Raw genomic sequence first — 57,671 nt, forward strand, 5'->3', positions numbered from 1 at the left:
CGCTGCAGAGCGTGCCGGCCTCCTACTACGAGGCGGCCGAGATCGAGGGCGCCGGCTTCTGGCGCAAGATCTGGACCATCTCGCTGCCCCGGCTGCGGCCGGTGATCCTGATGATGTTGATGTTCGCGGTGATCGGCAACCTGCAGCAGTTCGAGTGGCCGAAGCTGATGACCGACGGCGGTCCGGGCGGCGCCAGCCGCACCGTGGTGATGTACGTCTACGACATCTTGGCCCAGCTCCGGTTCGCCGACGCGACCGCGCTGTCCGTGCTGCTGTTCGCGTTGATCATGATCATCGTGGCCGTGATGCGGTTCGCCGTCCCGGAGGATCCGGACGCGCCACCGCGGCGGTCGCTGCGCGAGGTGGTCACCCGAACCCGCCGCAAGGATGATCACGACCGGGAGGATGATCACTGATGCCGGCGTTGCTGCCCAAGGTCGGCACCAGGCAGCCGGGCCTTCGGCTGACCCGGGCCGGGATCTTCACCTTCCTCGGCATCGGCGTGGTGCTGCACCTGCTGCCGTTCCTCTACATCCTGTCCACGTCGGTGAAGCCCGGCGACGAGGTGATCAGGACACCACCGACGTTGCTGCCGTCGCAGATCACCTGGGACGCCTGGGCGCTGGTACTGCAACTCGGCGACAGCGCCCAGGTGGAGTTGGTGAAGCACCCGTTCTGGGTCTATTTCGCGAACTCGGCGTTCATCACGATCGTCGCGGTCGGCCTCGGACTGCCGATCACCGCGCTCGCCGCCTACGCCAACAGCAAGCTGCAGGCCGGCCGGACCGCGCGGCTGTCGTTCCTGTTCTTCATCGGGACGATGATGGTTCCGTTCGTGGTGACGCTGATCCCGATGTATCTGCTGACGCTGAACTTCCCGTTCGCGCTGCCGGACGCGCCCGAGCTGCCCGGTGGTGGCGAGCTGCCGTCGGTGCGGCTCTGGGACACGCCGTGGGCGGTGATCCTGCCGGCGCTGTTCGTACCCTTCAATTTTCTGCTGTTCAAGGGATTCTTCGACACCATCCCGGACTCGGTGATCAACGCGGCCCGGGTGGACGGCGGCTCTGAGCTCAACATCTTCCGCCGGATCGTACTGCCGATGTCGGTGCCGGTGTTCGCCGTCACCGCCTACCTGAGCTTCGGCTCGGTCTGGGACAACTTCCTCTGGCAGTTGGTCACCCTGCAGTCACCGGAGAAGGTGACGCTGTCCGTCGCGACCTACCAGTTGATCAACCGGCTGACCACCAAGGGCACCACCGGCGCCGCCGAGGCCGCCCAGGCCGAGGGAATGTCCAGTCTGCTGGAGTCCGGGCTGACCTGGAACGGGATGATGGTGCTGGCGATCCTGCAGTCGATCCCGGTGTTCGCCGCGTTCCTGATCTGCCGGGAGTACCTGCTCCGCGGCATCAAGATCCGCGGGCTGAAGTAGGGGATGGCGATGCGGATCAGAGTTGATCAAGTGACCAGGCGGTACGTCACCGCCGACTCATTGCGCGATGATCAGGACCGGCCGCCCGCGCTGGACCAGCTCAGCCTGGAGATCGAGGACGGCGAGACCTTGAGCGTGGTCGGGCCGTCCGGCTGTGGCAAGAGCACCCTGCTCCGGCTGGTCGCCGGGCTGGAGGACCCGGACTCCGGGACGGTCTTCTACGATGATCATGACGTCGCCGGGATCCGGCCGCAGGACCGTGGCATCGGCATGGTGTTCCAGGATTACGCGCTCTATCCGACGATGAAGGGCGCCGGGAATCTCAAGTACTACTTCGATGTGCACCGGCGCACGGAGGCCGAGGCGAGGGCTCGGGCGCAGGAGATCGCGGACCTGATGGGCGTCGGCTTCGAGCTGCTGCTGGGCCAGCAGTCGACGACGCTGTCCGGCGGCGAGCAGCAGCGGGTCGCGATCGCCCGCTGCATCGTCCGTGACCCGACCCTGTTCCTGATGGACGAGCCGATCGTCAACCTTGACGCGAAGCTGCGCGAGAGCACCCGGATCGAACTGGCTCGGCTGCTGCAGCGGTATGGGATCACCACCCTGTTCGTCACGCATGATCAACAGGAGGCGGTTTTCATGGGCCGCCGGATTGCGGTGCTGCGGGACGGCCGGGCGGCCCAGGTCGGCACCTTCGACGAGCTGTACTACAGTCCGGAGACGCTGTTCGTTGCGCGCTTTCTCGGCAGTAGGCCGCTAGCCGTCATCCCTGCGCTGGTAGAGAATCGGGTGCTCCGGGTGGACGGTGTCGATTGGCCGCTGCCCGGGTTCCTGGCCGGCCGGCTGCCACCCGGACCGGTCCGTCTGGGCGTCCGGCCGGAGGGCTGGCGGGTCGATCCGGCCGGCGCTCCCGTACAGCTGAAACGGACCGAGACCATCCCCGGTGAACGGCTCACCCTGGCGCACGGCACCGTCGCCGGCAGCGACGCGACACTGGTGCTGCCCGGCGGGCCGGCCGACGGCGGGGCCCGGTTCACGCCGGACTGGGACTCGGTGTTGATCTTCGGCGCCGACGACGAGGCGGCGCTGCACACCCCCGGACCCCCGGAGTTCTTCTGATGACGATCATGGCTTCGAAGTTGATCAAGAGGTTCGGCGAGAAGTCGGCCGTGGCCGGCGTCGACATCACCGTCGGCGAGGGCGAGTTCTTCGTGCTGGTCGGGCCGTCCGGCTGCGGCAAGACCACCACGCTGCGGATGATCGCCGGATTGGAGTCGATCGACGAGGGCCGGCTGGAGATCAACTCCCGTCCGGTCAACGACGTCCGGCCCCGGGACCGCGACATCGCCATGGTGTTCCAGGATTACGCGATCTTTCCGCACCTCGGCGTCTACGACAACATCGCGTACGGGCTCCGGTCGCGACGGACTCCGGGCGCGGAGATCCGCCGCCGGGTCGGCGAAGCGGCCGCGACGTTCCGGATCGAGCACCTGCTCCGGCGGAAGCCGCGGCAGCTGTCCGGCGGCGAACGGCAGCGGGTCGCCTTGGCCCGGGCGCTGGTCCGGGACGCGCAGGCCTACTTGTACGACGAGCCGTTGTCCAACCTGGACGCGCAACTGCGGCACCAGGCCCGCGAGGACATCCTGCAGTTGCACCGGCGGCAGCGGAAGCCGACCGTCTACGTCACCCATGATCAATCCGAGGCGCTCTCGATGGGTGATCGGATGGCGGTGATGCGGGCCGGCCGGATCGAGCAGGTCGGCACCCCGCGCGAACTGTACGAGGCGCCGGCAAGCCGGTTCGTTGCCTTCTTCATCGGTACACCGAGCATCAACCTGATCGAGGCCGAGCTGAGCCGCGACGACGAGGGCATCGTGATCACCGCGCCGGCGTTCACGTTCCGGCTGCCGGAACGGCTGACGGCCCGGCTGACCGGGCCGGTCGAGGGTCCGGTGACCGTCGGGCTGCGGCCGGAGGATCTGCACACGCCGCGGCAGGCCAAGTTCGCGGTGGGTGAGCACAACACCCTGCAGGCCGCGGTGGAGTTGATCGAGCCGACCACGGCCGGGTCCACGGTCTATGCCACCGTGGCCGGGCCGGACGGCCGGCTCGACCTGACCGCGAGCTTCGCCGGCCGGCTGCCGGACCGCTATGTCGGGCAGGAGGTGCCGCTCGCCGCGGACCTGGACCGGCTGCACCTGTTCGACCCGGTCAGCGAGACTTCCTTGTTGCGAAGGGATCCCTCATGACCGCCCTCGACCACACCGGGATCGCGCCGGAGCGGCACCGCGGGCCGGTGATCGGTGCGCTCGCGGTGTTCGGCGGGCAGGTGGAGCGGATGGTCGGGCTGAGCCTCGGCTGGTCGCTGTCCCTGGCGCCGGCGACGGTCGCGTTCGCCGCGTCGGGACTGCCTGCCGGGGTTCGGCTTGCGCTGGCCGCGGCGACCTGTTTGCTCGTCGTGCCGGCGACCGGAATGCTGTACGCGCTGGTCTCGGCCGCCCTGGACGGTGAAGAGCTAGGGCTGGCTACGGCCGTCGAGGCGATGCGCGGAGTCTGGGCGGACGCGGTGCGGGTGTTGGCGCTGCCGTACCTGATCCTGGTGGGATTGATCATGGCGGCTGTGCTGGCGGCCGGGACACATCCGGTGGTCGCCGTCGGCGCCCAACTGAGCTTGCTGGTTGTGTCGGTCTGCTCGATCTGGTGGGCCCCGCTGCTGGTCCGGGTTCCGGGTGCGACGGCCCTCGGCGTGCTGCGCGGCGCCGCGCTGCTGGTCTGGCGGCGACCCGGGCTCACTGTGCGTGGGGCCCTGGCCAGCGCGGTGTTCCTGATCATCGGCGTGCTCACGGTCGCCGGCGCCGTGCTCGCCGTACCCGCTGTGCTGGCACTGATCCAGGTAAATCTCCTCGACCATGCAGGAGAGGGCGATGACTGAACTCGAGGTCCGGGGCGTATCGAAGCGGCTCGGTGATCACCCCGCGGTCGACGACGTCAGCTTCACGGTCGCTGCCGGCGAGTTCTTCGTGCTGCTCGGCACGTCGGGCAGCGGCAAGTCGACCCTGCTCCGGTTGATCTGCGGGCTGGAAACGCCGGACCGCGGCGTGATCATGGTCGGCGGCCGGGAGATCCAGGCGTTGCCGCCGCGGCAACGCAATCTGGGCATGGTGTTCCAGGAGTACGGTCTCTATCCGTCGATGGACGTCCGCGGCAACATCGCGTACGGCCTCGAGGCGCGGGGCGGACTGGACAAGGCCGAGATCCGGAGCCGGGTCGAGCGCGCCGCAGGACGGCTCGGGCTCACCGACCTGCTCGGCCAGGCGCCGCAGGACCTGTCCGGCGGCGAGCAGCAGCGGGTGGCGCTGGCCCGGGCGATGGTCAAGGACGCGGACGCGTTCCTCTACGACGAGCCGATGTCTAACCTCGACCCGAAGCTGCGGCACCAGGCCCGCCGGGACGTGCTGGCCGTGCACCGGGAGCAGGGGCGGCCCAGTGTCTACGTGACTCATGATCAAAGTGAGGCGTTCGCGATGGCCGACCGGGTCGCGATCATGTCCCACGGGGTGCTGCAGCAGGTCGCGAGTCCGGACGAGCTGCTGGCCGCGCCGTCGAACGCGTTTGTCGCCCGGTTTGTCGGCAGCCCGCCGATGAACCTGTTGCCGAGGGGCGAGCGGCTGGCCGGGTTCCGGCCTGAGGCGCTGCGGCCGGCGGCCAACGGGTCCGGCGAGATCGCGGGGACGGTGATCACCGTCGAGGAGGGGCTGGTCGAGTTGACCGTACGGTTCGCCGCATCGGACGGGACCGAGCTGCTCGCGGTGCTCGACGATGATCTTGACGCTGAACCCGGTGATCACGTGTCGTTCGACCTGGCCGGGCCGATCCGCTGGTTCGACCGGGCGACGGAACGGGCCATCGGCGATGACTGAGGCTGCCGTCCGACTGGCCGCCGGAGTCGCCGCGATGGGGGAGATCCTGGCCCGTACGTATGGGCCCGGTGCCGCACCGGTGCTCGTCGGCGATCATGGTAAGCCGGAGTTGATCACCGAGGCGGCGGTGCTGGCCCGCCGGCTGACCGCGCTCGGCGACCCGAAGCTGCATCCCGGCGCGATGGCGTTACGGGAGGCGTGTCTCGGCGTCCGGCGCCGCTGCGGGGACGGTGCGGCGACCGTCGCCGTACTGGCCCGGGAGCTGGTCGCCTCGGCCACTCGGCTGGTCGTCGCCGGAGCCGATCCAGGCCGACTGCGGCGCGGTATCGACCGCGGCGTCGACGTCTGTTGCGCCGCATTGGCATCGGCGAGCGAACTCGTCGCCGGTCGTGCCGCACTGGCCGGGCTTGCGTTCGGCGCGGGTCAAGATCACGAGGTCGCCGAGGTGATCGCGGAGGTCTGTGAGGCGCTCGGGGACCGGGTCGCGCTGGTGCTGGAGGAGCGGGCCGGGCCGGGTCTCGAGGCCGCCTTCGTCGACGGGGCCCGCTGGCGGGCCGCTCAGTCCGTGCCGGACCTGGTGGCCTTGCCGGCGGGGGAGGCGGTGACACTGCACGATCCGCTGGTGATCTTGGCCGACGAGACCGTAAGGGAGGCGGCGGAGGTCGTGCCCGCCCTGGAACTCGGCCTGGTCGCGCGCCGCTCCGTGCTGCTGATCACCCGCGGGCTCGAGGGTGCTGCCCGGGCTGCCGTACTGGCGAATCGGCACCGCCTGTCCGTGGTGCCGGCCCGGCTGACCGAGCTGGGCGAGCAACTGCCCGCCCACCTCGGCGACCTCGCATTGCTGACCGGCGCGACACCGCTCGGCGACCTGGTCGGGAGACCTCTGCGGTCGGTGCGCGAGGCCGACTGCGGCACCGCCCGCCGAGCGCAGCTGACCCGAGCCCACCTGACCCTGACCCGCGGCGGCGGCGACCCGGCGACCATCCGTGCGACCGCCGATCGACTGGCCGCCCACACCACCACCGTCGATCCCGGCGGAGATGCCTGGTCGGTGCTCCGGCAACGGCGTGCGCGCCTGTCCGGCAGTCAGGCGGTGATCATCGTCGGCGGCGTCACCGAGTGCGACCGGACGGCCCGGATCGAGGCGGTACGGAGCTCGCAGCGGGTCGTCGAACTCGCTCTGGCCGGCGGCGTCGTGGCCGGCGGCGGGACCGCGCTCCGGGATGCGGCCGGCGCGGTCCGGGCCGCCCGGGGCTCCTGCGACTCGGACGAGGAAGCCTGGGGCCTCTCCGCCATCGCCGACGCACTTTCGGCGCCGGCCCGGCGCATCGGCCCGAGCGGCGGAGCGGTGATCTTGGACCCGGTCGGCGTCCTGATTGGCGCAGTCCGCGCGGCAGGCAGCCTGGCCGGCTCCGTGATCACCACCGCGGCTGTGCTGCCGTACCGCCGGGCCTCCTGATGGCCGCCGCCTGGCATCCGATCGGCCGAGTGACCGGCTCACCGGCCGTCCTGTCCCTGCTGTCGGCCTCCGGGACCATGATCATCGGTGGCACCGGCCTGATCGCCGTACGAGACCCAACCGGCACCTGGCAAACCTCCAACCCCGCCATCGGCGCCATCGCAGCCCTGATCACAACCTCCCCCGACCGGCGATTCCCGCCCTCCACCCTTCCGTTCCCTGAGCCCGCCGCCCCTCCGGTCCCTGAGCCCGCCGCCCCTCCGTTCCCTGAGCCTGTCGAAGGGTCGGGCCGGATTCCCCTGACCTTGATCACCGGCGGCCCCCTCGGCATCGGGCGGTCGGTTGATCATGGCCGGACCTGGCAGCTGGTGCGGCGTACGGTCCCGGTGACCTGCCTCGCCCGCTCCGGCGACCTGCTGCTAGCCGGCACCCTGGGCGCGGGCGTGCTGCGCAGCACGGACGACGGTCTGAACTGGGCCGACGCATCGGCCGGGCTGCCCGATGATCATGTCTCCGCCCTCACGTTCCAGTCCGGGTCTGCTCTCGCGGCGACCGACCGCGGGCTCTGCCGGTCGGCCGTCGAAGGTAGGGTCTGGCGCCAGGTGCCGGGCACGCCCACCGAACCGATCACCGCACTCTGGGCGGACGCTGACCACAGCTGGGCGCTTACCGAGTCGGGCCGCGTGTTCGGCGGCTACGGGGACGAATGGCGGGAGGTCGACCGGCTTCCCGACGAGGCGGTCCCGTCGGCCGTGCTATCGATCGCAGGTCGGCTACTGGCCGCGACGTCGGCCGGTTTGTACGACTCGGCCGCCGGCGCTCGCTGGCAACGGAGGCACGATCAGCCGACCTACGCCCTCGCCGACGCCGACGGACTGCTGCTGGCCGGCACCGCCTCCGGTCTGGCTGAATCGCGCGACGCCGGTGTCACCTGGTGCCCCGCTCCGTTTCCCGCGCTGGACGACGTGTCCCGCCTGCTGCCGGTCGGTGATCGCGTGCTGGCGTACGGACCCTTGAGTGGTCTGCTGGAGACCTCGCTGCTGCCTGACGGCTCTTCGCCCGGTGGGGCGCATTCTGGCGATCCGCTGCCGGGAGCGCCACTCCCCATGATCACCGCGGCGGCCGGGCCGGACGCTGTCCTGCTGGCTGCCGGCCCGGAGGGTCTGGCCCGATCGGCGGATGCGGGTCGCACCTGGCAGCAGGTCGGCGGCGAGCTCGGGGCCGTGTCCGCGTTGGCTCCGGATCGGGACGGCGGCTGGTGGGCGATCCCGGCGGACGGGTCTCGTCTGTTGCGCTCGGCTGACCGAGGTCTCAGCTGGACCGCGACCGCGACACCGTGGGGTACGTCGACCCCGTTGGCGCTCGGCGTCGTCGGCACCGACCTGCTCGTCGCAACCCGGGACGGCCTCGGCACCGGAGTCGACCTGTGGCGCGGCCCCGCCCCGGACCGGCTGATCCGGACCGGCCGGCTCCCGGCGGATCCGGACCGCGTGTTGATCAGTCTCGACCCGCCGGCGGCCGTGATCGACGACCGCCGGCTGATCCCCGGGCCGAACGGCTGGCGCCGGATCGACGGGCCACCCGGAACGATCCGCCGCTTGATCGGCACCGCCGGTCGCCTGCTCGCCCTGACCGACCGCGGCCTGTCCGAGTCACCCGACGGCGGGGCCAACTGGCATCAGCTGCTCGAGGCCGACCTCCGCGACGCCGTGATCACCAACGACGCCACCTTGGCCCTGGACCGTACCGGCACCGTCTGGCGAACCTCCCAGACCTGACGCGCCTTGAAATCCGACCACCAGTCGAGCCGCCCAGTCCGCAACTCCGGCGTGTCGCCGTGCTCAAACCGAACAGGGAAAGGATTCCAGGGCTTCCGCGGCGGAGTCGGGCCTTGAGAGAATGAGCCATGACGACGGCCAAGGCCCAGGACGGATCGACCGTCTCGCTGACCGGGAAGAGCATCACGACGGCGACCAAGACCGAGACGAGCACGATCGCGCTGTCCGCCATCCACACCGTCAGCTACCAGGTCCGCGAGGGCTGGTTCACCACCCACCAGTTGTCGATCACCTTCGGGGACGAGACGACCACGTGGAACGGTTCGACCAACGTCACCAGCCGCGGCCACCGATCTTGGTACTTCTCCAACAAGTACGCGCACGAGGTCCGGATCCTGCACGAGACCATCCGCCGCGCGATCAGCTGACCACCGCGCCACAATCACGTCGAAGGGCGACCAGGGCCAGTCTTGCGCCCTGGTCGCCCGTCACTGTCTAGCCGCCGTCGGCGCCGATGTGCGGCGGATTCGCCAGCGGGTCCTGGTAGTAGTCCTTGCCGCCGCTCCCGGAGATCGGCACCCCGGCCCCGAGGGCTGGCGAGCCGGACTGCAGCCGGTACGCCGCCGGGCAGGGCTGCGGGCCGGTCGGCAGCGGAGTCGGGACGCAGTTGCCGCCGTTACCAGGGGACGCGAACAGCGGGTTGCCCCACTTCGCGTTCGTCTCCTTGCCGCTGGCCTGCCAGGCTGCGAAGTCCGGGTAGGTCGTCCCGCCCCAGCGCCAGGTGGCAGCCCGCGGCGACCAGTACAGGTTGTTCGAGATCGCCATTCCGGTGTGCCCGTTCGGGTTGTAGTAGAACTGTCCGGCGCGGCCGTACTGATCACGGTTCTCCAGCGCGCAGATGTTGTTCTTGATCTGCGAACCGGCCGCCCAGGTGCCGCCCGCGTAGCCGAAGAAGAAGCAGGCGCTGGCGGTTGACTTCGCAGTCTGCGCGACGTTGGTATAGAACGTGTTGCCGTAGATCGACAGGGCGTTCGGCGGCACCTTCGGCACCACGTTCATCAAGCCGCCCTGTGCCTTCAGCCGGTCGTCGTTCTGCGAGATGTTGTAGCGGAACGTGTTCGGCCCCCACGCGGCGCCGCCCGGGGTATCGACATAGGCGAGCAGGCCGCTGCCGGCGTTGTCGTGGGTGTAGTTGTATTCGACGACCGAGTTTGACACGCCTCCGTCGAGATCGATGCCGTCCCAGTCACAGCCCGCCGTGAGGCTCGGGTACGGCTCGACGGCGTACACCTCGTTGAAGCGGATCTGCACGTTCTTGGAGGTGTACGCGAGGATGCCACTGGTACCGCCGCAGGACGTGACGTTGGCGCCGATGTCGTGCACCCGGTTGTGCTGGATCACCGCTCCGTTCCAGCCGTTGGCGGTGATCGCGCCACCGGTCGTTTTCGGGGCCATGCCGAGGTTGTAGACGATGTTGCGTTCCACCAGGACGTCGGTGATGTTGGTCCCGGAACCCCAACCGTAGATGCCGGCGCCGGCCTTGGACGTCTTACTGGCTCCGTACAGGTGGTTGTCGATGATCTTGATTCCGGCGAGCGGGCCGCTGTTGCCGTTGACCGCATAGCCCAAGATCGCGATCTGGCCGCCGAAGACGCTCTCGGTCCCGGTCTGGAAGAATCCTGTGATCTTGGAGTTCTGGATGATCATTCCGCGGGTGGGCGTAGTGGTCTGCTGGTTCTGCAGCAGCACGCCGGCGGCGGTCGATCCGCCGTTGACGATCTTGAGGTTGTCCACGGTGAACCCGTTGACGTTGTCGGCCGAGATGGCGGCCGAGTAGGTGCCGGTGCAGTTCGAGGTGATCGTCGCCTGGCCGGAGCCGTACGAATTGACCTTGAACGGGGTGCTGGCCGACGAGCCCGGCACGTTGGTCGGGTTGAAGGCCAGGCAGCCGGCGAACGAGGCTCCGCCCTGGAAGGAGACGGTGCTCCCGGCACCGAAGACGGAGCCGTTGACCTTGGCGATCGTCTTCCACGGTTGGCTCGACGAGGTGCCGGAGTTGCTGTCGTTGCCGGTCGGCGAGACGTAGTAGGTCGTGGCCGCGGCCTGCGCGGCCGGGGCCTGCCCGACCAGGGCCGACGCAATCAGGGGCAGGGCGGTCAGGCCGAGCAGGATGGCTCGGAGCTTGGGATGTGTTGATCTTGATCTCATAGCACGTACCAACCTCTTCGTTGGGATCTACGGCAGGGGATCACGCCTCCTCCAGTGCGCTTAATTTTGACTCTGAAAGAAGGGTGTGTGATCAAAGTACCCGGGCGGTCACGGGCCGGTCAACCCCCTACCCGTCAGCTGGTTGGCGCTGCCGTATTCGCCGACCCCGCGGTCGATCGGCACCGCCGACGCCGAACGGATCGCGGCCGAACAGGTCACCGGCGGCCGGTTCGCGTCGATGGCCGACCTGGTCCGACGGGCCGGTATCACCACGAGCCAGGTCGAGGCGCTTCGGCACCGCCGGCACCCTCTGTGGAACGCCGGCTACACAAGGACCCAGGCGTGCTGGTTACGCCATGGGTACCGATCCAGGACAACGTCGCGGCGCCGGAGGAGACCTTCGGCGCGGAGCTGGTGGCGGGCTCGCCGCGCGGGCGCAGGCTGCGGGTCTGGCGACCAAGATCAGTTTCGGCAGTCCGCTGGAGAAGCTGCGGTCGCTGATCGATGCCGCTCATGATCTTGTCAGCGACGCCGAGTCGTCCGAGTACGTTCCGGACCGGATCTTCGTGTACGAGGCTCGCCGACGGGGCGGGAGTCCCGCCGGCCAGGAAAGCAGGCCAGTCAGTCGATGCCGGAGTTCAGGAACGCATCGGTCACCTGGCGCTGCAGCAGGACGTAGCCGGCGACCAGCGGGGACGCGACCAGCGTCGCGGCCGCCAGCAGCGGTCCCCAGGCCTGGCCCTGCTCGGTCTGGAAGATCCGCAGTCCGACCTGGACCGTCGCGTGGTCGATGCCGCCGCCGGCGAGCAGCGGCCACAGGTATTCGTTCCAGGTCTGGATAAAGACGATGATCGCGACCGCGCTGAGGATCGGCCGCAGGTTGGGGATCATGATCCGGACCAAGATCACGAAGTCCGAAGCGCCGGCCATCTTGGCGGCTTCGACCAGTTCCTTCGGGAAGGCCGCGAGGTGCTGCCGAAGCAGGAACACCGCGAGCGCCAGCGAGGCCAGTTGCGGCAGCACCAGCCCGGCGTAGGAGTCGCGCAGGCCGAGCCTGGCGATCATCAGGTAGTGCGGCAGGATCAGTGCCGGTTGCGGGACGAGGGCGGTGCCGACCAGTAGGGCGAACACCAGCGGTTTGGTCCGGAACCGGTACTGGGTGAGCCCGTAGGCGGCGAGCGTGGCCAAGATCAACTGGCCGAGCGCCGTGGCCGCCGAGACCAGGGCGGTGTTGAACACGACGCCGGCGATCGGGAGCGCGGCGACGGCGGCCCGGTAGTGCTCTACGGTCGGCGAGGCGGCCAGCGGGTTGAGGTCGTACAGCACGGCGGTCGGTTTGAACGAGGTGGCGACGGCCCAGATCACCGGGAAGGCGATCGCGACCGCGGTCAGCATCAGCGGCAGGTGGACCAGCCTTCCGGCGATCCCGCGCCGGGTAGCCCGGCTCACCGCGCCGCCCGCCGTCCCGAGAACACGACCTGCACGGCGGCCACGGCGGCGAAGCCGATGATGATCATGACCGACAGCGCGGCGGCCGGACCGCCGTCGAAGTAGCCGAACCCGAGCTGGTAGAGCAGGTAGTAGACGTGCGAGGTCGCGCCGGCCGGTCCGCCCTGGGTGAGCGCGTCGATCACGCCGAACGTCCACGGCCCGACCAGGACGATCGTCGCGAACACGACCACGGTGGTGGCCGGCCGCAGCAGCGGCAGCACGATGTGCCAGAGCAGCTGCCGTTCCCCGGCCCGGTCCAGCCGGGCGGCATCGACGACGTTGCCGTCGATCGCGGTGAGTCCGGCGGTGAACAGGAGGAAGCTGAGCCCGAACACCTTCCAGCCGGCGACTAGCGTCACCGTGGCGAACGCGCCGGTCGGGTCGGTCAGCCAGTTGACCGGCCCGATCCCGATCAGTTCCAGCGGGACCCGGGTCAGGCCGAGCACCGGGTTCAGGATCCACTGCCACATCACGGCCCCCACGGCCGGCGGGATCAGCACCGGCAGGAAGAACACGGTCCGGTAGAACATGGTGAGCCGGCCGGCGAACCGCCAGACAGCGATCGCCGCGAGGCCGGGAGCGATCACGCTGAGCGGCGTGATCGCCACCAGGTAGGCGATCGTCGTCCGCAGCGCCTGCCCGGCTTCCGGGGCGGTGACCACGGCCCGATAGTTGTCCAGCCCGACCCAGCGCGGCGGCTTGGTGGTGAGGTTGAAGTCGAACAGGCTCAGCCCGGTCACCGCGACCAGGGGGCCGTAGATGGTCAGCCCGACCGCGACCAGTGCCGGCACCACATAGAGAGCCGGCCTGGCCAGGATCGACGTCATCGTTCGAGCAGCTGGCGGACCCGCTGGGCGACGTCGCGCAGGGTGGGTTCGGGATCGGCGCCGGCGGTCAGGATCGGTTGCACCGCGTTGTCCTGGATCAGCTCGACGGCCTGCTGACTGTTCCGGCCCGGCAGCACCTGGTACGGGACCAGGGCGTCGAGTTGCTTGATCGTCGGCACCAGGCGGTCGTCCCGCTTGAGGAAGTCGCCGAGGTAGGCGGGGTCCTTGATCACGACTGGCCGGAGCGGCAGGTAGCCGATCACCGAGGCGAGGATGGTGAAGCCCTCGGGTGACGTGAGGAACCGTACGAACTCCCAGGCGGCGGCCCGCTTGGCCGGGTCGGTGGCGAAGACGAACAGCCCGGCGCCGGACACCGTCGGCCCGACCGGGTGGCCGTCGAACGCGGGCAGACCGGCGGTTTCCAGCTCGAAGCCGAGCTTCGTCGAAGTGAGGCCGCCGAGCAGCGAGGTGCTGGTCACCAGCATGCCCAGCTTGCCGGCCTCGAACATCGCGACCGCCTCGGCCTCACCGACCGCCGGCTGCGCCCCGCTCCTGGTCAGGTCGCCGAGCATGCCGAGCGCCCCGACCGCGGCCGGCTGGTCGAGCTGCAGCGAGCCGTCGTCGCCGATCAGCCGGCCGCCGTTGGAGTTGATCAAGGACTGGGTGAGGAAGTCCGACTTGGCCTCGCCGGCCGCGTCGACGTAGACGCCCTGGGCGCCGGCCTTCTCGGCGATGGCGAGGGCGGCCCGCTTGGTCTCGGCCCAGGTGGCCGGTGGGTCCTGGGGATCGAGCCCGGCCTTGGCGAACAGGTCGGCGTTGATCATCATCGTCGGGGTCGACACCGAGAAGGCCAGCCCGGCCAGCTGGCCGTCGTGCCGGCCGAGCTCGACGGCCGCCGGGTACATGCCGGCCAGGTGCTCGTCCAGTTCGCCCGGTGGCGCCAGCTCCTCCAGCGGTACGTACGGAAGGTTCTCCTGCACGAACCCGAACTTGCTCCAGCCGAGCTGGGCCACGTCGGGCGGGTTCCCGGCCGCGGCCTTGGCGTGCACGCTGGTGTGGATCTCGCCGGCCGGCGTACCGGTCGGCTCGATCCGTATGTTCGGATGGGTTGCCTGGAAGGCGTCGATCAGCTGTTGCGTCCCTTCGCCGCCGACTCCCTTGGTGCCGTAGTTGTACGACTCGAACGTCAACGTAACCGGCTCGCCGGAGGATCCGCCGGGTGGCGTCGAGCCGGCACCGCAGGCCGCGGTGATGATCATGGTCGCGGCGACGGCGGCGGCGAGGCCGACCCGTACCGCACTGCTCCGAGGGCGCATGGCGGAACTCCTGTCAGAGATGGAAGGTGTGATCGGGTACGGCGAGCTCGAGGCGCCCGGGGAAATGCTGCGCCGCCCGCTCGGCCTGGTCGGCGAGCCAGGCCGGATCGGTGTCCGCCCAGTGGGTCAGGATCACCCGGCGGACGCCGTGCCGGGCGGCGACCTGGCCCGCCTCGGAGGCGCTCAGGTGCCCGTGGTCGAGCATGCCCGGGCTGGCCAGGGTGGCCTCGACCAGCAGCAGGTCGGCGTCCCCGGCGAGCGGGTCGAACGCGGGCGTCAGGCCGGTGTCGGCGCTGTACGCGAGCGTGTGCCCGTTCGACGAGACCCGGAAGCCGCAGCACGGCAGCCGGTGTCGCATCGGGACAGGCAGGACGGTCGCGGTGCCGACGGTGACCGGCTCGCCGGGGACGTACTCCCGTACCTCGAAGACGTCGGTGAAGACCCGGTCGGTGGGGTGCGGGCCCGGACCCTCGGTGCCGAGCGGGAACAGTCCGTTGAAGCGGCGGAAGATAGCCGTCCCACCGGCCGGCAGGTAGAGCGGCAGCCGGGCGCCGAGGTCGGCAGGCCGACCGTCCCGGCGGTGCACTAGGGACTTGCCGAGGGTCAGCAGGTCCAGGCAGTGATCGACGTGCAGATGGCTGATGAAGATCGCCGACAGGTCGTCAGAGATCGCGGCGGCCTTCGGTGCGACGCCGGGACCGCAGTCCAGCAGGATCGCGCCACCGTCCAACTGCACGAGGTAGCCGGAACTCGGCCAGCCGGGCTCCGGCATACCGGCCCGGCAGCCGAACACGGTCAGGCGAGGGGCGCCGTCGGTCGTCGTCTCGGAGTTCACGTCGTCGACGGTAGGAACGGGAGATGGGGGCGAGCTGTACCGGCGACGACCGAGGCCTGAACGATCATGCCGGATTTGGGACGGATCATCGCGCGCCGCGGCATGGTGGGCGGCCGGGGTTAGAGTCCGAGCGCGATGGATCCCAAGCTCAGTTGGCTCGCCACGTTCGTCGCGGTGGCCGAGGACCTCCACTTCGGCCGGGCGGCGGCACGGCTGCGGCTGAGTCCGTCCGCGGTGAGTCGGCACATACGGCTGCTCGAGGACGCTCTGCACGCGCCGCTGTTTCAGCGGACCAGCCGCAGCGTGATTCTGACTCCGGAGGGGCGCCGGGTGTACGGCGCGATCGCGGTGCCGGTGGCGACCATCGAGGAGGCGCTCCGGCGGCGGCCCGGGGACCGCTCCGACGGCCGGACCATCAGCGTCGCGTACGTCAGCACCCCCGGTGAACGGATGATCCCGCGAGCGGCGGCGCTGTTCGGTGCCGACCAGCGCGACTACGAGCTCCGGCTGCTCCCGGCGAGTTCCAGCGAGCAGCGGACCGGCCTGTTCGAGGGCTGGGTGGACATCGGCGTGCAGTGGACTCTGCCCGGTGCGTCGGTACCTGCCGGGCTGGAGCACACCCCGATCCGCGACGAGCCGCTCACGGTGGCGCTGCCGCCCAGGCACCCGTACGCGGCCAGTGCGGAGCTGCGGCTGATCGACCTCGCCGGCGAGGAGTGGCTGATGGCGGTCGACTCGTCGGACCTGCCGCTGCGGCAGGGCTTCATCGCCGCGTGCCAGCGGGTCGGCTTCCTGCCTCGGATACGGAGCGAGGCTACCGGCATCAAGGCACAGCTCAGCCTGGTCGCGGCGGGCCAGGGCGTCTGCCTGGTCCCAACCGCGATGCGGGACAGTCTCGACTTCGGCATCGGCTACGCCCGGGTCCGCGACCTGAACGCGAGCATGGTCGCCGTGACCCGGCCGGCGCCGAACCGGGCGATGCTCCGGTTCATCGAGCTGCTCCGGCTCGGCGACTGAACCGGCCAGTCAGCCCAGCAGCTCGCGGACGGGCACCCTCCGCCAGTAGCCGGCCGCTCAGGGTGAGCACCAGCCGGCCCTCGGCGACGGTGAGCAACTCGCGGTCGACCAGGTCCGGAACCCGCCTCAGCTCCGCCCGCGTCAGCACGTCCGGGTCGAGTTCGTCGGACGGCCGGAGCTCGAGCAGCACCCGCTCCACCCCGCGACTGACGGGCAGGGGAATCTCCGGCCCAGGACCGTGGTCTGGCCGATGATCGCCGCCGGAATGAGCAACGACGAGATCAAAGGGGCCCGAGACATGGCGCCAACTCGTCAGCGATCCCTCGCTGTTTGGCGCCAACGGGGCGCAGATCATCCCGGCCAAGAACTTGATCGACAACCAGCGCGTCGGGAGACGAGCTACCGCATCGACATCGAAACCCGGCCCGGGAACGGACCGGTGGCCTCCATGTCCAACTGGATGGCCGCGGCACGACCCAGTCGTGGAGTCGGTCGGCGACAGGGTGGTCGGAGCATGAGCATCGGCGTGCTGCTCGTGCAGGAAGTTGATCATGATCCCGGGAATCCCTGTCCTGTGGAGAGTTCGCGGGCGACCTTGATCGATTCGGTGGAGAAGCCGACGCCGTGACCTCGGTGCCGCGGCGGGCCAGCGACAACGTGTCGAGGCCGAGATGGCATTGCAGGTGGGAGATCGAGAGTCCCGAGACGTAGCCGACCTCGGCTGTCTCGACGGCTTGGAGGCTGTCCGGATGGGCGACGACCCCTTCGATCACGTAGAAGTCTGACCGCGCGTGGTGCGGGCGACTTCGTCCCAGGACGCCTGGTTGATCTTGGTGCTGATCCTTTGGGGCATTCGTGACGCAGCGACTCGGCGGTCCTTCGGCGGGCTTAGGGCGTGGGTGGCTGGTCAGCGTTGGGCCTGGATGCCGTACTCGTGGATCTTGCGATAGATCGTGGCCCGGCTCATCCCGAGTGAGTGCGCCGCCTTGCCCTTGTTGCCGTTGCTGTCGGCGAGGCTCTGCACGATCGCGTCCCGCTCCAGCGACTCGAGTTGGGACAGCTGGCGCCGGCTGATCACCTGATGATCGGCGGGCAGTTCGGCGGCCAGGATTGCGCCCTGCCGGCGGCGATGGCGGACCACGTGCTTGAGCACCTGATACAGCTCGGCGGTGTTGCCGGGCCAGGTCGAGCGGGACAGGTGCTGCAGCGCCTCCGGGGAGCAGGTCAGCTCGCCGCCGCGGCTGAGCCGGCCGAGGAAGAACGGCACCAGCTTGCGCAGGTCCTCGAGGTGATGCCGCAGCGGCGGCACGTCCACGGTGAGGGGGAACAGCGTGAGCAGGGACGTCAGATCCGGCTCGGCCGCGCCACCCGGGGTAAGGGTTGTCGTGACCCAGAGGCTGCCCGCCCGCTGCTCCCGGGCGACGTCGAGCACGCCGACCAGTTCGTCGAGTCGGTCCGGGGCGAGCCCGTCGACGTGTCGGATCGCCAGTGCACCGACGGTGTCGTCGAGCAGTTCTGCCTCGAGGTCGGCGATCCAGCCCTCGGAGGTGGTCGCGGCATCGACGACGTGGAACGGGGTGGAGGGGCTGTTCAGCTGGTGCGCCGCGCGGGCCAGGGCGAGCTTGCCGACCCCCGGTTCACCGCTGAGCACCAGCCATTCGCCGGCCCGGTAGGCCCGATCGACCGCGCGGCAACTGCCCAGCCACAAGGCGCCGGTGCCGACCACGCCGGGCAGGATCGGCCGCGTCGGCGGTCGCGACTTGGCCGGTTGGGTGGACTCGACCGGCAACGGCGTGAGGTGGACGATCCCGCCGCCGGCCCGGTCCGGGCTGACCGGCCGGCAGGAGATCCGCACCCGCAGGCCGCTCGGCAGCTCGACCAGGGCCGGCGTCCGGCGCCCGCCGGTGATCATCTCCGTCGCGTGCCGTAGCAGCATCGGCTGGTCGGCAGAGTCGAGGACCTGCCGGGCGGAGTCGTTCATCAGCACCAGGTCCCGGTCGATCGCGATCACCATCTCGCTGGTCCGCCGACTCGCCTGCAGGTAGGCCTGCAGCAGTTCCAGTTCCCGGGCGCTGCTGTTGCTCAGCAGGGCCGAGCGGATCTGATCGGCGGTGGTCTTGGCCAGGGCGATCAGCAGCGTCCCGGCATCGCGCCGCCAGCAGGTCAGGTCGATCGCGCCGACGGTCTTGCCGCTGATCGGGTGCTTGATCGGCACGCCGGCACAGGCCAGGTCCTCCAGATTCTCGGCGTAGTGCTCGTGGCCGAACACATGCATCGGCCGGCCGCCCTCGAGCGCCGTACCGATGCCGTTGGTGCCGGCGAACCGTTCGGCATAACTGAAGCCGGGGGCGAGGTTGACCTGGTCCAGGTGCCGGCTGAGCTGATCATCGGCGGTGAGCCGGGTCAGCACCAGCCCGGTCCGATCGGTCAAGATCACGCTGATCGGCTGCCCGCCGAGATGCTCGTGCAGCCGGCGCAGCACCGGGTCGGCGCTGCGGGCCAGCGGCAACTCGAGGTCGGGATCGGCGATGTAGGGCATATCGATCCGGTCGGCGGGGAGGTTCCAGCGTTGCGAGCGCATCCAGGAGGCCAAGATCGTCTGTCGTACGTCGCGCGGGTGCACCGGTTCTGCTGTCAGGAACCGCAGTCTCGCCGCGGCCAGTTGCTCGTCCATGAGCGCGCCTCCCGGGATTCCGGCGCACGCACCAGCCCCGATGGCGTGCCGCGGCCCTGCTTCGAGGGTAACCGGTGGACCCGGCCGTGATGTCTCAAATTGAGACCGTCGAGCGACGATCGCCGCCGTGTGATGCGTACGTAGGCGACGAGTTCGCCATCGTTTCCGGGAGGCGGCGGATGGACGAGCAGACGTACAACCCATGGACGATCGTCAACCTGATCTTCGAGCACCTCGCCGACGAGGGGTTGCATCCCGTGCTGGGCGAGACCGGAGATCCCGGCGCGGCCGCGGCAGCTCTGTTGACCGCGCTCGGAGTTTCCCCTGTTGCAGAAGGGAATTCGCGCATCGTCGAAAGGAACCGCGAGCACCTGGCCGAGTTGCGGCGCGCGGTCCTCGACGAGCCGTGAGTCTCATATTGAGACCTGCATCACAGGCCGACCGGGTTTGAATTCCCACACCGAGTGAACGTGAGGAGTGCCATGAGTCGACAGAGTGTGGCCAGGGCCCACCAGAAGATCCAGGAACTGTCCTGGGATCCCGTGTACCACCAGCCGGTGTCTCAGTACGGAACGGACTACACGTTTCGCAAGGCACAGAAGAAGGATCCGCTGAAGCAGGTCCTCCGCTCCTACTTCCCCATGCAGGAAGAAAAAGATCACCGGGTCTACGGCGCCTCCGACGGCGCGATCCGGGGCAACATGTTCCGCCAGGTCCAGGAGCGCTGGCTGGAATGGCAGAAGCTGTTCCTGAGCATCATTCCGCTGCCTGAAATCTCGGCGGCGCGGGCGATGCCGCTGCTGTTCCGGACCGTGCCGAATCCCGAGCTGCACAACGGCCAGGCGATCCAGATGATCGACGAGGTCCGGCACTCGACGATCCAGCAGAACCTCAAACGCCTGTACATGAACAATTACATCGACCCGGCGGGCTTCAACTCCAGCCTGCGTGACTTCCAGGGCGACTATTGCGGCACCATCGGCCGGCAGTTCGCCGAGGGCTTCATCACCGGGGACGCCATCACCGCGGCGAGCATCTATTTGACGATCGTGGCCGAGACCGCGTTCACCAACACACTCTTCGTGGCGATGCCGGCCGAGGCCGCGGCCAACGGCGACTACCTCCTGCCGACGGTCTTCCACTCCGTCCAGTCCGACGAGTCGCGCCACATCAGCAACGGGTACGCGACGCTGCTGATGGCCCTGGCCGACGAGGACAACCACCAGCTGCTCGCCCGCGATCTGCGCTACGCCTGGTGGAACAACCACCGGGTCGTCGACGCGGCGATCGGGACGTTCATCGAATACGGCACCAAGGACCGCCGCAAGGACCGCGAGAGCTATGCGGAGATGTGGCGCCGGTGGATCTACGACGACTACTACCGCAGTTATCTCGTCCCGTTGGAGAAGTACGGGCTGGAGATCCCGCACGACCTGATCGAGGAGTCCTGGAACCAGATCTGGAACAAGGGCTACGTGCACGAGGTCGCCCAGTTCTTCGCCACCGGCTGGCTCGCCAACTACTGGCGGATCGATCCGATGACGGACAAGGACTTCGAGTGGTTCGAGTACAAGTACCCGGGCTGGTACGACCGCTACGGCAAGTGGTGGGAGAACTACAACCGCCTCGCAACGCCGAACGGCCACCACCCGATCGTCTTCGAAGACGTCGATTACGAGTACCCGCACCGCTGCTGGACCTGCATGGTGCCCTGCCTGGTCCGCGAGGACATGGTGATGGCCGAGGTCGACGGGCAGTGGCGGACCTACTGCCACGAGATGTGCAAGTGGACCGACGAGACCGCCTTCCGGCCGACGTACCAGGGTCGCGAGACGCCCAACATGGGCAAGCTGATCGGCCACCGGGAGTGGGAGACCCTCTACCACGGCTGGAACTGGGCCGATGTGGTCAGCGACATGGGCTTCGTCCGTGACGACGGCAAGACGATGGTCGCGCAGCCGCACCTCAACCTCGATCCGAAGAAGATGTGGACCCTTGATCATCTTCGTCGGTGCCCACCGTTGCAGAGCCCGAACGTGTTGCTGAACGAGATGTCGGAGAGCGAGCGGAACGCCTTCGCGGCCCGCTACGTGCGCGGCGGTCCCGCCGGTCGGGCGCCCGTCGACGACTGAGTCGGCCTCCGAGCGGAGCGGGAGGCCCGCCCTCCCGCTCCGTGCCACCTGACCCCACGAGGAACGACGGCCCCACGAGGAACCGACGACCGGAGAGGACGTGAGTGCGATGGGCGAGAAGCACACCGTCCGGTTCGAGCCCGTCGGCATCGAGATCGAGGTGGATGAGGCGCAGACGATCTTGCGCGCCGCGGCCGAGCAGGGCGTGATGCTGATGCACGGTTGCAAGGAGGGCCAGTGCGCGTCCTGCAAGTCGTTCGTGCTGGACGGCGACGATATCGAGCTTGATCGTTACTCGACCTTCGCCCTGCCCGACTACGAGCTGGAGGAGGGTTACACACTGCTCTGTCGGGCGCATCCGTTCGAGGATCTGACGATCGAGCTGCTCAATTACGACGAGGACATGATCAGGTCCGGGCTGCCGATCCAGGAGGCCCGGGCCGAGGTCGTGTCCATCGACCCGGTGACGCACGACCTGCGGCACCTGGTGATCCGGCTGCTCGAGCCGACGGAGCTGAAGTTCTTCCCCGGCCAGTACGTCGACATCTCGGTGCCGGACTCCTCGCATGTCCGTTCCTTCTCGATGGCGAACACGTCGAGCCGCGAGGGCGGCCGGCTGGAGTTCGTGATCAAGGTCTATCCGGGCGGCGTGTTCTCGGAGTTCCTTGATCAACGGCTGGCGGTCGGTGACCAGCTCGAGCTGACCGGGCCGTTCGGCGTCTTCACTCTGCGTGACGCGCCGGACAAGGACCTGATCTTCCTCGGCGGTGGCGCGGGGATGGCTCCGATCCTCGCCCTGCTGCGGTCGATGGCCGAACGCGACCTCGATCGCCCGACCAGGTTCTACTACGGGGCGCGGGGCAAACGCGATCTGTGTTTCACCGATGAGCTCGAGAAGCTGGCGGCGAGGCTGCCACGGTTCGAGTACGTACCGGCGCTGTCCGAGCCGGCACCCGACGACGACTGGGCGGGGGAGGTCGGCATGATCACCGACGTCGTCTCTCGGCACGAGGCCGATCTGTCCCGTGCCGACGCCTACGTCTGCGGCCCACCACCGATGGTGGAGGCCGCGATCCCGCTGCTCGAACGGCTCGGCGTGCCGGAGAAGCGGACCTTCTACGACAAATTCACCACGACCGGCGATGCCGGCGACCCGAAGGTGCTGGAGGCGGAGCTCAGATGACGACCACCCAAGATCCGACGAAGCAAATCTCGACCCAAGAGATCCCGATCGAAGGGAGTCCAGCGCCGGGGCGGAGCGTGCCGAAACCGGAGTTCACCGACGCCGAGGCCGGTGCCAAGGTGTTCCCGGATTCGACGTCGCGCCGCTACAACTACTACAACGCGCAGAAGCGCAAGCAGACCCACTACGAGGACGTCACGGTCGAGGTACAGCCGGACCCTCGGCATTACCTCAGCCAGGGCTGGCTGTACGGCTTCGCCGACGGCCGCGGCGGTTATCCGCTGGACTGGACCGTGCTCAAGGCCTGGGGCGTCGACAAGCCCGAGCCAGTGCGCGGTCCGGGAACCGGCGGATTGCCCAAGGACTTCACCTGGCCGGCCCACGGCTGGCACGAATTCCGTGACCCGAACGAGGAGTGGGAGCTCACCCTTTACCGCTACAACTCCAACGTGGTCCGGCAGGTCACCCAGAACGTCGAGGCGGCGCGGCAGTCCAAGGCCTTCGAGCAGTGGAATCCGAACTGGGTCCGGTTCGTCGAGCAGCACGTCGGTGCCTGGATGCATGTCGATCATGGTCTCGGTCTCTACCTGTACGCGAACGCGAACCGGCGGGCGCCGACCAACATGCACAACAACGCGATCTCGGTGAACAGCATGCACCGGATCCGCGCGGCCCAGGACCTGGCGCTCTACAACCTGACGCTGAGCGAGGAGATCGAGGGCTTCGACGGCACCGCGCACCTGGACACCTGGAACTCCGATCCGGCCTGGCAGAAGCTGCGCGAGACCGCGGAGCAGCTGACCGCGATCGACGACTGGTGCGAGGCGATCTTCGCCGCCAACGTGGTCTTCGAGCCACTGGTCGGTGAACTGTTCCGCAGCCAGCTGGTGCAGCAGGCCGCTCCCGGCAACGGCGACTGGGTCACCCCGACCGTGATCGGCGCGGCCGAGTACGACTTCGCCGAGCGCGATCTCCGTTACACCAAAGCGATGTTCGAGCTGCTCACCCAAGATCGTGAGTTCGCCGACTACAACAAGCCGATCATCCAGGGCTGGATGTCGACCTGGGTGCCGCGGGCGATCGCCTCGGCGCGCACGCTGCAGCCTCTGTGGTCGCAGCCGGACAGCAAACCGCCGCGCTTCGAGGACGGGCTCGACCGGGTCAAGAGCCGGTTCAGTGGCATCGTCACCGGCCTCGGCCTCACAGAACCGAAGGAGTTGTCCCAGTGACCACGTTGAAGACCCCCACCGAGAGCCCGTACAAGTCCGACAACACCGCGTCCAACCGGTGCGGCGTCACCCTGATGAACAACCAGGTCGGAGTCGTCGTCGCCGAGGTGATGCGGCACAAGGACAACGTCACGGTCACGCCACTGCCGTCCATGATCAGAGTGGACGCGGTTGGCACGATGATCTTCGACTACGCCGAGATCTCGGAGGCACTGGGGGAGGAGTCCGGCTACTACGACTCGGCCCAGTTCGAGGAGAACATGTCCACCCACTACGGCCGGATGATCCACGAGGACGACCGGACGATCATGTTCGCCAATCCCGAGGACGCCGCCGAGTTCATCGGCTTCGACCTGACCGCATCCGGCTAGAAAGGACGACCGAAGTGTACGAGAAGAATGGTGAGAAGTACTTCATCGTCGACAGCCACATGCACTTTTGGAACGCGGGTCCCGACAACTGGGTGCTCGGTGCCGAGCAGTTCGCGAAGGGCTGGATCGAGTGCTTCCACGCCTATCAGAGCCTGGCGCCGGCCGAGACGCACTGGCCGATCGAGCACTTCCAGAAGTACTCCGAGGACGACTTGATCAAGGACGTCTTCGAGGACGGCTACGTCGACGTCGCCGTGTTCCAGCCGACCTACCTGAAAGAGTGGTACACGGAGGGCTTCAACACCACCGAGCGCAACGCCAGGCTGGGCGAGAAACATCCCGGCAAGTTCGTCCACAACACCCGGTTCGATCCGCGGGACGGGGATGCCGGGCTGGCCGAGCTGCGCTACAACGTGGAGCGCTACGGCTCCCGCGGCGTCAAGCTCTACACGGCCGAATGGAACAACGGGTCACGCGGCTACAAGCTGTCCGACCCGGAGGCGTACCGATACCTGGCCGAGGCGCAGCAGTTGGGGATCAAGAACATCCATGTACACAAGGGCCCGACGATCTGGCCGCTGGACAAGGACGCGTTCGACGTCGCCGATGTCGATCATGCCGCGACCGACTTCCCAGAGCTCAACTTCATCGTCGAGCACGTCGGGCTGCCGCGGATCGAGGACTTCTGCTTCATGGCGACCCAGGAGCCCAACGTCTACGCCGGCCTCTCGGTGGTGATCGGCGGCCTGATGCACGCACGGCCGCGCTTCTTCGCCAAGGTGATGGGCGAGCTGTTGTTCTGGGTCGGCGAGGACAAGATGACCTTCGGCAGCGACTATGCGATCTGGACGCCGAAGTGGCAGATCGAGGGATTCGTGGACTGGGACTTCCCGGACGATCCGGAGTTCGCAGACTATCCGCGGCTCGGGATTGAGGGGAAGAAGAAGATCCTCGGTCTCAACGCCGCCCGGCTGTACGACATCGAGGTCCCCGACGACCTGGAGGTCAAGACCGAACCCGATGCCGTGCTGGCGCCGGAGCCCGATCCGGCACTGGCCTCCCGGGCCTGACGGGCCGGGGCCACCGTGAGGAGACCACGATCATGACGACCGCCGAGACCATGACGACGCGGGTGGCCGAGCGGCCCCGGGTCCTGGCCGCGCTGGACACGGTCCGGGACCCGGAGCTCGACGAGCCGATCACCGCGCTCGGGTTCGTCTCCTCGTGCCGCGTGTCGGCGGCCGGCGACGTCGAGATCCGGTTGCGGTTGCCGACGTACTTCTGTGCGCCGAACTTCGCTTTCCTGATGGTGGCCGACGCCTACGACGCGGTGTCGGCGCTGCCCGGCGTCCGCAGCGCCACGGTGATCCTCGAAGATCATTTCGCGGCGGACGTGATCAACGCCGGCGTGGCCGCCCGGGCCGGATTCGCGGTCTCGTTCGCCGGTGAGGCGTTGGGTGAGCTCGATGACCTGCGCCGCATCTTCGTGATCAAAGCCGTGCTGGCCGGCACCGATCAGGTGGTCCGGCCGCTCGGCCTTGATCAGGAGGCCCTGACTGTGCTTACGCTCGGTGATCTGCCGCCGTCGGTGCAGCGGGACCGGCTGTGCCGCCGCCGGGCCGAGCTCGGGCTGCGCACCGATGACGCAGCTCCCGTGCTGGTGGATCCGGAGACCGGGGAGCCGGTCGCCCGGGCCGCGATGCCGCTGCACCTGGGCCGGGCGCGGCTGACCCGGGTGGGCATCGAGGCCAACACCGGCATCTGCCGCGGCATGCTGCGACACCGCTACGACAGCCACGGCGTGGCGGAGGAGATCGAATCATGAAAGCCGTACGACTACACGGGTATCACCAGCAGCCGGAGATCGAGGACGTGCCCGACCCCTCGGTCAAGGGGCCGCTGGACGTGGTGATCAAGATCGGCGGGGCGGGCGTCTGCCGGACCGATCTGCACATCATCGAGGGCCAGTGGGCCGCGGCGATGGATCCGCCGCTGCCGTACACGATCGGTCACGAGAACGCGGGTTGGGTGCAGGAGATCGGCTCAGCGGTCACCAATGTCGCGGTCGGTGACACCGTGATCCTGCACCCGACTCCGACCTGTGGGCTGTGCCGGGCCTGCCGGGCCGGCCAGGACATGCACTGCGTCGAGAGCACCTTCCCCGGGCTGGACAGTGATGGCGGGATGGCCGAATATCTGCTCACCTCGGCCCGGGCGTGCGTCAAGCTCGACCCGGCGACGCAGCCGAAGGACGTCGCCGCGCTCGCCGACGCCGGGATCACCGCCTATCACGCGGTCCGCAAGGCGTTGCCGCTGCTCTATCCGGGGACCACGGCGATCGTGATCGGCGCCGGCGGCCTCGGCCACATCGGCATCCAGTGCCTGGCCGCCCTGTCGGCGGCCAAGATCATCGTGGTGGATCGCAACCCGGAAGCGCTGGCACTGGCCGGCGAACTCGGCGCGGGCGAGACGGTGGTGGCCGACGGTCACCAGGTCGACACCGTGCTGGACCTGACCGGCGGGGCCGGCGCCGATGTGGTGCTGGACTTCGTCGCCGAGCAGGGGGCGGAGCACGACGGCTTCGCGATGACGGCCCGGGCCGGCTCCTATTACGTGATCGGCTACGGCGGCCAGGTCGAGATCCCGACGCTGGACATCATCTCCACCGAACGCAACATCGTCGGCAACATCGTCGGCACCTACAACGAGCTGGCCGAACTGATGATCTTGGCCCAGGCCGGCAAGGTCACGCTGCATACCAAGACCTATCCGCTGGAGGCCGCGGTCGACGCGGTCGCCGATCTTGATGCCGGCCGGGTCAGAGGCCGCGCGATCCTCGTTCCGTAATTCTGCCCCGTAATCCCAATCGCTCGAAAGGACTGTCATGGCGAAGGAACTGCGCTTCGGTGAGGAAGCGCGCGACCTGATGTTGGTCGGTGTCGACAAGCTCGCCGAGGCGGTCAAGTCGACGCTGGGGCCCAAGGGCCGCAACGTGATCCTGGAGAAGATCACCGGCTCGCCGGTGGTCACCAACGACGGAGTGACGATCGCCCGGGAGATCTTCCTCAAGGACCAGTTCGAGAACATGGGTGCCCAACTGGTCAAGGAGGCGGCGATCAAGACCAACGACATCGTCGGCGACGGCACCACCACCGCGACGGTGATCGCGCACGCGATCGTCCGGGAGGGGATGCGGGCGATCGGCTCGGGTGGCAACCCGGTGCTGGTCAAGCGGGGCATCGATCTCGCGGTCGGCCGGCTGGTCGAGCACCTGCGCCAGGTGGCGCATCCGGTCGCCACCGAGTACGAACTGGCCCGGGTGGCGGCGATCTCGGCCAACGACGACGACGTGGTCGGCGAGGCGATCGCCAAGGCGCTGTTCACCGTCGGCGACGGCGGCATCGTCAGCGTCGAGGAGTCCGCGATCCACGGGATGAGCGTCGACTTCGTGGAGGGGTTCGAGTTCGACAACGGCTATCTGTCGCCGTACATGGTGACCAACCCAGCCGCCCTGGACGCTGTGCTGGACGATCCGTACATCCTGCTGTGCAGCGAGAAGATCACCAAGGTGCAGCAGCTGATGCCGCTGCTGGACAAGATCATGCGTGACCCGAAGCCGTTGTTGATCATCGCCGAGAGCCTCGAGGGCACGGCGCTGAGCATGCTGGTGCACAACCACGTCAACGGGATCTTCAAGTGCGTCGCGGTCAAGGCGCCCGGCTTCGGCGATCGGCGGCTGCACAAGCTGGAGGACATCGGTGCGATCACCGGGGGTGCTGTCTACAGCAAGCATTCCGGCTTCATGCTCGAGACGATGACTGTGGCCCAGCTCGGCCGGGCCGACCAGGTCCGGATCACCGCCGACCGGACCTCGATCATCGCCTCACCCGGTCACAACGAGGAGGTCGAATTCCGGGTGACCCAGCTGCGGGCCGAGCTCGAGCGGGCCTCGTTCGGCGTCGACGAGGACGTGCTGACCGAGCGGATCGGCGCCCTGTCCGGCCGGGTCGCGGTGATCCGGGTCGGGGCGCCGACCAACGCCGAGCTGAAGGAGTTGCAGCACCGGGTCGAGGACGCGCTGTCGGCGACCCGGGCGGCGATGGCCGAGGGGATCGTCGCCGGCGGTGGCGTGGCCCTGCTGCACGCGGCTGTGGCGCTCGATGATCTTGATGTTAAGGACGACTACAAGATCGGGGTCGAGATCGTCCGCAGCGCGCTGCCGGAGCCGACCTATCTGATCGCGACTAACGCCGGCTACAACGGCGTCGAGGTGCTCGAACGGGTCGGCGCGCTCGGCGTCGACGAGGGCTTCGACGCCCTCGACGGGCACTACGGCAATATGCTCGAGATGGGCATCGTCGACCCGCTCCGGGTGGCCCGATCTGCGCTGCAGAACGGTGCGTCGGTGGCCGGTCTGCTGCTCACCACCAACACCTTGATCGCCGAGGAGCAGACGCCGTGGGGCGGCAGCGCGGCGTTGATGACGGAGTACGGTGCGCTCGACGAGGGCCTGCACCAGCCGTCCCCGGACTCCAGCACCCCGCAATCCCTCGGCCTGGGTCCCTCGGTCGGCTGATACAGGCCCAGCGGTAGTGAGCCGGGGATGGGTGTCGGGTCGCGCGCCGACGGTCCAGTTCGGCGTCGTCGACCAGTTCCGGCCCGGGGACGGCGGGGCTGCGGCGATTTCCGGCTGTGGAAAGCAGTCTCGGTCACAGGTCGTGACCTTGCGCAGCCTGACGGGTTCGATCACCGGCGACGCTCCTCTGTGATCGTGGACCCGTTGTTGCTCGGGGATACCTGGATCCGAAGTCCATCGATGCTGCTACGAGAAGGGGGTTGCCGATCGGTGGGAGTAGTGCGCGGGGTCGGGGAGTGGGTCCGGGCGACTGCCCACTCCGCTGTTGAGATGTGTCCGAGGTCGCTCCACCAGGCCCACGAACAAGATCAACGGCGAAGGAACCACGTCCCGATCATGAAGTTTGCAGGTCGACTTGTCGCGACAGCGGCCGCTCCAACGATCTCCCTGGACGGCCGGCGGGTGCCGGCTCCAGCCATAACACGGCGAGGCCGGCCGTTGGGGAAAGCGCCGACCTCGACGGCTGGCCTGCGACTCGCGACGACGCCGCCGGCCTTCACCGTGCAGCAGCAGGCCTACGATGCCCTCGTCTCGGAGATCCGCGACCAGTACCGCGTGCTGTTCGACTCGACATCCTTCGCGGTCGTGAACCGCTGGGCGGCGATCCCAACGGGTCATATTCCCGGGAGTACGCCGGCTCCTACTGCACGAACCATCTCGTGGGGCCGGGTTCGACATCTCCGAGCCTCCGGCCAAGTCCGGGCCTTCGCCGACCTGTCGATGGAACTACTGGGGGATGAGCTGGCCGACTTCATTCGCAGGTCTCGAATCCGCGAGGCAGGCACTGGGCGCCCTCGACGCTGCCCTTGGGCCGGCAGGGTGGCGGGCGTTCCCGATCGGGTTCCGAGGGGTACGCCCGCCCACGTGCGTCAGGCGCAGCCGGGCGGGCCTTCCGTGCGGAAGGTTGGAGTTTGGTCACGCGACTGTGTCGGCGGCTTTGGCGTGCGCCAGGGCCCAGGTGAGGGCGTGGTCGGCGACGGCTTCCCAGCCGGGGGCGGCGCAGGTCCAGTGGTCGCGGCCCTCGAACTCGTAGTACTCGGTGATCGCGGGCGACTTGTCGTAGTGCTTGGCGTTGGATTTGTTCACCGAGGTCGGCATGATGTGGTCCTCGCTGCCGCCGATGAACAGCAGCGGGGCCCGGTCGGCGGCGTAATCCACCCAGGTCTCCTGGGGGCCGGGCTTGAAGTTGGCGAAGAGGCCGTACTCCCACACCCAGTGACCGGGTGCGGGGATGGCGTACCGCTCCCAGACCTGCCGCGACTCCTCGGCCGAGAGAGTATTGGTGAACGCGTAGTGGAACTCCTCGGGTGTGAACCCCACGGCGCGGTGCCGGTTGGCGGGGTTGCGCAGGGCGGGGAACAGGGACTTGGCCTGGGACAGTGGGTTGACCCGTACCCCCTCGGTCGGTGCGGAGTCGACCACGACGGCCGCGGCACCGAGGCCCCGGGCGAGCAGGAGTTGGGTGAGAGTGCCGCCGAACGAGTGGCCCATGATGATCGGTGGGCTGTCCAGGGCTTCGATGACCTCGGCGAGGTGGTCGACGGTGTCGGGAACGGTGAGGTCGGCGATGATCTCGGGGTTGTCCCGAAGCGCTTCGACCTCGATCTCGAACCCCGGGTAGCTCGGGGCCAGGACGGTGAGGCCCTTGGCTGCGTAGTGGGAGATCCAGCCCTCCCAACTGCGTGGGGTCATCCACAGTCCGTGGACCAGGACGACGGTATCCGGCTTTGCTGCGTTCACGCTGCTGCTCCTCCTGTGAAGGGTGTTCTCTAGGTTCCGCTGGGTGAACGGTCCGACGCCGGTCAGGTGTCGATGAACGCCAGCAGGTCGGCGTGGAGGCGGTCGCGGTCGGTATCGGGTAGTGCGTGGCCACTGCCTTCGTAGACGGTGAGGGTTGCGTCGTCGATCAGGGCGGCGGCCCGCTTCCCGCCGACGTGGAAAGGCACGATCTGGTCGTCGTCGCCGTGGATGATCAAGGTCGGGACATCGACCTTGGCGAGGTCGGGCCGGAAGTCGGTGGCGGAGAACGCGGCGATGCACTCGTAGGCACCGCGGTGCCCGGAGGCGAGGCTCTGCAGCCAGAACGCGTCGCGGAACCCTTGGTCGACGTCCTGCCGCCGGTTGTGGCCGAAGAACGGGCCGTCGGCCAGGTCGCGATACAGCTGGGACCGGTCGGCTTTCTCGCTGGCGCGGATGGCGTCGAACACCCTGACCGGCAGCCCTTCGGGGTTGTCGTCGGTCTGCAGCATCATCGGTGGGACGGCCGAGACCAGAATGAGCTTGGCCACGCGGGCGGTGCCGTGGCGGCCGAGGTAACGGGTGATCTCTCCGCCGCCGGTGGAGTGACCGATCAGCGTCAGGTCGCGCAGGTCGAGCGCGTCGATCAGGCAGGCGAGATCGTCGGCGTAGGTGTCCATTTCGTTACCGCCCCAGGTCTGACTTGATCGGCCGTGCCCGCGCCGGTCATGGGCGATCGCGCGATGGCCGTGCTCGGCGAGAAACAGTGCGGCGGCCTCCCAGGCGTCGGAGTTCAGCGGCCAGCCGTGGCTGAGTAGCACGGGCGTTCCGTCGGTGCCCCAGTCCTTGTAGAAGATCTGGGCACCGTCGTCGGTGCTGATGTAAGGCATGGTGGGCCGCCTCAGTCTCGGTCGAGTTCTGGCACTTCGACCTTGCCGCTGGGACCACCACACCGGACCACGTGAACCTCGTAGTCCGTCGTTTCCTACCAGGTCGTCGTGCCTTCGTCGGCCGGCGGTTTGAGGCGGTCGGCCAGTTGACGCCGGGACGACACTCCCAGCTTCTGGAAGACCTTGCGCAGGTGATAGTCGACCGTGTTGGGGCTGATGAACAGGTTCGCGGCGATCTCATGGTTGGTGCGTGCGGCTGCGGCGAGTTGCGCAATGGTGTGTTCCTGTGTGGTCAGGTCGAACTGCCGTGGCGTGGTGTCGACTCCGCCGGAGCCGCTCAGCGGCGCCAGCTCGGTGGTCGCGCGTGCGACGAACAGGGCAGTGCCGCTGTGCCGGAAGTGTCTGAGGGCGAGCCGGAGCTGCTCGCCGGCCTCGCGACGGCGTCGAATTCGGCGGAGCCATTCGCCGTAGACAAGGTGGGACCTGGCCAGGTCCATCACGGCCGCGGTCCCGCTCAGGGCATCGATCGAGGCTTGGTAGTGCGGCTCGGGATCGGCCGCCCCCGCGGCGTCCTCCGCGCCGACGAGCGCCAGCGCACGCTGGGCGAGCCCGTGGCACCAGGGCGAACCGTTCGCATCGGCCAGTTGCGCGAGCAGCGTCGCGACTCGTACGGCGTCGCCGTGGTGCCCGCTGCGAGCAGCGGCCTCGACGAAGTCGGGGTAGTAGGTGGGGGTGGTGTGCAAGAACTGGTCGACGACGAGCGGGGTGAGCCGTTCGTACGCCTCCTGGTACTTCGACTCAGCGAGATCGCGGACCGCGACCGCTGCTCGCGCGGACGAGCTGACGCCGCCGAACCCGGTCGCGTCCGCGCCGTCCGCGATCGCGATCACCACCGCGGTAGGTGACCCGGTCCATGCCAGGACGGCGGCGTTCAGGACGTTCTCCGCGTCGTAGCCCATCGCCCGCCGCACCTCGCGCACCAGCTCGTCGAACATGACGGCACGACGCAGGCTGCCGCCCCACAGCTCCGAGAGCGCCATGACCCAGAGCAGCGTGTCCAGGACCTGCAGCGCCCCGGCATCGCGCGCGGCCGCGGCGGCTCGGTCCAGCGCCGCCGCGCGGCCGTCGTTGTCCCAGAGGAACGTTGCCAGGGCTGCCGTCACCGAGCCCAGCTGCATCAGCTCGTGGTCCGGCAGCGCCAGGATCGCGTCCAGCGCCGCACGGGCCGGCGCGACCGCCGCCTCGTACGGTTCGAGGATCAGCGTGCCGAGACCTCGGAGCATCACCGACTCGGGTCCATCGGCTGCCTCTGCGCCTGCGAGGAGCCGCCGCCCGAGCGCACCGTGGGTCGTGCCCAGGATCATGCGTTCTGCCGTGCAAAAGCTGTGGAACGCGCGGAGCAGGGCCTGTTGCTCCCGTGCGGGGTCCAGCTCGTGGAACGCGTCGGCCGCCTGCAGGTGCGCCGCGGTGGCTCCCCGCACACCATCGGTGTCGCCCGCGAACAGGCTGAGTGCGCTGCGCAGGGAGACGGTGCGACCACGCGTGACAGCGTCGACGACGGTCACGTCGATCTGATCGACGAGCCGTTGGGCGATGTGGATCGCCCCGGCCGCCAGAGCGGCCTCGGCCGCACTGATCTGACGCGCATCGCGTACGGCTCCAGGAGGACTGAGCTCGGCTGCACGGGTCAGGATCGTCGCCTGCGAAGCCAGGCCGCCACGCCGAGCCGCCAGGTCCGCGGAGTTGGCCAGCCGGTCGGCCACTTCGGGATCGGTTCCCAGGACGGCACGGGCCGCGTGCCAGGCCTCGGTCTGCGCCAGGCCGAGCTTGTCCGCGGCGCGCGCGAGCGCGCCGTGCACCCGGCGGCGTTCGGCACCCGGAGCGGCGTTGTAGACCGCGGACCGCACCAGCGGGTGCCGGAACCGCACGACCGGTTCCAGCTCCACCAGGCCGTCGACCTCTGCCCGATCGTCGCCGTCGGGCCTGAGACCGAGGTCCTTCGCCGCAGCCGCCAGAAGGTCGACGTTTCCTGTCGAGTCCGCGGCTGCCAGCAGCACCCACGGCTGGACCTCGGCGTCGGTCTGCCGTACCCGGCGGACGTAGTGCGCCTCGAGGTGCCGACCGACCGGTACCGGATCGCCATCCAGTCCCAGGTCGGGCAGCTCGTGCACGAGCACGTCACCCGCCAGGTCGATCAGCGCCAGCGGGTTGCCACCAGTCGCTCGCGCGATCGCCGCGGCCGCCGACGGCGCAACCGGCCGCGCCGCCGAACGGTTCAGCAGCCGCACTGCCGCGTCGTGATCAAGGCCGGCCAGGGCGAGCTGTGCCACGCCACCGATCCGGTCCGCGAAGCCCTCCTCGTCCCGGGCGGCGAACACGACCGCGACGTGCTCGACCGCGATGCGCCGTGCCACGAACGCGAGGGCGTCCAAACTCTCGGAGTCGATCAGGTGCGCGTCGTCGATCAGGCACGCCACCGGCTGATCGGCACCCGCCGCCGTCAGCAGGCCGAGCAACCCCAGGCCGACCAGGAACCGGTCCGGTGCGGGCCCGTCGGCCGCTCCGGACGCGACCTGGACTGCCTGCCGCTGCCGCTCCGGAAGTACCGAGTGGTGTACCTCTAGCACGGTGACCAGTCGCTGCACTGCGGCGAACGGCATCGCCGACTCCGACTCGTACCCGTCCAGCCGAATCACGGCGAAGCCCGCCTGCCACGCTCCTTCGGCCAGGAGAGAGGTCTTGCCGATTCCCGGCTCTCCCAGGATCAGCAGGGAGCCGCCGCGTCCGTTGCGCGCCGCGGCCAAGAGCTCGGCCAGCTGGCGCTGCTCTTCGTCACGGCCCAGGAGCGCGCCAGCATTTCCCATGTGCTCCACGGTAAGTCCGACGGCGCTGACCTACGCGGTTTGCGGGACCGCGGCTACCCGTCCTGACCTCCTCGTGACGTTGTGCCGCCGAGCTCGCGCTCCTGGTAGTCGCGTGGCGAGAGTCCGTGGAACCGGCCGAAGGCGGCGCTGAAGGTCGGCAGGTGGGCGTAGCCGAGGCGACGGGCGACGGCGCTGGGCTGGGCGCCGCCGACGAGCAGGTCGCGGGCGATGCGCATCCGGGCCGCGTAGCACCAACTGGAGAAGGACAGGCCGGTCTCGTCCCGGAAGGCCCGGTGGACGGTGGCGGGCGCGGCGGCGGCGTCGTGCGGAACGGCCGATTCTGTGCCCCGATTTCAAGCGGCGAAGCTGGCTGTCCGAGGTCACTGGCCGGTCTCCGCTTCGCATCGTCATCCCGCGCGACGGGCACTGGTACGTGGTCGTTGATCTGCAAGGCATGGGGTCTAAGGCTCGGGTGAGGTCGGCGGTCCACGTCGAGCCGCCGCCGCTGCCTGTGGTCCGCAGCTCGGCGCCTCCGTCGCTGTCCAGCGTTCGGGTTCAGCCGCCGACGGCCGCGCTGGCCGACGACGGGCAAACGTGGGATGCCTTCATTTCCCACGCTGGTGAGGACAAGGCCGACATCGCCCGACCCCTGTACGAGGCGCTGTGTGATCTTGGAGTCACGGTCTGGTTCGACGACGCCGAGCTGCGCATCGGCGACAGCCTTCGGCGCAGGATCGACCAGGGCCTGGGCCGTAGCGCGTTCGGCGTTGTGATCTTCTCCACGGCGTTCTTCTCCAAGGGATGGCCGCAGTACGAACTCGACGGCATCGTCACCCGTACGGTCGCTGGCGAGCAGAACCTGCTGCCGATCTGGCACAAGATCACCAAGGACGAAGTGATGGCGCAGAGCCCGTCCCTGGCCGACAAGGTCGCCCGGAGCACGTCGGAGTTCTCGGTCGAAGAGATCGCCGACGAGATCGCCCGCCGGGTCCGGCCGGACCTGTTCCTCGGAGAGGCGGTCTGATCATGGACCTGGACTTCACGACCGAATGCCCAGAGTGCGGTGCGCCGGTCAAGGCATCGATCGGTGCCGTCGCCAAGGGCCAGACGGTTCGGTGTAGCCGAGGCCACCGGATCGCCATGGAGGACAAGGACGGCGGAGCACGTAAGGCCCAGCGCAGCCTGAACCGCATGGAACGGGCGTTCAAGAAGATCGGCAGGATCAGGTAGGCGGTAGAACGGCTGAGGGCCCATGCGGTGAAACCGCCGGGCCCCCAACTGAGCGGTAACGGAGAGACCTGCCTCCGCCTTCGGGTCCACTTCCAGGAACGGGCAGTAGTGTCCCGGGCCGGCTCGTCAGCGACGTCAACCTGGGGCCCCTAGGGACTCTCGCGTTCCAGCGAACGTCACGCCCACTCGGCTTGGGGTCTGAACACCGAGGAGCCGATGTGCGGAGAATGTTCGCGGATGGGCGAAGGTATCGGCCGATGGGTATCCGGAGTACGTCGTTGGAGACTGTGGCGGTCGGGCTGCTTGGTCCGTTCGAAGTTGTTGTTGGCCGCGACCCCAAGTTCGTCTCCTCGCGGGCACAACGAACATTGCTGGCCGTAGTAGCGATGGCGGCGCCTGCTTCCGTGAATCAGGAACAACTTGCGTCGGCTGTGTGGTGGGCGTCTGGCCCGCCCGGCGGCCCGCGGGCAGCGTTGCACAGCCTGGTGGCCCGGTTCCGCCGGGCGCTGCCGGGCTTGATCGCGACTGAGGGTGACGCCTACCGGTTGGCGGTGCCGGCGGAGTCAGTCGATGCGCAACGGTTTCGCCGACTTGTTCAGCAGTCTCGGGAGGCGATGTCGGCTGGGGCGGCCGGCGCCCTGGAATTGGTCGAGTCGGCGCTGGCTTTGTGGCGCGGTGACCCGTTCACTGGCTTCTCGACAGAGTGGCTTGACAGGACTCACGGGGCCGGCCTGACTGAGGAATACCTCTTGTTGCGGGAGTGGCAGGCCGATCTGCGGTTGGCGAAGGGGGAGGTGGAGGGACTGATCCCCGAGCTCGTGACGCTGTCAGAGCAGCACCGACTACGGGAGAGCCTGTGGCTCCGCCTCATTACTGTGTTGGTCCAGCTCGGCAGGGTCGCCGAGGCTCTCGATCGGTACGAGCAGTTGCGACTCACACTGGCGCAGGAACTTGGCACAGAGCCCGGCGAGGAGCTTCGCCGACTGCACCAGGATCTGTTGACCGGTGAGGTTCGTACGGCGGCCCGAATCGGCGCGTCGATCCGTGCCGGTGTCGACGTCACGATCACGCCGCGCCAGCTGCCGGCCGACCTGGCTGGCTTCATCGGCCGACGAACGGAACTGGCCGAACTGGACCGCATCCTCAGCGGCGCGGCGGCCGGGCGAACGGAGATCGCAGTCATTCACGGCACGGCAGGGGTGGGGAAGACTTCGCTGGCCGTGCATTGGTCACGGTGTCGGTCTGATCGCTTTCCGGATGGCCAGGTGTATCTCAACCTGCGTGGTTATGGCCCTGATCGCAGTGTCGACCCGGCCGAGGCGCTTAAGGTCATCCTGGAAAGCCTCGGCATCCGGGGAGAATCGATTCCGGCCAGGTCCGAAGCTGCCGCCGCCCTGCTCCGCAGCCTCGTTGCCGATCGTCGGATGCTGTTCGTCTTCGACAACGTCAAAGACCCGAGGCAGGTGCGGCCGCTGCTGCCCGGCACAGCCGGTCAGGTCCTGATCACGAGTCGAAATCAGCTTGTCGGTCTCACGGTGCGCGAACAGGCCCAGCCGGTCGGGGTCGGACCCCTGGAGCCTGACGAAAGTACAAGGTTGATCGCCACTTCGTTGGCCGCGACTGCGGTGGATCCTGACCGGTCCGGTGTGGAGAGACTTGCGCAGGTGTGCGCTCATCTGCCGTTAGCCCTTGCGGTGGCGTCTGGCCAAGTCGCCCGATCCGGCGGAGGCACTGTGTCGGATTGGCTCGACCACTGGCACGACAGCGCTGCACCGCTTGATCTGCTCGTCGATGCCGACGAGAGTGCCGATGTCCGATCGGTTCTGTCCTGGTCCTACCTCGCTTTGGATGAGGACACTCAACGGTGCTTCCGGATGATAGGCCTGCATCCGGGACCGACCTTCACGACCAGGTCGATGGCGGCCGCGATGGGTTGTCCAGTCTCGCGGGCACGACAGCGGATCGTCCAGTTGATCGACCAGACCCTGATCCGCCCCATCGATCACCACAGATACGAGGTTCACGATCTGATCCGTGCCCTCGCCCGCGAGTTGTGCGCGGACGATCCGGCCGAAGAACGCGGAGCGGTGCTGCGGCGTATCCACCTCTACTCGTTGCACTCTACGGCGGCGGCGTCCCAGCTCGCCGGCCTCACCTATGTGTGGCCGACGCTTGAGCCGGTACCGCCGGAGGTTGAGCGAGAAGAATTTTCAACAGCGGACGAAGGGTTGGCATGGCTCGAAGCCGAGATGGACGACCTGCGCGCAATCCTCCGCAGCGCACCTCCGGCTTCGGATCGGATCGCCCACCAACTTGCGCATCTTGTGGGCGCCTACCTCCTGCAGCGCCATCACCTGAATGACCTGATCGAGGTGCAGCAGGACGCCCTTCTCCGCGCTCGGCGGACCGGTGACGAGGGCGCCGCGGCCCGGTCGCTCAACCAGCTCGGCTGGGCCTACGCCGAGCTACCGGCGGCGGAGCGAGCCGAAGCCTTCTATTCGGAGGCGGCCGAACTGTTCGGGCGAGTCGGCGAGACCGCGGGGGAGGCTGCGGCACTGTCCAACCTCGGCACAACCCGTCGCGGTCTCGGCCAAGCGCACGAGGGCCTCCAACTGTGCAAACGTGCAACCGAACTCGCGCTCGAGTCCGGCGAATCAGAACTCGAAGCCGCCTGCCGGACGAACCAGTCGCTCTGTGAGCTCGACCTCGGTGACGGCGAAGGCGCGGCGATGACAGCGGCAAGGGCGCTGAGCCTGGCGACCTTGAACGGTCGCGCCTTGCCCTACGCGTTGGATGCGTACGGTCAAGCGCTCATCCAGCTTGGCCGGGCTGGCGAGGCCGAGAACATCCTTCGCCGCGCCCTGAGTCTGCACCAAGCTCGCCGAAACCGTTGGGCCAGTTGCGTCTCCCTTTCCCATCTTGGAGACGCTCTTCATGAGCGACACCGGGCCGATGAGGCAGTAGCCCGGTGGACCGAGGCCCTCCACCTGTTCGACGTGACCAACGCACACGATCGTGCGGAACTCCGTCGCGACGACCTCATCGGCCGACTTGAAGCTCTGCGTTCACCTCGACCCGATTTCCACCGGACAGAACGCCGGAACCCGACTGTGTCCCGGTGATCGTTGACCGTCCCAAGGACTACTGGTGGACGTGCCACCCCGAGCCTCGGCCGTATTTAGTAGTCAGGACCGCCCGGCCGAGTCCACTGGCCGGCGTGAATGGACCGGTTCTTATGCAGCTCCTCGGCCGGAACGACCGACTCGACCGCCCGCTGCAGCCGCTCCACAGCATCGTCGATGTTCTCGGCCGGCAGCGCGCCGTACCCGAGGAGAAGGCCGCTGAGCTGATCCGACGTCGCCAGCTCAGAGAGGGCGACGAGCTCGACCCCCAACTGAAGCGCGCGACGGGAGATCTTGACATCATCGACGTGATGGTCGGTGAAGACCATCGTGAGATCGAGCCCGGTTGTCGACGACGAACGACGTGCGTACCGATCGAGCCTCCGACTCGCATCATCCAGCAGCTGCCGTCGCTCGGCGTAAATGGATCGGACTCTTCGTAGCTGGCGGGCCAGGTGTCCCTCGTCGATGAACGCGGCCACCGCAAGCTGCAACACGGTCGATTGGTACGGCTCCGAAATCTGCTTGGCACGGCGCAGCGCGCCATGGAGCGGAGCCGGCGCGACCAGGTAGCCGACCCCCAGACCGGACAGCATCAGGCATCGCAACGAGCCGAGGTGAATCGTGCGGGCGTTATCGTCCAGCGCGTACAGCGGACTGGGCGGGCGAGGCGCGTACTGCAACTGGCCGCCACAGTCGTCCTCGATGATCACGCCGTCGGCCGCCACCGCCCAGTCCAGCAGGGCGTGCCGCCGATCGATCGACAGCGCCATGCCGAGCGGAAGCTGCCGGGCGGCGCGGACGTAAGCGGCACGCACCCCGGGCGGAATTGCCTCGACCACGACCCCCTCGTCGTCGATAGGAATCGGAATGGTTCGGATTCCCAGGCTGGCGAACAACAACTTGACCGTCCGGTCGCCGGGCTCCTCCACGGCCACTGCGTCCCCGGGTTCGAGGAGGACCCTGGCGACCAGTTCCAACGCCTGTCGAGCGCTGTCAGTCACGAAGACGTCCGGCGGCTCCGTCCGAATGCCTCGCGCCAGACCCAGGTGTTGTACCAGCGCCTCGCGCAGCCGGAGTTGCCCGGCCGGATCAGCTGGTCGACCCGGGAGGGTCTTCTGATTGGTGTGCCGGGCCACCAGGCTGCGCCAGGTCGCGAACGGAAAGAGGTGCGGATCGGGAATCCCTGGCCGCAGGTTGTAGGCAGCGTCGGCGGCATCTGCTTGCTGTGTCGGAAGGCCTGTGGTCCATAGCCTGGCCGGCTTCAGCGGCGATGACCGAGTGACCATCCTCATCTTCATGGAGCGGCCGGGGCTGACCACAGTCCCCACTCCTGCGCGACCACGGACAAGTCCCTCGGCCATCAACCGGTCGTACGCGGTGCCCACGGTTGTCCGGGAAACCTCGAGTTGGGCAGCAAGCTGACGAGTGGAGGGCAAGACGTCGGCCGGCTCAAGGAGTCCGTCGAGAATGGCCTGCCGAACATATCGGTAAATCTGCTGGCCGAGGTTCCGACGGCCAACGAGATTGATGTGGAGATTCCGTCGCGTCACTGGACAATCCGTTCTGCGCCGCGGCGCTGACCCGCCGGTCGGCGGCGGCGTGAACTGCGCTCGTCATTCCTCACGTTGCCCTCCCGGATCGAACCGATGTGTCTGGCGAGCAGGCGGATGTGTCCAGACCCGGGTCAAGCTCATCGTGTCGCGCTGACGATTCACTGACGCGGACCGACCGTGGAACGGGGGTGGCCGGATCCGCGGGCGCCCCGGACGCAACGTCGCGCGTTACCGGGCTGTGACTGTCCCTCGAAGCGGGCACTGAATTGGACCTTCACCGATCGCTCCGCGGATCAATAGCGTGCCACCTGGGACGCGCGTCCGCGGACCGTAACCGGTGATCGTCATGATGCGCCCGGTGAAACGCCGCGGCGCACCGAGCGGCCTATCCGGGAACTCTGATTGGTCGGGACATCGCTGGAGGACTTTGTGGACGCTCGATCGTGGATCAAGAACACGCGCACCATGGTGCTGATCGTCACGTTGATCGGCTTGGCCTTGGTCCTGCAGGTTCTGGCGATTCCTGATTCGCCGACTCGAGCCGCTGCGGAGCCGGTCGACAAGCAGCCTGGTCAAACCAGTCAGCCGGCGCCGCCCGAAGGGTCGTCGGCGAAGGCGAGGCTTCGGGCCAAGGAGAGTGGCCAACCGGTCGAGGTGCCCGACGAGCGCGCCGAGACTCGAACGGTCTTTGCGAACCCGGACGGTACCTTCACGGCGAAGCTGACGACTGATCCGGTGCGGGTTCAACGCGACGACACGTGGGTGCCGGTGGATACCCGGGTGGTGGAGCGAAACGGAAGGATTGCGCCGGTCGCCACGACGGTACCGATCGCGTTCTCGGCCGGCGGAGACGCCGCGTTGGTCACGATCGGGAAGGCCGGCCGGAAGATCGCACTGCACTGGCCGGGCAGGCTTCCCGAGCCGTCGTTGAAGGGCGACACAGCCACCTATCCGGAGGTCTTTCCGGGGGTCGACCTGCGGATGCGAGCCGTCGCCCAGGGCTACAAGATGATCTTGGTCGTCAAGACGTCGGCGGCCGCGCGAAACCCCGCGCTACGCAAGCTCGACTTCGGGGTACGCGGCGACGGCCTGGTGCTTCGCGCCGACAAGAACGGCAACGTCGCGGTGTACGACCCGTCGGGCAAGGTCGCCTTCGGTGTCGGTGCACCGATGATGTGGGACTCGACGCCTGGCGAGGCGAGGCGTGCCGTCGGCAAGATGCGCGTCGGCCGGAACACGCTCAGTGTGGAGCCCGACCGAGCACTCCTGAACGACCGGAAGGCACGGTTCCCGCTCTACATCGACCCCGACACGGTCGGTCCGCGGACCGGCTTCGCCCAGGTGTTCTCCGGCTACCCCGGCCAGGCCTATTGGGGCGGCGACGGATCCGGTGTGGCGAAGGTCGGACGATGCTACGAGGACGGCACATGCAACGGCGTCGGCATTGCTCGGTCCTACTTCACGTTCGACGTCAAGGGGATGGCCGGCAAACACGTGTTGGGCGCCGAGTTCAACGCCTTTCTCGCCTACACGCCGTCGTGCTCCGCGCGCGAGGTGGGCGCGTGGGGCACCAACCGCGTCGGTTCGGGGACCACCTGGAACAACCAGCCGGGAGTCAGCGGGGGCATTGATCTCAGTTCGCACAACGCTGCCGGTGGATGGAGCAGCAACTGCCCGTCGAAGTGGCTCGGCTGGCAGGCGGGCGACGTCGTGCGAAGCGCAGTCGCGTTCAACGAGGGCATCGCGACGATCATGCTCGCGGCCCGGAACGAGAACGACCAATTGGGGTGGAAGAAGTTCATCGTCGACAACGGCGGACCCTCGCTGTCCGTCACGTACAACAGCTATCCGAGCAAGCCGTCCGGCCTGCAGGTCGACCACAAGGCCTGCGCGCTGGAACCGAATGAGCCGTACCTGAACCCCTTCATCGACGACGATCCCAACGAAGGTCCGCGCGGCCCGAGGTTGTGGGGCACCGCGAGCGATCCTGACGGCGGCCTCGTTCACGCCCAGTTCGAGTGGTACACCCGAGGGGGCCAACGGCTCGGCACGGCCGCGACCTCGGAGCTGCAGTCGAACAGCGCGTTCAGCGTCGACGTTCCGGCGAAGGACGCGGCCGACGGCACCAAACTCAGCTACCGGGTACGGGGCGCCGACGGCACCGACTTCGGGCCCTGGAGCGACTGGTGCCACGTCACGATCGACCGGACGGCGCCGGCGATAAAGCCGTCGGTGAAGTCTCAGACCTACCCCGAATGTCCGCCGCCGTACGACGACTGCCCGGTCGGCGGGGGTGCCGGACGCGCCGGCGCCTTCGTCTTCTCCGCCGGAGGGGATCCCGACGTCGCCGGATTCCGCTACGACTTGCACGACCAGCCGCAGACGTACGTGGCCGCCGACGCGGACAAGACCGCGACCATCCTCCTCACCCCTCCCGAGGACGGCGACCTGGATCTGTACGCGCGCAGCGTCGACCGGGCCGGGAATCTCGGGCCGCTCTATCGCTACCACTTCATGGTCGGCGAGGGAACGCCTCCGGTCGGTCACTGGCGACTCGAGGGCACGCAGGCGCCCGACGTGCATGACGACTCGCCGAACGGACACGACGGATCGATCCCGGCCGACAGCTTCGGCTGGCGACCGGGCCGTCATGGCGACGCGCTTTGGCTCAACGGCAGCACCGGATCGGTCGAAACCACCGGTGGGCCGACGGTCCACACGAACAAGTCGTTCGCCGTGGCCGCATGGGTACGGCTCGACCGCGTGGATGCCGAGGCACACACGGCCGTGAGCCAGGAGGGCAGCCGTACCAGCGGGTTCTTCCTGCGGTACGACCCTGGGACCAAGAAGTGGGCCTTCGCCCTACCGGCTGCCGACGCCGACGGCGCGGTGCAGGTGTCCGCGCAGTCGACCTACCCGGCCGTCGCCGAGCGGTGGACCCATCTGGTCGGCGTCTACGACCTGGCTGCCAAACAGGCCCGGATCTATGTCGACGGCGTCGCGGGCACGGCGGTGTCGCACACCACACCGTGGGACGCGGGTGGATCTGCCCGATTGGGCCGCGGCCAGGCTCAGGGTGCTCCGACCGAGTACTGGCCGGGCGCGATCGACGAGGTACGCATCTACGACCGGTCGTTGGCGTCTGAGGAGATCGTCGGGCTGGCCGGGACCCCTGCAGTGGAGCAGCTGTTCTGGCCCCTGGACGAGTCGTCGGGCAGGAACGCCGACGACGTGTCCGGCAACTATCGGCTCGGAACGCTCCGAGCCGCGGCGAGCCACGTGGACGGACAGGTCGGGCCGGGTGCCGTCCGGCTCGACGGCGGATCGTCGCCGCTCTCGACCTCGACCCCGGTGGTCCGCACAGACAGCGGATTCACCGTTTCAGCCTGGGTCCGACTCGAGCGTGCCGACGACGCGACACAGACGGTGTTGAGCCAGGACGGGAGCCGCAACAGCGGGTTCCAGCTGCGCTATCGCGGCGACACCAAGAGGTGGTCGTTCGCGATTCCGACCAGCGATCGCGATGGCACCCGAGTCGTCACGGCCGACTCCCGGGAAGAGGCGCAGTCGGGGGAGTGGACCCACCTCGTCGGGGTGTTCGACCAGCCGGCACAACGGGTGCGTCTCTACGTCAACTCTGCGCTGGAGACAGCCGTACCCATCTCCACCGACACCTGGCAGGCGAACGGGACCTTCCAGGTCGGCCAAGGCCGGCAGCTCGGCGCCCCGGCTACGCCCCTCACCGGTGAGGTGGACGACGTGCATGCCTGGACGGGCGTACGGACGCCGGACCAGATCAAGGCGGACTACCTCGATCCGGTCACGAAGCGGTCGTCGGCCTACGGCGGTCAGCTGGCCCGCTACTACAACACGGCCGGCCACCGCATCGTCACCGACGGTCCGGTGCCCGCGGGATCGCACTTCGAACGGTCGCTCGGTCATGCGGCACCTGACGGGGCACCGAACACCCGGACGATCTACTCCTGCCGCAACGGCGCGACCGACTACTTCTTGGCCGGCGACTGTGGAAACCATACGAAACTCGGCGCGGTGGGCAGTGTCTATCTGACGCCGCCGGACGACGTGCCGACGATCCCGGTCTATCGATGCCTGATCCCGAACGCCGGCCACTTCGCGTCCACCGACCCGCAGTGCGAGGGCCACACTGCTGAGTTCCTGCTCGGTCACACCCGTGCCTATGCACAACTGATCCGTCACGTCACGACGGGCCGGCCGTGGGACCACTCCAGCAGCACCGGCGAGAGCGGTGCCAACTACCGACCCGAGCAGCGGCTCGGAACGCTGGCGATGAAGTCCCTTCCCGGTACAAAGCCGCTGTACAGCTGCGTCGCCGGCGACGACACGTTCAGTTCGCTTGACCCCAGTTGCGAAGGCAAAACCACCGTCACCTCCCTCGGCTGGATCTGGGAGAAACCGCCGGCCGGGATCGGCCAGGGCGTGGAGGTCTTTCGCTGCCGTTCGAGTTGGGGTGACCTCTTCGACTCCTCCGACCCCGGATGCGAAGGCCAGGCCGTGGACCGGTCGCTCGGCTTCGCCCTCACCGGACTCTGATCAGGAAGGCCAGTCTCATGATCAAGAACCATCCAGTCCTGCGCCGTGCCCTGACCCTTGCAGTCGTAGGTCTGGTCGCGATGTCGCTGGCCGTTCCGACCGCCGCCGCGGAACCAACCCGGCCCAGCCCGCAGCCCGAGCAGGTTCGCGAAGATGCGGCGGTCGACCAGGTCGATCCGGTTCCGGTCAGCCCCTTCAGCCCCGACCCGGCCAAGCCCGATCCGGAAGCACCGTCGGAGAAGTCGCGCTCGGCAAAGGCCACCTGGCCCACTGCCGGTACGCATCAGGTGGCAATCTCGCCGGCACAGAAGTCGGCCCGTGGCGCCCGAGCCGGTGCTGCACCCGTGTGGGTGGCGGCAACCGACTCGCCAGCGCCGGACCAGGTCGAGGTGGCCCTGCGGCCGGGGGCGTCCAAGGATCGGTTCTCGTTCTCGCTGCGACGCTCGGACCGAGCGAAGAGTCCCGCGGTCGTTCGGGTCACCGTCGACTACTCCGACTTCGCCGACGTGTTTGGCGGCGACTGGTCAAGCAGGTTGCGGATCCAGCCCACTGGTCAGGGATCGGGGGACGTCTCCGGCAGCCGGAACAACGCCGCCGAGCAGATCTTGACGGCTGACCTGCACGTGTCCGGTACGGCCAGCACCTACGTCGTCGCAGCCGCGCCCGAAGGGTCGGCCGGCGACTACAAGGCGACCTCACTCGCGCCGTCGGGTACCTGGCAGGTCGCCACGCAGAGCGGCGGTTTCGAGTGGACGTATCCGATGCGGACGCCGCCGGTTCCGGGGGAGCTCAGCCCGGAGCTCGAGTTGTCGTACTCGTCGAACTCGGTCGACGGGCGCACCGTTGCGACCAACAACCAGCCGACCTGGCTCGGTGAGGGCTGGTCGATGTGGCCGGGTTCCATCGAGCGGTCGTACAAGAGCTGTGCCGAAGACCTCGGCGGAAACAACGGCCAGCGCAAGACCGGCGACCAGTGCTGGGAGACGGACAACGCGACGCTGTCGTTTGGCGAGCAGTCCGGCAGGCTCGTCTTCAGCGGAGGCGTTTGGCGCCCGGAGAACGACGACGGCACCAAGGTCGAGCGGATCGTGCGTGGCGACTCCACGCTCAACGGCGACGACAACGGCGAGTACTGGCTGGTCACCTCCTCGACCGGGACCAAGTACTACTTCGGCCTGAACAAGAATACCGGCTGGACAACGACCACCCAGTCGGCGTGGACGGCTCCGGTGTACGGCAACGACGCGGGCGAGCCGTGCCACCAGGCGACGTTCGCTGCGTCGTCCTGCAATCAGGCCTATCGGTGGAATCTTGATCATGTCGTCGATGTCCACGGCAACTCGATGACCTACTACTACACGGCCGAGAACAACAGATACGGACAGAACCTCGGCGCAGCCACCGCGCTCTACACCCGCGGCGGAGTGCTGGCCCGGATCGAGTACGGAACCCGCGCCGAGACCGGGCAGAGCAGCAAGGCGCCGGCACGGGTTGTCTTCGAGTCGGCGGACCGGTGTGTGCCAGGGCAGGACTGTACGAAGCACAACGCCGTGTCGTGGCCAGATGTGCCCTGGGACGCCGACTGTCCGACAACCTGCGCGGACAAGTCATCGCCGACGTTCTGGACCACGAAACGACTGGCGAGTGTCACAACTCAGGTCCTGGCCGGGGACGGCAGCTACCGCAACGTCGATCGCTGGGACCTCGCGCACAGCTATCCGCCGCCGGGCGACGCCACGGCTCCCGGCCTCTGGCTGAACAGCATCACGCACACCGGTCAGGCGGGTGCAGCCGTCCCACTCCCGCCGGTGACCTTCGACGGAACGATGAAGCCGAACCGGGTCAACAGCGCACCGGATGGCCTGCCGGCACTGAACAAGATGCGGATCACGACGATCACCTCCGAGTCCGGCGGTGACGTGAATGTGGTCTACCAGGATCCCGAGTGTGTCGCCGGCGGCACACCACAGCCGCCCTCCAACACCAAGCTCTGCTTCCCGGTGCGGTGGGCGATGCCGCCCGCGCCGGAACCGTCGGACGACTGGTTCCACAAATATGTCGTGGCCAAGACCGTGGAACACGACAAGGTGACCGACGCGAAGCCCATCGTCACTCGCTACGAATACGTCGGGGGCGGAGCCTGGGCATTCGACGACAACCCGTTGGTCGCCCCGAAGGAGCAGACCTGGTCTCAATGGCGTGGGTTCGAGAAAGTCGTTGTCCGTAAGGGAGATCCGACGCTGGACGAGCACAAACCGCAGTCTCAGACGTCAACGCAGTACTTCCGGGGAATGCACGGCGACAAGGCCGCTTCCGGCACCAAGACTGTGATGATCAACGATTCGACGGGCAAGGCACTGCCCGATTCGGAACCCCTGGCCGGGTTCGTCCGCGAGCAGATCACGTACAACGGGGTCGGTGGTGCCGAGGTCAGCGGTGAGATCAACGACCCGTGGATCCGGCAGACAGGGACGCAACTCAATCTCGTGTCCAACCAGGTCGAAACGATCCGCACGATCGAACGGACTCCGCTGTCCGGCGGTTCGATCCGCACGACCCAGTTGGACACCACCTATGACCAGTACGGCAACGCAACCCAGATCAACGACCTGGGCGACGTGAAGATCGCTCGGGACGACCGGTGCACGACCACAACGTACGTCGCGAACACAGAGAAGATGCTGGTCAGCCTGCCCAGCCGAGAGACCGTCGTCGGAGTCGCCTGCGGCACGACGCCGAACTATCCGGCGGACGCAGTGTCCGACAGCCGGATCTCCTACGACGGAGAGCCGTTCGGCACCGCACCGAAGCGCGGCCTCGCCACGCAGACCGAGGTCGCGAAGTCGTACCAGGGCAGCGATCCGACCTACCTCACGACCAACCGGTCAACGCACGACGCGTACGGAAGGGTGTTGGAGAGCAAAGACGCACTCGGGCGCACGACGACCACCGGCTACTCCGAAACCAACGGGCTCGCAACGACCGTCAAGACGACGAACCCGCTCGGACATACGACGATCAAGACGCTCGATCCCGGGTGGGGCCTCCCCATCAAGGAGACCGACCCGAACAATCGGACCACGACGCTGGTGTATGACGGACTCGGCCGGCTGGCCAAGGTGTGGAAGCCGGGACGGCCCCTGACCCAGAGTGCCCACCTGCTGTTCGCCTACGGCGTGCGTAACACCGGGGGACCGAGTTGGGTGCGGACCCAGACGTTGAAGGCCAACGGGAACCAGGTCGCGACCTACGCACTCCTCGACGGCTTCCTGCGCCCGCGGCAGACACAGGCGCCAAGCCCCCGAGGCGGCCGGATCCTCACGGACACGCTCTACGACACGCGTGGGCTGGCAGTCGTCAGCCGCGCCCCGTACTACGACGAATCGGCGAGTCCTGGGACGACGCTGGTCGTGCCGGACGCGGGCGCGGTCCCCGCTGCCACGGTGACGACCCATGACGGCGCCGAGCGGAAGATCAACGAGATCTACCTCGAGAAGAACGTGGAGAAGTGGCGCACGACCACGTCGTACGGAGGTGATCAGGTGACTGTTGTCCCGCCGGCCGGCGGCACGGTGACCACGACATTCACCGACGCTCGGGACCAGCAGATCGCGCTGCAGCAATGGCACGGCCGGCAACCGCAGGGCGAATCCGACGAAACCCGGTACAGCTATACCAAGCGCGGCGACCTGGCGTCGATCAAGGACGCGGCCGGCAACGTCTGGCGGTACGAGTACGACGTGCTCGGCCGCAGGGTGAAGGCGGACGATCCCGACCGTGGTGTCTCGACGATGACCTACGACGACGCCGGTCAACAACGGACGGCGACCGATGCCCGCGGCAAGACCATCGCGGCGCGCTATGACGAACTCGGACGGCCGATCGAGACCCGGCTCGGATCCGACGACGGGACGCTGCTTACCAGGTCCGTCTACGACACCCTGTCCAAAGGGCACCCAACATCGTCGACCCGCTTCGTCGATGATCATGAGTACGTCACGGCAGTGACCGGGTACGACGCCGCCGGCCGGCCCGAGGCCGAAACCGTGACCATCCCGGCGGCCGAAGGAAAGCTCGCGGGCACCTACCGGACGTCGCACACCTACGCGGCCGACGACAGCCCCCGGACCACCACCCTGCCGACCCTGGGCGACCTGCCCGCCGAGACGCTCACCTTCGGCTACGACGATCTTGGACTGTCGGACACACTGGCCGGCACATCCGCCTACGTCACCGACACGGAACACACCGCGCTGGGCGAGGTCGCGCAGCTCGAACTCGGAACCGGCGACCAGCGGTTGTGGCGCTCCTCGTACTACGAGGACGGCACCCGCCGGCTCTCGGAGACGCTGACCACGAAACTGTCGCCCAACGGTGCGTTCCTCCATGACCTGACCTACGGGTACGACCCGGTCGGAAACGTCACCCGGATCGGTGACCGAGCCGCAGGGTCCGCAGTCGACACCCAGTGCTTCACCCAGGACTACCTTCGGCGAACGACCGAGGCCTGGACGGCGAAAGAATCCTGCGACAAAGGACCCTCGGAATCGACGGTCGGCGGACCGGCGTCCTATTGGCAGCAGTTCGCCTTCGACCCGACCGGAAACCGGACTCGCCTAGTGGACAAGAGTGTTTCCGGCGCCTCGGATGTGGTGCACGAGTACACGTACCCGGATTCCGGCGACGGTGCGGAGCGACCGCATGCCGTGACCTCAGTGACGTCCGGTACGGACGAGCGGTCCTACGACTATGACGCCGCCGGAAACACGGTGCGGCGCCCGTCTCCCGGTGGGGCGGAACAGGAGTTGGTCTGGACCGAGGAAGGGCTGCTCGCGTCGGTGGGTTCGACGTCGTACGTCTACGGCCCGGACGGAAAGCAACTCCTGCGACGGGATCCGGGGAAGGTGACGCTGTTCCTCGGCAGCGGTGAGGTGATGCTGGACACGAAGTCGCAGCTGATCAAGGGAACCCGGTACTACGACGGGATCGGCACCCGCACGGCCGCCGGTCTGGTCTGGACCGTCGCTGATCATCACGGCACGTCGCAGGCAGCGATCGACGCCAAGACGCTAGCTGTCACAGCGCGTCGATTTAATCTCTTCGGTGCGCCCCGCGAGGCCGAAGAGTGGTCCGCCGGTGATCGCGGCTTCGTAGGTGGCACAGCCAACTCCGAAACCGGACTGACCCGACTCGGCGCCCGCGAATACGACCCCGCCATGGGCAGGTTCCTCTCGGTCGACCCGCAGGTCGACCCAATGGATCCCCAGACGCTGAACGCCTACGCCTACTCGAACAACAACCCGACGACCATGTCGGACCCCGACGGCCTGGCCTACATCGTCGACGCGGATGGCCACGTCCGGGCGCCATCGGCGAAGGCGATGTCCAATCCGGTGATCAAGAAGAACGTCAGGAAACGGATCAACAAGTGGTCGAGGATCTACCAGAAGCGTGCTGATCGCGCTAAGCAGAAAGCGAAAGCGTGGAAGAAGCCGCCGACGAAGAAGTCACCAACAGCAATCAAGGATGCTGACGCAAATCCCAACACGGACCAGGTGTGGAAGCTCCCCCGTGAGGAGTGGAATGGGCCCGGCGAGGCCTCGTTCCTCGACGACGCCGCTGGATGGCTGGTCGACAACGCCGGAACAATCAACGCCGCCGCGGGCACCTGCGCACTGGTGACCGGCAAGGGTACTGCGGTACGTGCAGGTTGTGCCGCGGTCGAATGGGTGACCTGGTATCCGGCGATGTACAAGTCGGCCCAGGACTGTCAAAGTGACAAGGTTGAGGGTTGCATCGACGTGGGGTTGTCCTTTGCCACCCTTGGGTTCAGCAACGCAGCCAAGAGCATGACCAAACAGGCGATCGAGAACCCGAAGAAATTCGCGGAAGGATTCGCGGCAGGGTGGGGTCTTGCATCGGGCGGCGCCTTCCGTGCTGTAAGGGCAAACAATTCCGCCGATCGGGCCATGGGGATCGTCGGAATCTTCTCACCCTTCGCGAATTTTCTACCAGGACCAGAGGTCATCGCAGGTACTCCGCGACCGGCACCGAGATAACGTAGAGGTCCATGATCACCAGGCGAATCAAGCCTGCTGGGCCTCACAGCGCCAGCCGGTGAGCGCCAGTTGGCCGGTGCCATGCGCTGAACCCGTCACCGGCTTGCGCTGGACGAGCCTCTGCCCGACCACCGGATCATCGCGACCTGCGAGATCGGGGTGCCCACCTTGAGGTGTTCCGGCTGGACGGCAGTGCGCGCCGCCGCGCCGATCGGGCAGTGATCGGGTGCGCGGTCGCATAGCGTCCGCCGCGGCAAGAAACCATCGCCCATCGAGCCGAGGCATCGGGTACCGTCACGTTCCGTATCCGCGATCGGGAGATCCCTCACCTGTCTCAATAGTTGGGCAGGAGGTTAGGATCTCCCACATTCAGATAACGATCAGGTAACTCTCGATGCGTCCCATTGTTTGTCATGAGTGTCCGTGAGTGTTCATTGGTGTCCATGGTTGTCCGTGAGCGTACGGCCACAGATGTAGGGTCACCTGGCTCGATCATTTGGCTGAGTCATACTCGATTTCATGGTGAACTGGGAGCAGCGAAAGCGCGTCGGCGATTCTTTGGAGCGACGCGTTGCGGAGGAACTTCGCGGGCGTGGCTGGCATGTCAACGCGTGGGGTCAAGGAGTTCTCGACGAGCCGGTCCGTCAGGCACTCCGCGCCACCGAGACCTTCGCGCGTTGGACGCCGGACCTGGTGGTCGCCCGCAACCGGACGGTGTGCTTTGTTGATTGCAAAGCGAACATGACGGGCCGCGTCAGTCGGCGGCACGCAATCGAACGGGCGGCAGTAAGGGCACACCTTCAACTCGTCGCCTGGAACAACCTGCCGGTCTACTACGTTTTCGACAGCCTCGGTGTTGCAACGCCGTACGACGTCCTGATGGCAGGCGAACCTGGCGGTACGCCTCGGGTGGGCTCGGGAGCACCCTATTTTCTGATCAGTGCGGCGTATGACCGGTCGTTTGATTCGATCTTCGGGGACGCGAAGGATAGCGCAGCGTAGATGCTGTTGGGCTCAACCGGGACGATCATGGTCGTAACGGATCGCGGTCATTTTCGAGGCCCGGATCACTTCGCCGGTCAAGGGGGAACACTAACTCTCTCGGCGAATCGGCTTCGCCGAGCCGCGGCGACTCCGCACCAGGCCGTCTCGAACGGGCTGACCCGGCCGACCAGTCGCCGGTTGGGTGATCGGAAGGCCCACGCGTGGTCGCCCTTGAGCGAACTTCGTGTCTGGATTCCCTGTATCTGCTGGAATATGGGTGGTGCGCTCGCGGCAGTCAGGGACCTGGCGTGGGTTGGCCCCTGAGGGCATGCCCGGTGAGTTGCTGTGTCGGGCCCGTCCAGCTTGGCCGGCCGGTTGCTGCCGGGGACCCGGGGCCGGCTCAGCGCGGGATCCGGCAGCACCGCGGTCCGGCTCACCGGGCCGAGCAGGAAGCCGGCCAGCGTCTTCCGCCCCTTGTCCTTCGAGCCAATACGCTGTGACAGTGCGAGCCAGGGTGAAGTTGTACGTCTCGGTACCTACCGAGATGATCGGATGCGGAATCCGTCATCCGGACGGCTCGCTGGCGATCCGCCCGAGTTCGACGAGGCCGACACTGAGTCCCGCGACTCTGCCGCGGTCCCCGACCAGCCCGAGGATAACCTCAGCGTACGGCGAAGGGTGCGCTGGGCTGCTCGCCGTCGCTGACGCTGTTGTTGACCCGTACAACACCCCTGTCGTCGGTCAGGATCAGCCTTGGCATGGTGGCGCGCGCGCGCGATCGGCATCCTGACCGGCGGGATGATCATGACCAGCTCGCCGGTCTCGATGTCGACCCGGACCACGCCGGCTGCGACATCATTCACCACGCCGTAGGCGCCGCCCGTCTCCAGCTCCGGCCAGGTGCACGTAGGCCGGACGACCGGTCTGTTCGGCATGGCCGGGGCCAGCCGCCGCGGCCGCGCTGCTCACGCAGCATGAGGGCGTAGGAGTCGGCGTGGTCGACCTTCGCCGTGAGCGGGTCGACGCCGAGCCTGCGGCAGAACCCGAACCGCTCGGCCGGGTCGCCGGCGCAGGCAGTGCGGGTATGCCGGGTGTGCCCGAGCAGGAAACATCAAGATCGGCAACTAGCTGGATCGACGGAAGGTCGAACGCGGTGGCGTTGAGGAAGTCGGCTAAACAGGTGTCGAAGAACGACATCAGGCGGCACCTCGATCGCATATACGCTTGGCTCCTGGGGCTCGAGCGGTGAAGCTTGCGGCGAATACGCGGCAAGATTGCGGCCCTGCTCCGCTCCTTCTGACCTTTCAATTCAAGCAATGACTGAGCTTAGCAACCGGGCGCTAATGGTGATCATGGAGTTCTGCCAGTTCCTGACAACAGGCACTTCGAGTGCCGCGCGCGCTACGTCAAATGTTGGGAGTGAGCAACGGGGAGAGGCGGTCGAATTCCTGTTGATCGTAGGCGGGCGGACCGTTCGAGGCCATAACCGTGGTGTCCCACGGGCGCCCTCCGTGGGCACGTGGGGTTAGTAGCACGCCCACGGTCCACGGATATATTGGACCTTTCGTGGCGGTGCGTTCAAGGAAGGTCTGTCGGCGATGGAGGAGCCAGGTTCGGTAGATCTGTTGGTGATAGCCGGTGAGTTGGGACATGGTCGTGAAGGCGACCTGGAGGTCGCCATTCTCCATGTAGATGATTCGATGCTCCATGCGGTGAACCTCCGGGGCAGCTTCTGCGCATACCGTCAACCGACGAAGCAGGAGTCGTCCAAGGGAAGCACGCGACGCAACAGCGACTCGGTCGATCCGGGATAGGACGTCGATGCGTTCGGACTCGTCGCCGGTGAAGTCGGTGCTCGCGATGTCTTCCAGGATCCGATGAAATATTGCGTGGCCGAATTCATCGCTCGAGGCTGCTGGATCCCGTGGCAGGAGCGGGAGACTAGTCGGCGCTACATTTGTCTCAAGAGCCCAGTCCGGCGGCGGGGTCGGCTGTGCGGTCGGGTCGCGGTGCGCGAGCTCGAAGTAGCGGTGGGTCTCGGCCCCGAGTTCGAGCGGGTCTTCATCGCCTGCGACACGGTGGATGTAGTCCACCAGCGCGCTAGCTGACCGGAGTTGGTTCCAAAGGAACTCCCAGTCCCGGCGGAGAATGACGACGCTTGGACCCATGCCGTCCCGCTCCAGGCTAAGGTCCAGCGGCGGGTTGGGGTGATCAAGGACGACAACCGGGACCCACGAGATTGTTGAGCCCCGGAGGGTGATCGGTCGTCCGCGGAGGTTGGTGAGTTCGACCGAAGGGTCAATCAAGGTTGAGCGGACCGTACCGCGGGCTTGGCGAAGTCCGCGGGCTGCATTCTTACGCAGCCAATTCTCGGCCCGGTCCGGCGAGTCGTCCGCATTTGCGCGGGCCTTGACCTGGATGGTGATGCCGCGAGGACCAGAGATGATGGTGCCATCGCCGAGTTCTCGGATTCCGCTGCCCTTCTGGAAGATCTTCGGCCTAAGGACGAAGTCCGGCAGGCCCCAACGTCCCGCGGTCGCGCGGGTTGCCTCCTCGACGGCGGCTCCGTCGGGGCTATCGCCAAGCAGATCGGATGCGTCGGCTATCTCTCGACCAAGGATCTGGCCATTTGCGCCAAGGCGCAGATAGGTAAGGGTACGGTCTCCGTTGAGGTAGGTGGCAAGCCCGTAATCCGACTCTGCGATGGCGGCTCGAGCCTTTTTCTCGTCGTCTGTGGTGTCGTCGAACTGGACGGGATGCCAGGTGTTGTTGGGGCGTTCGGGCATCATTTGGTCGAGCGATGCCAGCAGGTCGGCACGGTATGGCGTGGTGACGGAGCGTTCCATGGCTTCGATTAGGTGCTGGGTGATGACGAGCAACCTGTGGGATCGGGTTGCGAAGTTGTCATCAGGATCGGTTGGCCACGGCGGAGCATTACCGACAAGGTCGAAGGAAACGTTCGGGTTTCCGGCGAAACGCGCGGCTGTGTCCCATTCCTCGAGTTCGAACGCTGCCAGGCGTTTCGGAGCGTCGAGGGTGCCGGCGTTATCTATGGTGGTCCGAGCGATTGTCACTCCGGCAGGTACCTCAGGTTCTGGTCGTGCCTCGGACACCCAGGCTGTGAAGAGTTGGCCACCGGCCGAGGCAACCTCGAGCGCCTGGGCGAGATGTTGCATGTCGCGAACGATGGGATCGTCGGGCTGCGAGCTGAATGGCTGTATCGGTCGAATTGTGTTGATCTGGTCCGGGCGTAGTCCGAGCAGTTGGCCGTGTTCGGTTAGCGTGTCGAACTCACGTTGGTCGCGGATAAGCGGCATTCGGTGTGTGTCTGGTGTGACGCGGCCGATCGGTTGGCAGACCACTGTGGCAGCCGCGAGTACGCAAGCATCCATGGCGAGCTTGATGGATCGGAAGAAGTCCGCCATGACCTGGTCGGCCTCGGTCTGTAGTTGAGGATCGGGATCGAAGGAACACCAAAGTTCCCGCGTCGGCGGAGTGGGTACTTCGATCCATGCCGAGAACGGACCAGGCTCGAGCATGGAGTTCCACAGATAATTGAGTCGCGCTTGGTGGTCGTGGGCGCGAGAGAGATGATCGCGCGCCGCCGCAAAGGCCTCGTCTGGGCTCAGAGCGGGAGCGGGATCGTTCACAGGGAAATCCTGCCCCGTGCAGCCGCGACATCACTGAAGGCGCACGGGATTGTCCGCGAATGGGCGGCCGACTCAAAGGCTCAGCGCGCGGCGAACCGGCGCGGTGTGCGTCGGTTTAGGGAGATCTGCGAACGAACGACACGGCGCCAGCGTTGTGGCCGAGGCCAGCCAGGTCCAGCAGCCGACGCCGAACGTAAGGTGCGAGCCGGCAGTTGGGTCCCAGATCAGATCAAGTAGTCCCGGAGCCGTTCGCATATTCGATCTCGAGATGGCTCAGTTCTATGGGATCGCCCGGTCCGATGCCGGCGCTACGGTGCAGGAGGTGTTCGCCGATCGGTGGCTGGCCGGTGCCCTGTTCCCAGGTGCGTTTCGACCACCGCCCGCACTCACTGCAGTGCCAGAGTGCGACCGCCACGGCTTCGGAACCGCCCATGGCACAGCACAGGCGTTTGCAGGATCGAGGCGCAGCCGGTAGTCAGGAACGCGCTGCTGCTGATGCCGAACCGGCCGGTGGCTGCACTCATGCCCGATAGCGGGTCAGCCAGCCCGAAGGCTTCCAGAGCCGTTCAACCCCGGCTCAGTCAAAGCTTGCCCAGACTGCCTGGAAGCATTCGACCGCGGGTATCCGGACGCACTGCTCCCCAAGGACTGAGCACTCGAGTGGGCACCACCAGCAGGCCAGGTCGCGGCTGCGCAGCTTAGCGCGCGCCCGCCGCACCAGCTCGGGCTAGGACAGCAGCCACGTCCCGTAAGTGCGCGATCGCTTCGGAGTTGGCCGCCGGGCGGCGGGGCCGGCCGGAACGGGTTGGCGTGTCGGGAGGGGTAGGCCACCGACCGGGCGCCGGCCGGCAGCCGGAACCCGGCCCGCCGGGACAACCGCAGCCTCCGCGGCTCGGCCGAGTCCGGCTGCGTCACCGCCGTCACTACTCCAACCCCTGGTCGACCGCATGCAGGTAGTACAGGTCATTGGCACGCGCCTGCGCGCCGCCCTTCTTGCGCTGCATCAGAGCGTTGACGGTCGCTGCGGCCGCCGCTGAGCCGACGCCGATTGAGGCCGTGACTGCCGCGGTCAGGTCGAAAGCGTTCGCTGTGAGGATCGCCAGACCGCCGGTCAGCAGAGAGCCCTGAGCGAACTGCTTGACGTCAGCGCCGGCGGCCCGAATTAGCTCCTTGCCCAGGGCGTGATCGGCGATCGCGAGGCGGATCTCAGCGACTGCGGGCTCGACTTCAGTTCGCCAGACGTTGTTGATCTCCGCATCGATGTGCTGGTCGAACGGACCGGTGAGAAGATGACTGCGCAGGTCGGTTACCTTCCGCCGGTACCGACCGAGCGGCTCAGCCAACCCGTCCTTGACCTCCAGGATCTGAGCCATGGGAGCCGTGGGAAAGGTCGGAAGTCGGGACAAGAAGCCCGTTCCCAGAGCAGCCTCGCCGGCGTTGGCGACCGATCGCGGGGGCATCTTGACGTCGCCCTCGTCGATCATGGCTCGAACGAGTGATGCGGACGGATCGTCAACCAGGACGCACGTTTGGGGATCCTCCAGGTAGCGCTGTACCTGGTGCTCATAGTCCGCCATGAGGGTCTCGAAGTCGCTGTCGAACCTCACGCGGTTGTTGTACCGGAGCTGGCCGGTCCTGAATGCAAGATCGAGCTCTGCTGCACCGGTGACGGTGTACATCTGATCGGTCCTGTCGCGAATCTGAGCTTCCGACTCCGCGGTCCGACCGACCTCGATCGCCTCCAGAAACGTCGACAGCTGCTCCTGCATCTCAGGATCGAGCGAGTCGCGGGGCCCCGCGACCAGCGCCCTGATGATCTTGAGCTTCTGTCGGTGTACCTCCGGGTTGCGGCCGCCGCTACCGGGATTCCGAGGTGCTTCGTCGTCGAGGGATTCAAGCACGCCGAGGATGACGTTGCTGTCTGGGCCGTCCCCGGGAGCCCGAAGATCATTTACTATCTGCCGGGCAAGGCTCAGCATCTCGACCGATTCCGCATACAGGACCGCTGCCTTCGCCATCTCCAGTTCTCGCTGCAGAATCATCATTCCCGGGCGCTGGTCCGGGTTGAGTGAAGTGATCACCGCTAGGTGCGTCCGAACCATGCCCGGTTTCGTTGTTCGCCGAGAGCGGCGATCCCTCCGCCGTCGGTTCGGGCTCATGGCCGCCTTCGCTGGCAGCGAGAAGTGCGTCGACGGTGTAGGTGGCGGGGAGGTCGAGCTTGGCGCGCGACCGGTTGTGGCGGCGGGCTGCCGACGTAGCCGAGGGCGTCTTGCATGTCGCGAACGTATCGTGAGCGACGCCCAGCACAGCACAAACCAGATCAACCTGCAGCCGAAACCTGGCCGTGCTCCGCACCCACTGTCATCGGACTGCGCCACCGAGAAAGCGACCTGACCCCAAAGACCTTGGTCTCCGATACTTCTCGAGGTTGGGCCCGCGACCCGACACGCTGACGAGATCCCGCCGCGCTCGTAACCGCCACTCGCGGCGAGTTACCCGCAC

General features: G+C 67.6%; 39 protein-coding genes and 1 pseudogene (1 of these 40 cut by a window edge). 25 read left to right on the forward strand and 15 right to left on the reverse strand.

Going from position 1 to position 57,671, the window contains the following annotated elements; genetic code table 11:
- The 9 genes from ACFQU4_RS03295 to ACFQU4_RS03335 form a co-directional block, all read left to right on the forward strand.
- A protein-coding gene (locus ACFQU4_RS03295; RefSeq protein WP_377486884.1) for a carbohydrate ABC transporter permease crosses the window boundary here: on the forward strand, positions 1–416 show its 3' portion. 595 nt of this gene lie to the left of the window's left edge; 416 of the gene's 1,011 nt are visible here — the last part of the coding sequence; its start codon lies off the left edge, out of view; it ends in the stop codon at positions 414–416.
- Positions 416–1,429, forward strand: a complete 1,014-nt coding sequence (locus tag ACFQU4_RS03300; protein ID WP_377486886.1) for a carbohydrate ABC transporter permease — start codon at positions 416–418, stop codon at positions 1,427–1,429. Before ACFQU4_RS03295 ends, ACFQU4_RS03300 begins: the two co-directional genes overlap by 1 nt.
- Positions 1,430–1,459: 30 nt before the next feature.
- A complete protein-coding gene (locus ACFQU4_RS03305) occupies positions 1,460–2,548 on the forward strand; it encodes an ABC transporter ATP-binding protein (protein WP_377486888.1) in 1,089 nt (362 codons plus the stop codon).
- The gene (locus ACFQU4_RS03310) at positions 2,548–3,678 is read left to right on the forward strand and encodes an ABC transporter ATP-binding protein (protein ID WP_377486890.1); all 1,131 of its coding nucleotides are present in this window, start codon (positions 2,548–2,550) and stop codon (positions 3,676–3,678) included. Before ACFQU4_RS03305 ends, ACFQU4_RS03310 begins: the two co-directional genes overlap by 1 nt.
- Positions 3,675–4,361, forward strand: coding sequence for a hypothetical protein (locus ACFQU4_RS03315; RefSeq protein ID WP_377486893.1), 687 nt, complete (start codon positions 3,675–3,677; stop codon positions 4,359–4,361). The genes ACFQU4_RS03310 and ACFQU4_RS03315 overlap by 4 nt, the downstream gene beginning before the upstream one ends.
- Complete coding sequence (locus ACFQU4_RS03320; protein ID WP_377486896.1) at positions 4,354–5,349, forward strand: ABC transporter ATP-binding protein; 996 nt, start codon at positions 4,354–4,356, stop codon at positions 5,347–5,349. The genes ACFQU4_RS03315 and ACFQU4_RS03320 overlap by 8 nt, the downstream gene beginning before the upstream one ends.
- Positions 5,342–6,808, forward strand: coding sequence for a TCP-1/cpn60 chaperonin family protein (locus tag ACFQU4_RS03325; RefSeq protein WP_377486899.1), 1,467 nt, complete (start codon positions 5,342–5,344; stop codon positions 6,806–6,808). Before ACFQU4_RS03320 ends, ACFQU4_RS03325 begins: the two co-directional genes overlap by 8 nt.
- 29 nt (positions 6,809–6,837) lie before the next feature.
- Positions 6,838–8,586: a hypothetical protein gene (locus ACFQU4_RS03330; protein ID WP_377486902.1), complete on the forward strand. Its 1,749-nt coding sequence runs from the start codon at positions 6,838–6,840 to the stop codon at positions 8,584–8,586.
- 128 nt (positions 8,587–8,714) lie between these two features.
- Positions 8,715–9,014, forward strand: a complete 300-nt coding sequence (locus ACFQU4_RS03335; protein WP_377486905.1) for a hypothetical protein — start codon at positions 8,715–8,717, stop codon at positions 9,012–9,014.
- 67 nt (positions 9,015–9,081) lie between these two features.
- Here the strand turns inward: ACFQU4_RS03335 and ACFQU4_RS03340 are convergent, their stop codons facing one another.
- The 5 genes from ACFQU4_RS03340 to ACFQU4_RS03360 all read right to left on the reverse strand — a co-directional run bounded on the left by ACFQU4_RS03340 (position 9,082) and on the right by ACFQU4_RS03360 (position 15,263).
- Complete coding sequence (locus ACFQU4_RS03340) at positions 9,082–10,794, reverse strand: right-handed parallel beta-helix repeat-containing protein (RefSeq protein WP_377486908.1); 1,713 nt, start codon at positions 10,792–10,794, stop codon at positions 9,082–9,084.
- Between the two features lie 621 nt (positions 10,795–11,415).
- Positions 11,416–12,243: a carbohydrate ABC transporter permease gene (locus tag ACFQU4_RS03345; protein WP_377486911.1), complete on the reverse strand. Its 828-nt coding sequence runs from the start codon at positions 12,241–12,243 to the stop codon at positions 11,416–11,418.
- Positions 12,240–13,112 carry a carbohydrate ABC transporter permease gene (locus ACFQU4_RS03350; protein WP_377486914.1) on the reverse strand — a complete coding sequence of 291 codons (873 nt, stop codon included), beginning with the start codon at positions 13,110–13,112 and terminating at the stop codon, positions 12,240–12,242. The genes ACFQU4_RS03345 and ACFQU4_RS03350 overlap by 4 nt, the downstream gene beginning before the upstream one ends.
- Complete coding sequence (locus ACFQU4_RS03355) at positions 13,109–14,428, reverse strand: ABC transporter substrate-binding protein (RefSeq protein ID WP_377486917.1); 1,320 nt, start codon at positions 14,426–14,428, stop codon at positions 13,109–13,111. Before ACFQU4_RS03355 ends, ACFQU4_RS03350 begins: the two co-directional genes overlap by 4 nt.
- A 13-nt stretch (positions 14,429–14,441) precedes the next feature.
- Positions 14,442–15,263, reverse strand: a complete 822-nt coding sequence (locus ACFQU4_RS03360; protein WP_377486920.1) for an MBL fold metallo-hydrolase — start codon at positions 15,261–15,263, stop codon at positions 14,442–14,444.
- A 135-nt stretch (positions 15,264–15,398) separates the two neighbouring features.
- On the opposite strand from ACFQU4_RS03360, the gene ACFQU4_RS03365 reads away from it, so the two are divergent.
- Positions 15,399–16,280 carry a LysR family transcriptional regulator gene (locus ACFQU4_RS03365; RefSeq protein ID WP_377486923.1) on the forward strand — a complete coding sequence of 294 codons (882 nt, stop codon included), beginning with the start codon at positions 15,399–15,401 and terminating at the stop codon, positions 16,278–16,280.
- On the opposite strand, the gene ACFQU4_RS03370 is transcribed toward ACFQU4_RS03365, so the two are convergent.
- Both ACFQU4_RS03370 and ACFQU4_RS03375 read right to left on the reverse strand, forming a co-directional pair.
- Complete coding sequence (locus ACFQU4_RS03370; protein WP_377486926.1) at positions 16,252–16,470, reverse strand: hypothetical protein; 219 nt, start codon at positions 16,468–16,470, stop codon at positions 16,252–16,254. The genes ACFQU4_RS03365 and ACFQU4_RS03370 overlap by 29 nt on opposite strands.
- 717 nt (positions 16,471–17,187) lie before the next feature.
- Complete coding sequence (locus ACFQU4_RS03375) at positions 17,188–18,954, reverse strand: sigma-54-dependent Fis family transcriptional regulator (protein WP_377486929.1); 1,767 nt, start codon at positions 18,952–18,954, stop codon at positions 17,188–17,190.
- A gap of 179 nt (positions 18,955–19,133) precedes the next feature.
- Between ACFQU4_RS03375 and ACFQU4_RS03380 the strand changes: the two genes are divergently transcribed.
- The 9 genes from ACFQU4_RS03380 to groL all read left to right on the forward strand — a co-directional run bounded on the left by ACFQU4_RS03380 (position 19,134) and on the right by groL (position 28,445).
- Complete coding sequence (locus ACFQU4_RS03380) at positions 19,134–19,364, forward strand: hypothetical protein (protein WP_377486932.1); 231 nt, start codon at positions 19,134–19,136, stop codon at positions 19,362–19,364.
- 72 nt (positions 19,365–19,436) lie between these two features.
- Positions 19,437–21,086: a hypothetical protein gene (locus ACFQU4_RS03385; RefSeq protein WP_377486935.1), complete on the forward strand. Its 1,650-nt coding sequence runs from the start codon at positions 19,437–19,439 to the stop codon at positions 21,084–21,086.
- A gap of 109 nt (positions 21,087–21,195) precedes the next feature.
- A complete protein-coding gene (locus ACFQU4_RS03390) occupies positions 21,196–22,269 on the forward strand; it encodes an NADH:ubiquinone reductase (Na(+)-transporting) subunit F (protein WP_377486938.1) in 1,074 nt (357 codons plus the stop codon).
- Complete coding sequence (locus tag ACFQU4_RS03395) at positions 22,266–23,498, forward strand: hypothetical protein (RefSeq protein WP_377486941.1); 1,233 nt, start codon at positions 22,266–22,268, stop codon at positions 23,496–23,498. The genes ACFQU4_RS03390 and ACFQU4_RS03395 overlap by 4 nt, the downstream gene beginning before the upstream one ends.
- The gene (gene mimD / locus ACFQU4_RS03400) at positions 23,495–23,869 is read left to right on the forward strand and encodes a propane 2-monooxygenase effector subunit MimD (RefSeq protein ID WP_377486944.1); all 375 of its coding nucleotides are present in this window, start codon (positions 23,495–23,497) and stop codon (positions 23,867–23,869) included. The genes ACFQU4_RS03395 and mimD overlap by 4 nt, the downstream gene beginning before the upstream one ends.
- A 14-nt stretch (positions 23,870–23,883) precedes the next feature.
- Positions 23,884–24,939, forward strand: a complete 1,056-nt coding sequence (locus ACFQU4_RS03405) for an amidohydrolase family protein (protein ID WP_377486947.1) — start codon at positions 23,884–23,886, stop codon at positions 24,937–24,939.
- A gap of 32 nt (positions 24,940–24,971) precedes the next feature.
- A complete protein-coding gene (locus ACFQU4_RS03410; protein ID WP_377486950.1) occupies positions 24,972–25,694 on the forward strand; it encodes an iron-sulfur cluster assembly protein in 723 nt (240 codons plus the stop codon).
- Complete coding sequence (locus tag ACFQU4_RS03415; RefSeq protein WP_377486953.1) at positions 25,691–26,716, forward strand: NAD(P)-dependent alcohol dehydrogenase; 1,026 nt, start codon at positions 25,691–25,693, stop codon at positions 26,714–26,716. Before ACFQU4_RS03410 ends, ACFQU4_RS03415 begins: the two co-directional genes overlap by 4 nt.
- 37 nt (positions 26,717–26,753) lie before the next feature.
- The gene (gene groL / locus ACFQU4_RS03420) at positions 26,754–28,445 is read left to right on the forward strand and encodes a chaperonin GroEL (RefSeq protein ID WP_377486956.1); all 1,692 of its coding nucleotides are present in this window, start codon (positions 26,754–26,756) and stop codon (positions 28,443–28,445) included.
- 975 nt (positions 28,446–29,420) lie between these two features.
- On the opposite strand, the gene ACFQU4_RS03425 is transcribed toward groL, so the two are convergent.
- From ACFQU4_RS03425 to ACFQU4_RS03440, 4 genes and pseudogenes are all read right to left on the reverse strand, one after another.
- Positions 29,421–30,245, reverse strand: coding sequence for an alpha/beta hydrolase (locus tag ACFQU4_RS03425; RefSeq protein WP_377486959.1), 825 nt, complete (start codon positions 30,243–30,245; stop codon positions 29,421–29,423).
- A 62-nt stretch (positions 30,246–30,307) separates the two neighbouring features.
- Entirely contained in the window at positions 30,308–31,132 is an 825-nt protein-coding gene (locus ACFQU4_RS03430; RefSeq protein WP_377486962.1) for an alpha/beta fold hydrolase, read from the reverse strand.
- Positions 31,133–31,227: 95 nt separating this feature from the next.
- Positions 31,228–33,996, reverse strand: coding sequence for an AAA family ATPase (locus ACFQU4_RS03435; protein ID WP_377486965.1), 2,769 nt, complete (start codon positions 33,994–33,996; stop codon positions 31,228–31,230).
- Between the two features lie 53 nt (positions 33,997–34,049).
- Positions 34,050–34,301 (reverse strand): annotated as a pseudogene (locus ACFQU4_RS03440) (helix-turn-helix domain-containing protein); the annotation flags it as partial.
- A 65-nt stretch (positions 34,302–34,366) separates the two neighbouring features.
- Between ACFQU4_RS03440 and ACFQU4_RS03445 the strand changes: the two are divergent.
- The 3 genes from ACFQU4_RS03445 (at position 34,367) to ACFQU4_RS03455 (ending at position 38,348) form a co-directional block, all read left to right on the forward strand.
- Positions 34,367–35,020: a DUF1883 domain-containing protein gene (locus ACFQU4_RS03445; RefSeq protein ID WP_377487346.1), complete on the forward strand. Its 654-nt coding sequence runs from the start codon at positions 34,367–34,369 to the stop codon at positions 35,018–35,020.
- Between the two features lie 2 nt (positions 35,021–35,022).
- Positions 35,023–35,226 carry a hypothetical protein gene (locus tag ACFQU4_RS03450; protein ID WP_377486968.1) on the forward strand — a complete coding sequence of 68 codons (204 nt, stop codon included), beginning with the start codon at positions 35,023–35,025 and terminating at the stop codon, positions 35,224–35,226.
- 257 nt (positions 35,227–35,483) lie between these two features.
- Positions 35,484–38,348, forward strand: coding sequence for a BTAD domain-containing putative transcriptional regulator (locus tag ACFQU4_RS03455; RefSeq protein ID WP_377486970.1), 2,865 nt, complete (start codon positions 35,484–35,486; stop codon positions 38,346–38,348).
- 56 nt (positions 38,349–38,404) lie between these two features.
- On the opposite strand, the gene ACFQU4_RS03460 is transcribed toward ACFQU4_RS03455, so the two are convergent.
- Positions 38,405–39,901, reverse strand: a complete 1,497-nt coding sequence (locus ACFQU4_RS03460) for a PLP-dependent aminotransferase family protein (protein ID WP_377486973.1) — start codon at positions 39,899–39,901, stop codon at positions 38,405–38,407.
- A gap of 783 nt (positions 39,902–40,684) precedes the next feature.
- On the opposite strand from ACFQU4_RS03460, the gene ACFQU4_RS03465 reads away from it, so the two are divergent.
- Positions 40,685–44,476 carry a LamG-like jellyroll fold domain-containing protein gene (locus ACFQU4_RS03465; protein ID WP_377486976.1) on the forward strand — a complete coding sequence of 1,264 codons (3,792 nt, stop codon included), beginning with the start codon at positions 40,685–40,687 and terminating at the stop codon, positions 44,474–44,476.
- A gap of 682 nt (positions 44,477–45,158) precedes the next feature.
- Here the strand turns inward: ACFQU4_RS03465 and ACFQU4_RS03470 are convergent.
- The gene (locus tag ACFQU4_RS03470) at positions 45,159–45,620 is read right to left on the reverse strand and encodes a hypothetical protein (RefSeq protein ID WP_377486979.1); all 462 of its coding nucleotides are present in this window, start codon (positions 45,618–45,620) and stop codon (positions 45,159–45,161) included.
- 280 nt (positions 45,621–45,900) lie between these two features.
- On the opposite strand from ACFQU4_RS03470, the gene ACFQU4_RS03475 reads away from it, so the two are divergent.
- Positions 45,901–50,535 (forward strand): RHS repeat domain-containing protein, encoded by a 4,635-nt coding sequence (locus ACFQU4_RS03475; protein ID WP_377486982.1) that lies wholly within the window; start codon positions 45,901–45,903, stop codon positions 50,533–50,535.
- Positions 50,536–51,054: 519 nt separating this feature from the next.
- Positions 51,055–51,537 (forward strand): hypothetical protein, encoded by a 483-nt coding sequence (locus tag ACFQU4_RS03480; RefSeq protein WP_377486985.1) that lies wholly within the window; start codon positions 51,055–51,057, stop codon positions 51,535–51,537.
- 1,388 nt (positions 51,538–52,925) lie between these two features.
- On the opposite strand, the gene ACFQU4_RS03485 is transcribed toward ACFQU4_RS03480, so the two are convergent.
- Positions 52,926–55,169, reverse strand: coding sequence for a hypothetical protein (locus ACFQU4_RS03485; protein WP_377486988.1), 2,244 nt, complete (start codon positions 55,167–55,169; stop codon positions 52,926–52,928).
- Positions 55,170–56,092: 923 nt separating this feature from the next.
- Positions 56,093–57,250, reverse strand: a complete 1,158-nt coding sequence (locus ACFQU4_RS03490) for a hypothetical protein (RefSeq protein ID WP_377486991.1) — start codon at positions 57,248–57,250, stop codon at positions 56,093–56,095.
- Positions 57,251–57,671 lie beyond the last annotated feature (421 nt).

Source organism: Microlunatus sp. GCM10028923, from assembly GCF_042666975.1.
GTDB lineage: Bacteria > Actinomycetota > Actinomycetes > Propionibacteriales > Propionibacteriaceae > Microlunatus.

Coding starts and splice junctions, on each gene's coding strand:
- ACFQU4_RS03450 (WP_377486968.1), top strand. CDS start 35,023: ATGGACCTGGACTTCACGACCGAATGCCCAGAGTGCGGTGCGCCGGTC.
- ACFQU4_RS03410 (WP_377486950.1), top strand. CDS start 24,972: ATGACGACCGCCGAGACCATGACGACGCGGGTGGCCGAGCGGCCCCGG.
- ACFQU4_RS03340 (WP_377486908.1), bottom strand. CDS start 10,794: ATGAGATCAAGATCAACACATCCCAAGCTCCGAGCCATCCTGCTCGGC.
- ACFQU4_RS03455 (WP_377486970.1), top strand. CDS start 35,484: ATGGGTATCCGGAGTACGTCGTTGGAGACTGTGGCGGTCGGGCTGCTT.
- ACFQU4_RS03315 (WP_377486893.1), top strand. CDS start 3,675: ATGACCGCCCTCGACCACACCGGGATCGCGCCGGAGCGGCACCGCGGG.
- ACFQU4_RS03325 (WP_377486899.1), top strand. CDS start 5,342: ATGACTGAGGCTGCCGTCCGACTGGCCGCCGGAGTCGCCGCGATGGGG.
- ACFQU4_RS03375 (WP_377486929.1), bottom strand. CDS start 18,954: ATGGACGAGCAACTGGCCGCGGCGAGACTGCGGTTCCTGACAGCAGAA.
- ACFQU4_RS03435 (WP_377486965.1), bottom strand. CDS start 33,996: ATGGGAAATGCTGGCGCGCTCCTGGGCCGTGACGAAGAGCAGCGCCAG.
- ACFQU4_RS03320 (WP_377486896.1), top strand. CDS start 4,354: ATGACTGAACTCGAGGTCCGGGGCGTATCGAAGCGGCTCGGTGATCAC.
- ACFQU4_RS03395 (WP_377486941.1), top strand. CDS start 22,266: ATGACGACCACCCAAGATCCGACGAAGCAAATCTCGACCCAAGAGATC.
- ACFQU4_RS03385 (WP_377486935.1), top strand. CDS start 19,437: ATGAGTCGACAGAGTGTGGCCAGGGCCCACCAGAAGATCCAGGAACTG.
- ACFQU4_RS03365 (WP_377486923.1), top strand. CDS start 15,399: ATGGATCCCAAGCTCAGTTGGCTCGCCACGTTCGTCGCGGTGGCCGAG.
- ACFQU4_RS03335 (WP_377486905.1), top strand. CDS start 8,715: ATGACGACGGCCAAGGCCCAGGACGGATCGACCGTCTCGCTGACCGGG.
- ACFQU4_RS03415 (WP_377486953.1), top strand. CDS start 25,691: ATGAAAGCCGTACGACTACACGGGTATCACCAGCAGCCGGAGATCGAG.
- ACFQU4_RS03355 (WP_377486917.1), bottom strand. CDS start 14,428: ATGCGCCCTCGGAGCAGTGCGGTACGGGTCGGCCTCGCCGCCGCCGTC.
- ACFQU4_RS03300 (WP_377486886.1), top strand. CDS start 416: ATGCCGGCGTTGCTGCCCAAGGTCGGCACCAGGCAGCCGGGCCTTCGG.
- ACFQU4_RS03310 (WP_377486890.1), top strand. CDS start 2,548: ATGACGATCATGGCTTCGAAGTTGATCAAGAGGTTCGGCGAGAAGTCG.
- ACFQU4_RS03430 (WP_377486962.1), bottom strand. CDS start 31,132: ATGCCTTACATCAGCACCGACGACGGTGCCCAGATCTTCTACAAGGAC.
- ACFQU4_RS03380 (WP_377486932.1), top strand. CDS start 19,134: ATGGACGAGCAGACGTACAACCCATGGACGATCGTCAACCTGATCTTC.
- ACFQU4_RS03480 (WP_377486985.1), top strand. CDS start 51,055: ATGGTGAACTGGGAGCAGCGAAAGCGCGTCGGCGATTCTTTGGAGCGA.
- ACFQU4_RS03350 (WP_377486914.1), bottom strand. CDS start 13,112: ATGACGTCGATCCTGGCCAGGCCGGCTCTCTATGTGGTGCCGGCACTG.
- ACFQU4_RS03390 (WP_377486938.1), top strand. CDS start 21,196: ATGGGCGAGAAGCACACCGTCCGGTTCGAGCCCGTCGGCATCGAGATC.
- groL (WP_377486956.1), top strand. CDS start 26,754: ATGGCGAAGGAACTGCGCTTCGGTGAGGAAGCGCGCGACCTGATGTTG.